The sequence below is a fragment of the Micromonospora mirobrigensis genome (genome assembly GCF_900091555.1).
Classification (GTDB): Bacteria; Actinomycetota; Actinomycetes; order Mycobacteriales; family Micromonosporaceae; genus Micromonospora; species Micromonospora mirobrigensis.
On the sequence record NZ_FMCX01000002.1, the window covers coordinates 509024 to 566694 of the forward strand.

Annotated in this window: 48 protein-coding genes (2 of these 48 running past the window's edge); 28 read left to right on the forward strand and 20 right to left on the reverse strand. The window is 71.9% G+C overall.

Going from position 1 to position 57671, the window contains the following annotated elements; translation table 11 throughout:
* The 3 genes from GA0070564_RS09725 to GA0070564_RS09735 form a co-directional block, all read right to left on the reverse strand.
* Positions 1 to 2402 carry the 5' portion of a DEAD/DEAH box helicase gene (locus GA0070564_RS09725; RefSeq protein ID WP_091606064.1) on the reverse strand. The gene continues 532 nt to the left of window position 1, outside the view, so only the first 2402 of its 2934 coding nucleotides appear in the window; it begins with the start codon at positions 2400 to 2402; its stop codon lies off the left edge, out of view.
* A gap of 53 nt (positions 2403 to 2455) precedes the next feature.
* On the reverse strand, positions 2456 to 8704 hold the full coding sequence (locus GA0070564_RS09730) for a protein kinase domain-containing protein (RefSeq protein ID WP_091606068.1): 6249 nt from the start codon (positions 8702 to 8704) through the stop codon (positions 2456 to 2458).
* Between the two features lie 393 nt (positions 8705 to 9097).
* The gene (locus tag GA0070564_RS09735; protein ID WP_176730617.1) at positions 9098 to 11005 is read right to left on the reverse strand and encodes an N-6 DNA methylase; all 1908 of its coding nucleotides are present in this window, start codon (positions 11003 to 11005) and stop codon (positions 9098 to 9100) included.
* A gap of 100 nt (positions 11006 to 11105) precedes the next feature.
* Between GA0070564_RS09735 and GA0070564_RS09740 the strand changes: the two genes are divergently transcribed.
* The 17 genes from GA0070564_RS09740 (at position 11106) to GA0070564_RS09825 (ending at position 26225) form a co-directional block, all read left to right on the forward strand.
* Positions 11106 to 11639: a DUF4352 domain-containing protein gene (locus GA0070564_RS09740; protein WP_091606073.1), complete on the forward strand. Its 534-nt coding sequence runs from the start codon at positions 11106 to 11108 to the stop codon at positions 11637 to 11639.
* A gap of 81 nt (positions 11640 to 11720) precedes the next feature.
* Positions 11721 to 12593: a hypothetical protein gene (locus tag GA0070564_RS29260; RefSeq protein WP_176730618.1), complete on the forward strand. Its 873-nt coding sequence runs from the start codon at positions 11721 to 11723 to the stop codon at positions 12591 to 12593.
* Positions 12594 to 12763: 170 nt separating this feature from the next.
* The gene (locus tag GA0070564_RS09755) at positions 12764 to 15235 is read left to right on the forward strand and encodes an AAA family ATPase (protein ID WP_091606085.1); all 2472 of its coding nucleotides are present in this window, start codon (positions 12764 to 12766) and stop codon (positions 15233 to 15235) included.
* Entirely contained in the window at positions 15232 to 15636 is a 405-nt protein-coding gene (locus tag GA0070564_RS09760; protein WP_091606088.1) for a hypothetical protein, read from the forward strand. Before GA0070564_RS09755 ends, GA0070564_RS09760 begins: the two co-directional genes overlap by 4 nt.
* A gap of 122 nt (positions 15637 to 15758) precedes the next feature.
* Positions 15759 to 16487, forward strand: a complete 729-nt coding sequence (locus GA0070564_RS09765) for an NUDIX hydrolase (RefSeq protein ID WP_091606091.1) — start codon at positions 15759 to 15761, stop codon at positions 16485 to 16487.
* The gene (locus GA0070564_RS09770; protein ID WP_091606094.1) at positions 16484 to 17644 is read left to right on the forward strand and encodes a 5'-methylthioadenosine/S-adenosylhomocysteine nucleosidase family protein; all 1161 of its coding nucleotides are present in this window, start codon (positions 16484 to 16486) and stop codon (positions 17642 to 17644) included. Before GA0070564_RS09765 ends, GA0070564_RS09770 begins: the two co-directional genes overlap by 4 nt.
* Positions 17641 to 19629 carry a hypothetical protein gene (locus GA0070564_RS09775; protein WP_091606098.1) on the forward strand — a complete coding sequence of 663 codons (1989 nt, stop codon included), beginning with the start codon at positions 17641 to 17643 and terminating at the stop codon, positions 19627 to 19629. The genes GA0070564_RS09770 and GA0070564_RS09775 overlap by 4 nt, the downstream gene beginning before the upstream one ends.
* A gap of 97 nt (positions 19630 to 19726) precedes the next feature.
* On the forward strand, positions 19727 to 20113 hold the full coding sequence (locus tag GA0070564_RS09780) for a YbaB/EbfC family nucleoid-associated protein (RefSeq protein WP_091606101.1): 387 nt from the start codon (positions 19727 to 19729) through the stop codon (positions 20111 to 20113).
* Complete coding sequence (locus GA0070564_RS09785; protein WP_091606104.1) at positions 20100 to 20420, forward strand: type VII secretion target; 321 nt, start codon at positions 20100 to 20102, stop codon at positions 20418 to 20420. Before GA0070564_RS09780 ends, GA0070564_RS09785 begins: the two co-directional genes overlap by 14 nt.
* On the forward strand, positions 20417 to 21730 hold the full coding sequence (locus GA0070564_RS29815; protein ID WP_245669887.1) for a WXG100-like domain-containing protein: 1314 nt from the start codon (positions 20417 to 20419) through the stop codon (positions 21728 to 21730). The genes GA0070564_RS09785 and GA0070564_RS29815 overlap by 4 nt, the downstream gene beginning before the upstream one ends.
* Before the next feature lie 4 nt (positions 21731 to 21734).
* Positions 21735 to 22208 carry a hypothetical protein gene (locus GA0070564_RS09795; RefSeq protein ID WP_091606108.1) on the forward strand — a complete coding sequence of 158 codons (474 nt, stop codon included), beginning with the start codon at positions 21735 to 21737 and terminating at the stop codon, positions 22206 to 22208.
* Positions 22209 to 22287: 79 nt separating this feature from the next.
* Positions 22288 to 22776 (forward strand): hypothetical protein, encoded by a 489-nt coding sequence (locus GA0070564_RS09800; protein ID WP_141714734.1) that lies wholly within the window; start codon positions 22288 to 22290, stop codon positions 22774 to 22776.
* 4 nt (positions 22777 to 22780) lie between these two features.
* Positions 22781 to 23011: a hypothetical protein gene (locus GA0070564_RS09805; protein ID WP_091606114.1), complete on the forward strand. Its 231-nt coding sequence runs from the start codon at positions 22781 to 22783 to the stop codon at positions 23009 to 23011.
* Positions 23012 to 23117: 106 nt separating this feature from the next.
* Positions 23118 to 23531, forward strand: coding sequence for a hypothetical protein (locus GA0070564_RS09810; protein WP_141714735.1), 414 nt, complete (start codon positions 23118 to 23120; stop codon positions 23529 to 23531).
* Positions 23532 to 23638: 107 nt separating this feature from the next.
* Positions 23639 to 24409: a dimethylargininase gene (ddaH, locus tag GA0070564_RS09815; protein ID WP_091606121.1), complete on the forward strand. Its 771-nt coding sequence runs from the start codon at positions 23639 to 23641 to the stop codon at positions 24407 to 24409.
* A gap of 71 nt (positions 24410 to 24480) precedes the next feature.
* Entirely contained in the window at positions 24481 to 24930 is a 450-nt protein-coding gene (locus tag GA0070564_RS09820; protein WP_091607086.1) for a CBS domain-containing protein, read from the forward strand.
* A complete protein-coding gene (locus GA0070564_RS09825) occupies positions 24927 to 26225 on the forward strand; it encodes an ArsB/NhaD family transporter (RefSeq protein WP_091606126.1) in 1299 nt (432 codons plus the stop codon). Before GA0070564_RS09820 ends, GA0070564_RS09825 begins: the two co-directional genes overlap by 4 nt.
* Here GA0070564_RS09825 and GA0070564_RS09830 read toward each other — a convergent pair.
* A complete protein-coding gene (locus GA0070564_RS09830) occupies positions 26207 to 27505 on the reverse strand; it encodes a cation:proton antiporter (protein ID WP_245669888.1) in 1299 nt (432 codons plus the stop codon). The genes GA0070564_RS09825 and GA0070564_RS09830 overlap by 19 nt on opposite strands.
* Positions 27506 to 27933: 428 nt before the next feature.
* Between GA0070564_RS09830 and GA0070564_RS09835 the strand changes: the two genes are divergently transcribed.
* The 5 genes from GA0070564_RS09835 to GA0070564_RS09855 all read left to right on the forward strand — a co-directional run bounded on the left by GA0070564_RS09835 (position 27934) and on the right by GA0070564_RS09855 (position 34081).
* The gene (locus GA0070564_RS09835) at positions 27934 to 28902 is read left to right on the forward strand and encodes an ABC transporter permease (protein WP_091606129.1); all 969 of its coding nucleotides are present in this window, start codon (positions 27934 to 27936) and stop codon (positions 28900 to 28902) included.
* A gap of 75 nt (positions 28903 to 28977) precedes the next feature.
* Positions 28978 to 30744, forward strand: coding sequence for an ABC transporter substrate-binding protein (locus tag GA0070564_RS09840; protein WP_245669889.1), 1767 nt, complete (start codon positions 28978 to 28980; stop codon positions 30742 to 30744).
* Between the two features lie 104 nt (positions 30745 to 30848).
* Complete coding sequence (locus GA0070564_RS09845; protein ID WP_091606135.1) at positions 30849 to 31850, forward strand: ABC transporter permease; 1002 nt, start codon at positions 30849 to 30851, stop codon at positions 31848 to 31850.
* An 11-nt stretch (positions 31851 to 31861) separates the two neighbouring features.
* Positions 31862 to 32941, forward strand: coding sequence for an ABC transporter ATP-binding protein (locus GA0070564_RS09850; RefSeq protein ID WP_091606138.1), 1080 nt, complete (start codon positions 31862 to 31864; stop codon positions 32939 to 32941).
* A gap of 30 nt (positions 32942 to 32971) precedes the next feature.
* Complete coding sequence (locus GA0070564_RS09855) at positions 32972 to 34081, forward strand: ABC transporter ATP-binding protein (RefSeq protein ID WP_091606141.1); 1110 nt, start codon at positions 32972 to 32974, stop codon at positions 34079 to 34081.
* 7 nt (positions 34082 to 34088) lie between these two features.
* Here GA0070564_RS09855 and GA0070564_RS09860 read toward each other — a convergent pair whose 3' ends face one another.
* The 8 genes from GA0070564_RS09860 to GA0070564_RS09890 form a co-directional block, all read right to left on the reverse strand.
* Entirely contained in the window at positions 34089 to 36167 is a 2079-nt protein-coding gene (locus tag GA0070564_RS09860) for a heavy metal translocating P-type ATPase (RefSeq protein WP_091606144.1), read from the reverse strand.
* A gap of 85 nt (positions 36168 to 36252) precedes the next feature.
* Positions 36253 to 36600 (reverse strand): TraR/DksA family transcriptional regulator, encoded by a 348-nt coding sequence (locus GA0070564_RS09865; protein WP_245669891.1) that lies wholly within the window; start codon positions 36598 to 36600, stop codon positions 36253 to 36255.
* An 86-nt stretch (positions 36601 to 36686) separates the two neighbouring features.
* Positions 36687 to 37334, reverse strand: a complete 648-nt coding sequence (locus GA0070564_RS09870) for a DUF2238 domain-containing protein (protein ID WP_091606150.1) — start codon at positions 37332 to 37334, stop codon at positions 36687 to 36689.
* 234 nt (positions 37335 to 37568) lie between these two features.
* Positions 37569 to 37751, reverse strand: coding sequence for a hypothetical protein (locus GA0070564_RS28830; RefSeq protein WP_141714736.1), 183 nt, complete (start codon positions 37749 to 37751; stop codon positions 37569 to 37571).
* Positions 37752 to 37808: 57 nt separating this feature from the next.
* Positions 37809 to 38486: a TcmI family type II polyketide cyclase gene (locus GA0070564_RS09875; protein WP_091606153.1), complete on the reverse strand. Its 678-nt coding sequence runs from the start codon at positions 38484 to 38486 to the stop codon at positions 37809 to 37811.
* Positions 38487 to 38534: 48 nt separating this feature from the next.
* Positions 38535 to 39761, reverse strand: a complete 1227-nt coding sequence (locus GA0070564_RS09880) for a cytochrome P450 family protein (RefSeq protein ID WP_091606156.1) — start codon at positions 39759 to 39761, stop codon at positions 38535 to 38537.
* Complete coding sequence (locus tag GA0070564_RS09885) at positions 39758 to 40066, reverse strand: putative quinol monooxygenase (protein WP_091606160.1); 309 nt, start codon at positions 40064 to 40066, stop codon at positions 39758 to 39760. Before GA0070564_RS09885 ends, GA0070564_RS09880 begins: the two co-directional genes overlap by 4 nt.
* Positions 40063 to 42360, reverse strand: a complete 2298-nt coding sequence (locus tag GA0070564_RS09890; RefSeq protein ID WP_091606164.1) for an FAD-dependent oxidoreductase — start codon at positions 42358 to 42360, stop codon at positions 40063 to 40065. The genes GA0070564_RS09885 and GA0070564_RS09890 overlap by 4 nt, the downstream gene beginning before the upstream one ends.
* Before the next feature lie 223 nt (positions 42361 to 42583).
* Here GA0070564_RS09890 and GA0070564_RS09895 point away from each other — a divergent pair, with 223 nt between their 5' ends.
* The 3 genes from GA0070564_RS09895 to GA0070564_RS09905 all read left to right on the forward strand — a co-directional run bounded on the left by GA0070564_RS09895 (position 42584) and on the right by GA0070564_RS09905 (position 44597).
* Complete coding sequence (locus tag GA0070564_RS09895) at positions 42584 to 42931, forward strand: DoxX family protein (protein WP_091606169.1); 348 nt, start codon at positions 42584 to 42586, stop codon at positions 42929 to 42931.
* A gap of 18 nt (positions 42932 to 42949) precedes the next feature.
* Complete coding sequence (locus GA0070564_RS09900) at positions 42950 to 43849, forward strand: RNA polymerase sigma-70 factor (protein WP_091606173.1); 900 nt, start codon at positions 42950 to 42952, stop codon at positions 43847 to 43849.
* Positions 43850 to 43925: 76 nt separating this feature from the next.
* Positions 43926 to 44597: a hypothetical protein gene (locus GA0070564_RS09905; protein ID WP_091606176.1), complete on the forward strand. Its 672-nt coding sequence runs from the start codon at positions 43926 to 43928 to the stop codon at positions 44595 to 44597.
* 50 nt (positions 44598 to 44647) lie between these two features.
* Here the strand turns inward: GA0070564_RS09905 and GA0070564_RS09910 are convergent, their stop codons facing one another.
* The 6 genes from GA0070564_RS09910 to GA0070564_RS09935 form a co-directional block, all read right to left on the reverse strand.
* On the reverse strand, positions 44648 to 45253 hold the full coding sequence (locus GA0070564_RS09910; RefSeq protein ID WP_091607091.1) for a class I SAM-dependent methyltransferase: 606 nt from the start codon (positions 45251 to 45253) through the stop codon (positions 44648 to 44650).
* 88 nt (positions 45254 to 45341) lie between these two features.
* Positions 45342 to 46247, reverse strand: coding sequence for a sulfite exporter TauE/SafE family protein (locus tag GA0070564_RS09915; RefSeq protein ID WP_091606179.1), 906 nt, complete (start codon positions 46245 to 46247; stop codon positions 45342 to 45344).
* On the reverse strand, positions 46244 to 46837 hold the full coding sequence (locus GA0070564_RS09920; RefSeq protein ID WP_091606183.1) for a rhodanese-like domain-containing protein: 594 nt from the start codon (positions 46835 to 46837) through the stop codon (positions 46244 to 46246). The genes GA0070564_RS09915 and GA0070564_RS09920 overlap by 4 nt, the downstream gene beginning before the upstream one ends.
* 68 nt (positions 46838 to 46905) lie before the next feature.
* On the reverse strand, positions 46906 to 48303 hold the full coding sequence (locus GA0070564_RS09925) for an MBL fold metallo-hydrolase (RefSeq protein ID WP_091606186.1): 1398 nt from the start codon (positions 48301 to 48303) through the stop codon (positions 46906 to 46908).
* Positions 48304 to 48440: 137 nt separating this feature from the next.
* The gene (locus GA0070564_RS09930) at positions 48441 to 48710 is read right to left on the reverse strand and encodes a metal-sensitive transcriptional regulator (RefSeq protein ID WP_091606190.1); all 270 of its coding nucleotides are present in this window, start codon (positions 48708 to 48710) and stop codon (positions 48441 to 48443) included.
* Positions 48711 to 48911: 201 nt separating this feature from the next.
* Positions 48912 to 51524, reverse strand: a complete 2613-nt coding sequence (locus tag GA0070564_RS09935; protein ID WP_091606193.1) for a carbohydrate binding domain-containing protein — start codon at positions 51522 to 51524, stop codon at positions 48912 to 48914.
* Positions 51525 to 51819: 295 nt separating this feature from the next.
* On the opposite strand from GA0070564_RS09935, the gene GA0070564_RS09940 reads away from it, so the two are divergent.
* Complete coding sequence (locus GA0070564_RS09940) at positions 51820 to 52590, forward strand: class I SAM-dependent methyltransferase (RefSeq protein ID WP_091606197.1); 771 nt, start codon at positions 51820 to 51822, stop codon at positions 52588 to 52590.
* Between the two features lie 209 nt (positions 52591 to 52799).
* Positions 52800 to 53375, forward strand: a complete 576-nt coding sequence (locus GA0070564_RS29605) for a hypothetical protein (RefSeq protein WP_218104902.1) — start codon at positions 52800 to 52802, stop codon at positions 53373 to 53375.
* Positions 53376 to 53433: 58 nt separating this feature from the next.
* On the opposite strand, the gene GA0070564_RS09950 is transcribed toward GA0070564_RS29605, so the two are convergent.
* On the reverse strand, positions 53434 to 54261 hold the full coding sequence (locus tag GA0070564_RS09950) for a PIG-L family deacetylase (protein ID WP_091606199.1): 828 nt from the start codon (positions 54259 to 54261) through the stop codon (positions 53434 to 53436).
* Between the two features lie 214 nt (positions 54262 to 54475).
* Between GA0070564_RS09950 and helR the strand changes: the two genes are divergently transcribed.
* Positions 54476 to 56617 (forward strand): RNA polymerase recycling motor ATPase HelR, encoded by a 2142-nt coding sequence (gene helR, locus GA0070564_RS09955; protein ID WP_218104917.1) that lies wholly within the window; start codon positions 54476 to 54478, stop codon positions 56615 to 56617.
* 80 nt (positions 56618 to 56697) lie between these two features.
* On the opposite strand, the gene katG is transcribed toward helR, so the two are convergent.
* Positions 56698 to 57671, reverse strand: partial view of a catalase/peroxidase HPI gene (gene katG, locus GA0070564_RS09960; protein ID WP_091607097.1) — the final stretch only. Its footprint extends 1303 nt past the window's final position; 974 of the gene's 2277 nt are visible here — the last part of the coding sequence; the start codon falls outside the window, past its right edge; its stop codon occupies positions 56698 to 56700.

Below are 57671 nucleotides of genomic sequence, written 5' to 3' on the forward strand. Positions count from 1 at the left end.
ACGGCCGGGTCGGTGCGTACCAGGGCGGCCTCGCCGCGCGCGACGGCTGCCGTGCTTCGGAACGGGACCGGGCGGCCCAGCTCGACGACGTCGCCGCCGAGCGCTGGGGCAAGGCCGTCGCGGAGCCCGGCGGGAGTGCCGCTCAGCTCCGCGGTGAAGTCCCCGGAACCACCCGGGTCGTCGCGCAGCACGCCGTCGAGGGCGCGCAGTGACTGGCGTACGAAACCGCGGACCTCCGCCGCCCGGCCGAGCGTGTCGCGGACCGCAGCGACCTCGCGGGCCACCTCCTCCGGGCGGATGGAGTGCTGGGCAAACCGGGACCGGGAGGTCTTCTCGCGCTCCGCCGCGGACTGCCAGTCCGCAGCCAGGGCGGCGGCCTTCTTGTCGATCGCCTTGTACTCGTCGACGTCGAAGAGGCTGCCCTGCTCACCGTCACGGCCGCGCAGCAGCAGCCACTCGACGATCGCGTCGGTCACCCCGGAGGAGGCGGCGTCGGGGACGGAGACGGAGATGCCAAGGTCCTTGCGGATCTGCCGATGCTTCTTGATGAGGACGTCGAGGACCTTGCCGTCGATGCCGTTGTCGCTGCCGTAGAGGGTGATGACCCGTACGACGTTGCGCTTCTGGCCGTACCGGTCGACCCGGCCCTCCCGCTGGTCGTGGCGGGTGGGGTTCCAGGCCAGGTCGTAGTGGACGACGGCGTCGAAGTGATGCTGGAGGTTGACGCCCTCGGAGAGGCAGTCCGTCGCGATCAGCACCCGACGGGCGGCGGGATCGTCGCCGGCCGCCTCGGCGAGCTCCTCGATGCGCTGGATGCGCTGCTGCGGCGAGAGGGTGCCGGTGACGGCCTGCACCACGGTCTTCTTGCCGAGCTTGCCGTCCAGGTGCTCGGCGACGTACTCGGCGGTGGGGATATAGCGGCAGAAGACGATCGGGTGGTACCCCTCCTTGAGCAGGGCCTTGAGGTGGGTGACCAGGGCGGCCAGCTTCCGGTCGTCGGTCGGGCCCTCCAGCTGGGCGGCCTGGTCGGCCAGCTCGGCGAGCCGCGCGCCCGCGTCGGCCACGCCGCCGGTCTCCGCGCCGGGGGCCACGTCGAGACCTTCCAGGGCGTCGCTGTCGGAAAAGTCGCTGGTCAGCGGGGCGCCGAGCCGATCGGCTTCCTCGGCGGTGTCCGCCGTCGCGGTGGCTGAGCGGGTACGCAGGGTCTGCGCGGCGGCGCGCGGCGAGGACACCAGGGAGCGCAGCAGGGCGATCGCGGACCACCAGGCGATCCGGGCCTCCCGCCGGCCCTGCTTGTCGGCGGCGCTCACCCGCTCGCTGGCATACGCGATGGCGTCGTCGAGCAGGGCCCGGTAGGCCGGAGACAGCCGGTAGGTCTCGTCCTTGAAGTGCCGGTCGGCGGGGAACGACGTCTCCTCGGCAAGGCTGTCGTCGGCCAGCCCGTCCTCCCGGGTCAGGTACTGGCGGACGTCGGCGCGCTTGCGGTGCACGAAGTAGGGGGCGAGCATCCGGCGGCCGGCGTCCGAGCCGAGGTCGACCGTCGCGAGTTCCGGCTTGACCAGGCCCAGCAGGTTCCGGAAGGCGCTCTCCTTGCCGCTGTGCGGGGTAGCGGTCACCAGCAGCAGGTGCCGCTCGGGGTCGGCGGCCACGCGTTGCAGTAGCTCGAAGCGGAGCTGATTCTGCGATGAGGTGTTGTCGTCGGCGGCGACGCAGGTGTGGGCCTCGTCGACGATGACCAGGTCCGGGCAGTGCCGGACGAAGTCGTCGCGGTGCCGGGTCGACTTGATGAAGTCCGTGGAGACGATCACGTGCGGGTGCTTGTCGAACAGGGACTGGCCCAGGTCCAGACCGCGCTCCAGCCGGGAAACCGTGGAGGCGAGGACCAGTTCGGCGTCGATGCCGAACTTGGTACGCAGCTCCGCCTGCCACTGCTCGGCCAGTGCCGGTGAGCAGAGCACGGCGAGGCCGCTCGCGCTGCCCTGCGCCAACAGCTCGCTGGCGATGAGGCCGGCCTCGACGGTCTTGCCGATGCCCACGTCGTCGGAGATCAGCATCCGGACGGTCCTCTGGCGCAGCGCCATCATCAGCGGCACCAGCTGGTACGCCCGCGGTTCCACGGCAATCCCGGCGAGGGAGCGGAACGGCCCAGCGCCGGAGCGGAAGCCGATCCGCAGCGCGGACCGGAGCAGGCCCGCCGCCTCGGCGTCGCCGAGGTCGGCCGGTGACGGGTGCGCGAACTGGGCGCTGCTGACGGTCTCGAAGCTCGGGAAGACGGCCGCGATGTCGTCGTCCGCGCCGCCGAGGGGGCGCAGAACGAGCAGGTCGGGGGCGCTTTCCGGTAGTACGACCCAGTCACGGCCGCGGGCCGTGACGAGGGAACCGGCGCTGAAGGGGGTGGTCATGAGGGGTTCCTTGCGCGTCGTGGTGTTCTGTTGTCGGCGAGGCGGTGAGCGGTTCAGCCGCTGGCGTTGGTTCCGAAATAGTTGGCGTGTTTCGCCGCGATGGCTGCCCAGTCGCCGTTGTGGGGGAAGCGGACGACGTCCCAGCCCCGGTCGTAGAGCCGTTCCTGCGCCTCGGCATCGCGTTCGGCGACCGCGGCGTGGTCGTGGACCGGCCCGTCGACGAAGACGGCCACGTTGGCACCGGACAGCCGATAGACATAGTCGGGCCGGGCCAGCGCCTCGGTGACGAAGGTCTGCGCCTCGTCCGGCAGGCGCAGGCCTCGCTGCTTGAGCCAGGTGATGAGCTTCGACTCCAGCGCCGTGTCCGACTGCGCGGTGAGCCGCTCGAGCTGCTCGGTCCGCGACTCACCCTGACCGGTGGGTGCGGCCTTGCCTGTGGCGATGCGCAGCAGCAGGTCGCGCACCAGGTGACGGTTGATCGACCGGTGGTTGAGCTGGTTGCCGTAGGTCAGCAGGCACTCGTAGCAGCCCTGTGCGCAGGGACGGTCGGGGTGCGGACCACCCGTGTCGGTGCCGTCTGGCGCGAAGTGGCAGATCGACAGCGCCTCGGCGGCCGCCCGCGCCAGGGCGTTCGGGTCCGACTGCATGAGCCGCAGCACGCCGGCGCCGCCCTCGGCCGCTTCGGTGAACAGCATCCGTTCGCGCGGCCCGTCGTTCGGTGGCAGGAGTTCCGTGGCCAGCTCGGAGTCCTCGAGCTCGAAGGCTGCCTCGATGCCGCGCTCCAGCGCATACATCAGGGAGAGCGCGACCGGTTCGTCGAGCGGCTCGTCGAGCTTGAGGACCATGATGTTGCGCCGGTCCTCCACGTACGGGATGACCCGCTTCTTGCGACGCTTCTCGTTGCCGTCGGTGTCGATGAGCGGCATCTCGCTGGAGTCGCCGGAGGCCTCGCCGGCGTCGCGTTCGTTCATCCACCGCCCGTCGGCCGGGTCGAGCCAGAAGCCGTCCGGCTCGTCAGTCTTGGACCGGACCCGGCCGATGTTGGTGATGCGGACGGTGGCCGAGTCGCCGTAGGAGAGGACGGCCAGGCCGCCGACGGCATCCGAGACGATGGCGTCCCGGCGGCCGGGGCGGGCGCCATGGTCGTGGAAGCGGTACGAGGTGACCAGCCGGAAGCCAGCCCGGCGCCGCTCCTCCTCGTCGGAGGAGATGCGCTCGCGGCGCTTGGTATAGACGGTGTGCAGGTGCAGCAGGCCAGTGGTCCGCTCGCCCAGCACCTCACCGCACATCTGGCAGCGGTCGGCGTTCACCTTGATGTCGTGGTGGTAGCCACAGTGGTGGCACCGGCGCGCCTCGCCGGTCACCACGTCGCCGGCCGCATCCGGGGGCAGTTGGATCCGCGTTACCTGATAGCGCGCACCCTCGTGATAGATCAGGGCGCCCGGACCGAACTCACGGATGGCGAGGAATCGGGGTCGTTGCAGATAGTCGCCATCACCGAACTTGCGGCCGGTGGTGGGGACGTAGGCGGCGAGCGGCAGCCGCGGGAACGAGTAGCCGGGGAGGAATCCCTCGCTAGCCAGGTAGCGGTATGGGTTGAAGTCCGACAGCACCGACTTGCTGTCGACGCTCTCGTTCTTGAGTAGGTTGAGCTGGGTTTCGGCCTCCTTGCGGCGGCCGACGGCGATCCGGCGGTCGCGTTCGGACAGGGTGTGGTCGAGTACCCGCCGATTCTGTTCGGCCTGGTCGACGAGGGCGGCCTTGAACAGGTCGCGCCAGCGGTCGAAGGCCCGGTCGAACCGCTCGGGCGTGGTGCGGACGGTGTCCTCGATCCACTGGTCGTCCCACCAGCTCGACTGGGCGTACTCGGACAGCAGGCCGGCGAACACCGTGCGGGCCGCGGCTGCCGCCCGCTCCTGCGACCGGGTGTCGTGCAGCGCGGCCGTCATGTGGTCGTGCAGCGCCAGGGCAGGGTTTGGCCGGCGGGAATCCTCCGGGTAACTGATGTCGATGGTCTCGGGTATGGCACGCCCGAGCTTGATTCCCGCCTCGGCGAGCCAGATGGCCTGCACGTGGGACCGGACGAGGTCCTCGTTGGCCAGATCCAGGCGCGGTGGCGCCACCGCGCCGGCGACCATCCGGGCGGAGCGGCGGAAGTAGTACTGGTCGTGGCTGTTGCCGGTGGCGCAGTACGTGGTGACCAGCGCCGGCTGACCCGACCGGCCGGCCCGGCCGCTGCGCTGCGCGTAGTTCGCGGGCGTGGGCGGGACGTTGCGCATCATGACGGCGTTGAGTTCGGAGATGTCGACCCCGAGCTCCATGGTCGGCGAGCAGTAAAGCAGCCTGAGCTCCGCCTTGCGGAATGCTTCCTCGCGCCTCTCCCGCTCGGCCGGGTCGACCTGGGCGGTGTGTTCGCGGGCGGTCAGGCCAGCGAGGGTCCCCGCAGCCTCTTGGTAGAGGTCGCGGAAGAAGGTGTTGACCCGGGGGCCGTCGCCGCTGGCGTAGGTGCGGGTCAGCGGGTCGTGAGTGCCGATCTCGCCGGAGCCGGCCCGCCAGATGAGGGACGCGGCCGAAACGCGGTAGCCGGTGGCACTGGCGCCGGCGGGCCGACGGAAACGGCCGGCCCGTGGCGGCGCGGCGTCGATCCTGGTGATCACGCTGGCGTTCGCCAACACCTCGAGGAGATCGACGATCACCTGCTGCGCGTCGTCGAAGCCGAGTTCCTTGCCGAAGTGCACCCGTCGCAGGTACTTGCCGAACTTGCCCCGCCCGGAGAGGAAGAGCCCCGAGCGGTCTATGCCCGGCCTGGACGGCTGCGGGTAGGCGGTGCCAACCTTGGGAGCATCGCTCCCGGACAGTACCCACGGGTCGATCAGGCGCTCCTCGCTCGCGCGCTGCAGCGAGTCGAAATCGTCCCGGAAATACTGCACGTCGATGGCGAGCGACCGGCGCATCTCGTTCAACAGCGCCCGCATGATCTCGACGCGCTGGCCGGGCTCCGCGCCGCGCAGGGCGTCGTGGCTCTTCGACCAACGCTCCTGGTTCTGCGCGAGCCAGTCGAGGTCCTGGTAGTCGATCTCCAGCAGGCCGGTCTGCTCCAGGTTGGGCATGGTGATGCGCCAACCCCGCTCGAGGTCCAGATAGAGACGGAAGGCAACGACATCGCGCAGCGTCTTGGCGGCGTTGCGTGCCATCGAGGGCGGCAGGTCGTCGCCCCGCGCGTAGTCCGCGACCTGCAGACCCAGGGCGGCGGTCACGTCGGCGGCCAGGTCCTCGTGATTGATGCCTTCCTCACCGGCGTCGAGCGCCGCCTTGTACAGCGCTCCCCGTAGTTGGGTGATCTGCACGAAGTCGTTGAAGTGGCCGGCCTGCAGGGAGGCGTCCTGGCGGTTGTCGACGAAGGTCAGCAGCTTGCGGGCCTTCTTGTCGAGTGCCTCCGGCGGTGCGCTCATGAGGGAGCGCACGATCGAGGCAGAGACCAGCGAGGTGGCCGAGGAACGGCCCTCCTGATCGAGGGTGGCGAGCTTGGCGAAGTCCTTGCCCCTGGTCTGCTCATAGCTCACCCCGCAGTGGGCACAGAAGAGGAACGGAGAGGGAATGAAGGCCGCCTTCAGCGCCCCACGCCCCTCGTATCCGTACGGGTCGACGGTGACCGCGACCGGCAGCCGCTCTCGGTAGGAACTGCGGACGGCCTCCTGCCCGTTGTCGTCGATCTCGAGCCAGGACTCCGGGATGCGCCGGCCTTCGATGGCCTCCTCCCGCGTCGTCGGCCACGGCCGGTCCGTGTCGATGTAGAGGTAGCCGTCGGTGGCCTTCCCGCCCGTGGCGACGATGTCCCGGCGCGGCTCGTAAATGACGTTGCCGTCACGGGTGGTGCGCCAGACCGTCAAATACTCCTGGCCACATTCGCGACAGAAGGCGAGCGGCAGCAGGATCTTCCCGTCCGAGCCGGGCAGAACGAGCTGGTAGTCCCGGGTGAGGTGGCGGGTGAGCTCGTCCTCCAGGGTCACGTAGACCGTGTCGCCCTTGGAGAGGAACTGGTGCAGCCGGAAAGCGAACAGAGGTCGCTCGGTAACGGGGTGCCGCGCCTCAGAGCCGGCCTTCAGGGTGCGCCGGATGGCCCGCGCACAATCCGCAGCGGTCAGGCCGCTGGCCTCGGCCAATTCGACCGCGGCGTCCTCGATTTTGGCGGGTCTCTGACGCACGAGATGCCCGGCGGCGTCCACAGCGAGGCCGAAGCGGGTCTCGATCCAGCGCGCCAGCGGATCATTGACGAGATCGCCGTAGGCACGCGGTGCGCCGGGCGCCCGCAACCGCTCCGCAGGCACAGTCCCGGGGGCCTCAGCCGTCGCACGAACGAGCGTCTCGCCGATGACGTTCGCCGGCGTGACCTCGGTGCCGAACAGGGTGCTGGCGACCCGCGCGACGACCGCCCGCTGGTCGTCGATGGTGCCTTCGCTGGAGATGGTGGCGGAGGTGCCGATGCACTGCAGCTTCTCCGCCTCGCAGGCCTCACGCACCCGGCGGATGAGCAGGGCCACATCGGCGCCCTGGCGGCCGCGGTACGTGTGCAGCTCGTCAAAGACGAGGAACTCCAGCCCGCTGGCCATCTTGATCAGCGACCGCCGGTCGTCCGGACGGGTGAGCATCAGCTCCAACATCACGTAGTTGGTCAGCAGGATGTCCGGCGGGTTGTCGCGGATCTCTTTACGCCGCTCGTCACTCTCCTGGCCGGTGTACCGCGCATACGTGACCGGCTCCCGGCCGGCCCCGTAACCGTCCTGGAGGTACTTGTCGAGCTCCTTGAGCTGACTGTTGGCCAACGCGTTCATCGGGTAGACGATGATCGCCCGTACCCGCTTCGCCGCCTTCGGCCCCTCCTGCTGACGCGCCTTGAGCACCTTGTCGACGATCGGCACGATGTACGACAGCGACTTGCCCGAGCCGGTGCCGGTCGTCAGAACGTAGGAGGCGCCGGACTGCGCTCTGGCGATCGCCTCGCGCTGGTGCTGGTGCAGGGTCAGCGAACGACCGTCGCAGGTGGTGCCGCCTTCGGTCTTCCTGGCCTGGAAGATCCGGGCACACTCCTCGTGCAGCACCCCCTGACTGACGAGTTCCAGGATGGAGCCGCCCGAGGCGAAGAACGGGTTGAGCGACAGCCATGGATCGGGCCACTGCGATTTGGCGTCCAGGTCGTCCTCGACAAACGCGGCGATCCGGTCGTCTCGGATGATCGTGCCGCCCTCAGTGAAGGCACGGTAGTCCTTGATGAGCCGCTCATGCACCCCGAAGACGTCCATGCCGGCACCGCTCGTGTCGACGGGAACGCTGTCCTCGGCAGGGGCCGGCGACGCGGCGGCGACGGCGCCGCCACGCGTGTCCGTCAGGTATCGCACCGGGTTGAAGGTTTCCCAACCCGGAACCGTGTCGCTGCCCTTGGTGAAAGTCAGAAGCGCCTCGCGGACGCTCACCGCGTCCGCCGGACGGTCGACGGGGTCCTTGGCCAGCAGACGGGCGATCAGCCTCGCCATGTCCTCCGGCACATCCGAGCGCATCAGCCGGATCGAGGGCACCGGCTCCTCGAGGTGCTTCTGGTACAGCTCGTGAGCAGACTCGCTCAGGAAGGGCGGTACTCCGGTCAGCAACTCGAAGAGCACGCAGCCCAGCGCATACAGGTCGGCCGCCTGGGTGACGGCTGCGGCGAGGAACTGCTCGGGCGCCATGTACCGGGCGGTACCGACGGTGACCCCCGTGCTGGTCACCCTGCCGGATTCGCCGTCTTCAAGGATTCTGCCCATCCCGAAGTCCAGCACCTTGATCGCGCCGGTGCGCAGCAGCATCACATTGGAGGGCTTTAGGTCGCGGTGCACGACGCCGCCGCCGTGTGCCGCCGACAGTCCATCGGCAATCTGGGCACCTACTGCGGCGACCCATGAGATGGGCAGCTGTGGGTGCTCTGACATGAGATCCCGCAGGGTTTCCCCGTCGAGGAGTTCCATGGCGATGTAGGGCAGCTCGTCGGCACCCGCCGCTCCGGCGATGATGCGCGGCAGGTGGGAGTGGCGCAGCTTGCGCATGATGCGCACCTCGCGCTCGAACCGTTGCCTGGCCTTGTTGTCGGCGGACGTGTCGATGAGAGCTCCGGAGCGGCTACGGAGGATCAGCTTCAGCGCAACCATGCGGTCGGTGGAGCCCTCGGCTGCCGCCATGTCCTCAGCTCGGTGGACCTCGCCCATGTTGCCTTTTCCGATGGCACTCAGCAGCCGGAACCGGCCGGCCACCCAGTCGTTCGTTCCCGTCACCCTCAACGCCCCCCGGCTCGTCCTCGACGGCGATCGCGTTGCCACCTTCTACCGGGACGTCGGCTGCCCGCTCAGCCCACCACGGTCCTGCCTGAAGGACTCCCCCGGTACGCGAATACGAAGGTTTGTTCGCGATGCCGTCCGTGGAGTATCGCCGCCTCCGGCCAGCGGAAAATCCTCCGGTCGGAGGAAATGATCAACCGATAGTTGAGGGCTTGACATCGCCTCCAAGCCGTCCACTTGGGCCGCATCTTGCGCGATCTATACCGCTATCGGTCGATGATCGACTGTCACGTCTGCGAGCATTGCAGCCCTGGGCAGCCCTTTTGTCATTCCCGGCCGATGTTCCGGCCCATCTGCTTCGGTCAGAAGCTGTGGACACGACAGAGTCGATCATGGCTCCAGGAGCCCGCGGGCGAGTCCGTCCACCATGAGCTTCACCAACGCTTCCCCAAGCTCGGCCGCCTGTCGGATTGTTGACTCAAAGGCGTCGAGTCGCCGGAACGCCTCCCCGTGCACCCGCTGCTCCTCCAACGGCAGCCGCCGCACCTGCGCCCGCCGAATGTCGAACCGCAAGGTCCCGGACAGGCTCGACGCCTGCTTCTCGTTGGCCGACGTGCGCAGCTGCCCGGCCAGGAACCAGGGGTCAAGCGCCGCCGGGTTGGGTCGCAGCAGGTAGAGGTTGCGCCCGAGCAGCGCTCCCTCGGTGGTGACCACCCGGGCGGTGAGGGTCCGAGCGATCATCGGCACCACCACGTCGCCGGCGGCCAGGGGGATCTCCTGGCCAAGTTTGCCGTCGTCCCGCCCCGAGGCGTCCGCACCGTTCAGCACGTCCTGCGCGGTGAGCACCGGCGGCCCGTCACCTGAGGCGGCGTCGCCGTCGGTCGAGGCGGTCCGGATCGGCCCGAGGAGCTGCAACGCCCCCGTGCGGACCAGCTCGCCGACCGAGAGGGTGGGCGCGGCAGCTTCGTCCGCTGCCGGGGTGACCTGCGGCATCAGCGCCGGGAGGTCACCGACGATCGCGGCGAGCCGCTCTCTGGTGCGTACCAGATGTTCCTCCGAGGCCTCGCCCCCGACGGCCGGCTGCCGGCGGGCCGGGGTGAGGTCGACCTCCTCGTCGAGCAGTTCGATGACCGGCACCGCGCGGGCGAAGCCGACCTCCTCGATCTCGGCGTCAGGCGCGGCCGTGAAGGCGCGCCAAGTGGTCAACACCCGCACGGAGAGTTCGGAGAGGTCGCCGTCGGCGGCGTCGATCAGCAGCGCCCGCGCCGGTGGCGGCGCGTCGGCCGCGGGCCGCCGCAGCACCCACAGGTGCAGCGGTACGCCGTGCGGCGCGGCCACCCCCGGCGGAAGGGCGACGACGGCGCGCAGCGCGCCGCGGCGCAGCAGTTCGGCGCGGATCCGCCGGCCCGGGCGGCGCCCAGCGGCGGTGGGGGGCATGAGCAGGACGGCAGACCCTCCGGGGCGCAGGTGGGCCAGGGCGTGCTGCACCCAGGCCAACTCCGGTTCGGTGCGCGGCGGGGCGCCGTACTCCCAGCGCGGGTCGTAGCCGAGCTCCTCGTGCCCCCAGTTGCTGGCACCGAACGGCGGGTGGCAGAGCACGGCGTCGACGTGCCGGCCGGGGAACGCGTCGCCGAGCAGCGAGTCGCCGGGGCAGACCTCCCCGGGCACGTCGCGCAGGGCGAGCCAGAGCCCGGCGAGCCGGGCAAGTGTCTCGTCAAGTTCCTGTCCGTACGCCGAGGTGCAGCCGGCGCGGACGGCTGCCCGCAGGGTGGCGCCGGAGCCGGCGGCCGGGTCGAGGACGGAGCCGCCGCCGACGTCCGCGAGCCCGGCCATCAGGTCGGCCAGGTCGTCCGGGGTGGCCCAGGGCCGGCCGGGACCGGGGGCTGAGAAGCGCTGCCACAGCTCGTCGAAGGTGGCCTGCGGGCCGGACTCCTCGGCGAGGGCGTCGATGTCGGGCAGCAGGTCGATCAGGCGTCGGTCGACCTGCCGGGGTGACGGGCGTTCGCCGCGTTGCCGGGCGAGCAGCAGCGCGCCGACGGCGGCGAGCGCGCCGGGACCGGCGTCGGGAGTGGGGGCGAGTCGGCGCCAGAGTCGGTCCACCGCGGACAACTCGGGCAGCTTGCCCTGGCCGCGCAGCCACTGCTCGACCTGGGTCAGGTCGAACTCGGGGCTGGCCGCGGTGCCGGCCACCGGGGCCGGGAAGTCGGCGTGCCGCTTACGCCAGTTGCTGACCGCGGCGCGCCCGACCCCGGCGAGCCGGGCGATCTCCGCCGCCGTGATTGTCGCTGTCTCCTGCACCTCCGAAGTGTGTCACATCCGTCAAGCATCATGTCTGTTGACAGCGTTCACAGAGAATGCTCTTATTGACGCCGCCACGGTTCACACCAGGAGGACATCGATGCGCAAGACCACCACCCTCGCCCTCATCGCCACCGGCCTCGTCGCGCTCGGCTGCGGCTCCGGCGCCACCGACAACGCCGGCAGCTCGGGCGGCGACACCAGCGGCGGCAACGGCGGCGACGCCCCCGCCAAGACCGCGAAGATCGGCAAGCCGGCCCGGGACGGGAAGTTCGAGTTCACCGTCAAGTCCGCCAAGTGCGGCGTCGCCAAGATCGGCGACAGCACCCTCGGCGCCAAGGCGCAGGGCCAGTTCTGCCTGGTCACCATGACCGTCAAGAACATCGGCAAGGAAGCGCAGATGTTCGACGGCAGCAGCCAGAAGGCGTACGCGGCCGACGGCACGGAGTACTCCGCCGACGGCGGAGCCGCGATCTACGCCAACCAGAACGCCGAGACCTTCCTCAACGACATCAACCCCGGCAACCAGGTGAGCGGCGTGGTCGTCTTCGACATCCCGAAGAAGGTCAAGCTCACCAAGCTCGAGCTGCACGACTCGCCGTTTTCCGGCGGCGTCGACGTGGCGCTCGGCTGACTGTCCCCGCTTACGTCCCGGGGCGGGGTCACGCCCGCCCCGGATGTTCACAGCCCGCCTGTTCACACGAGGAGCGCCGCCATGAACGACCCCGTCACGCCGTCGCCCGAGCAGCCCCGGCAACCGTCCCTCGCCCCGGCACCTGCCCCGGCCGGCAGAGGCGGCAGCGCCAAGGCCTGGGCAGTCGGTGGGCTCGCCCTGATCACCGCCCTCTGCTGCGGCGGTGCCGCCATCGGACTGGCGGATAGCGACGACAAGAAGCCGACCGCCGGCGGGAGCAGCCCGACGGCCAGCGATTCCCTTGCGCCCCCAACCACCGCGGCACCCATCACCACCCCGCCGTCAACCGCGCCCACCACCACGCAGCCCACGGCCGAACCCACCACCGCCGAGCCCACCACGGCTGCTCCGACCACGACGCCGCCCGCACCCAAGCCGAAGGTGTACAAGGGACGAGGCGACGACGTGGTGCGGATCCCGGACCTGACCGACCTGGCCGTCATCAAGTTCACCTGCCGGTGCAGCGGCAACACGGTGCTGCACAGCGACGGGCCGGAAGGGCTGTTGGTCAACGAGATCGGGTCGTACAGCGGCAAGCGCTGGATCAATTTCGAGGACGGCGCGCTCACCACCGAGTTCGAGATCGAGGCGACGGGCAGCTGGACGCTGACGATCGGATCGATCGAACAGCTGGCGACCAAGGCCCTCTCCGGCAAGGCGTCCGGCAAGGGCGACGACGTCGTCGTCCTCGGTGGCGAGGCGACGGCCGTCAAGGTTACGCACACCCGCGGCAGGTCCAACTTCGCTGTGTACGCCTACTCCCTCGACACCGGCGAGGGCGGCCTGCTGATCAACGAGATCGGCGGCTACTCCGGCGTCCGGCCGCTGACGGCACCGGCCATCGTACAGATCGCCGCCGACGGCAACTGGACCATCGCACCCGCGTGGACCTGATACCGCCGCCCACGCGCAGGCCCCGATCGCATGTCGGCCCGTCGACCCCACCTGCCCCGGAGGCGACCATGCCCACCTCCCGCACTTCGCAGGCTCCCTGGCCCATCGGCTGGGTCGGCCCTACCTAGCGCACCCCCGAACCCACTGGACCCGACCGAAGGGAGACAACCATGACGGACACCGCGCAGCCCTTGATGGAACTGGTCTTCGACCAACTCGCCGACGACGACGCCGTACCGGCCGACGTCGCCGACCTCGTCCTCGCCGCCCTCGCCGGCGACGAGGATCTGGCCGCCGCCCTCGCCGGCTCGCCGACCCGGCTGGATCCGCGCTCCCCCACCGGCGGCGACCCGACCGGGCAGATCTGGTTGCGGTCGGTGACCGTCGCCGGATTCCGCGGGGTCGGCGAGGAACGCACCTTCGACGTGCCGCCCGGCCCGGGTCTGACCCTGGTGGTGGGCCGCAACGGCTCCGGCAAGTCCAGCTTCGCCGAGGCGATCGAGCTGGCGCTCACCGGCGACAGCGCCCGATGGGCGGAGAAGAGCAGCGTGTGGCGGGCCGGCTGGCGCAATCTGCACGCCCCGGAGCCGTGCCGCATCGCCGTGGAACTGCTGATCGACGGGGTGGCCACGCCGACCCGGGTGGCGCGGGCCTGGCCGGCCGGCGCCGAACTGCCCGACGCGCAGGTCACGGTCACCAGTGACCGGGGCCGGCACGCGGGCCTCGACGAGCTCGGCCTGGCCCACCCGCTGGAGCTGTACCGGCCGTTCCTCACCGCCGCCGAGCTGGGCCGGCTCACGGCGGGCACGCAGAGCCAGCTCTTCGACGCGCTCTTCGCGATCCTCGGCCTGGACGCGATCAGCGAGGCCGACCGGCGTCTGCTACGGGCCGCCCGACCCCACGAGGCGGCCGTCAAGGAGGTACGGGCGCAGCGGACGGTCCTGGCAGCCACGCTGGAAGGGGTGGCCGACGACCGGGCGCGGCGGGCCGCCGTGCTGTTGCGCCGACGAGGTGCGGCGGATCTGGTGGCGCTGGCCGCGATCCTCGCCGAGCCGGACGAGGCGACCGCCGACGAGGCGGTCCGGCGTTGCCGGGAGCTCGCCGACCTCGCCCTGCCGGGCACGGACGACGTGCTCCGGCTGGTAGCGCAGCTCCGTTCCGCCGTGGCCGAGACGGTCCGGTACGACGGCGGACGGTCCCGGGCGGCGTTGCGCTCCGCGGAGCTGCTGCGTCTCGCTCTGGAAGAACACCACGAGGGCGGTGACCGGCCATGCCCGGTGTGCCGGAAGGGAAGCCTGGACGGCGGTTGGCGTACGGAGGCGGAGGCGTCGCTGGCGGAGCTGCGGCAGCGCAGCGTGGCGGCGCAGAATGCCGCCTCCCGGCTCACCGCGCTGATGCGCCAGGCCCACCACCTGATCGATGACATCGCGTTCCCGCCCGAGGCACCCGAGCGGGCCGTCGACGGCGGGGACGGCGAGCTGGCCGAGATGGTCGGGCCGCTCACCGAGGCGGTGGCGGCGCTGCGACGCGTGCCCGGAGGGCCGGCAGAACTGGCCGACCACCTGGCCGAGAGGTACCCGTCGGTGGTGGTGGCGGCCGGCGCGGCGCGCGCGTACGCCGAGGGTTTCCTGCGGCAGCGCGACACCGGCTGGCGGGCGGCGGCGGCCGACCTGCGGGGCTGGCTGACCGCGGCGGGCGGCCTGGCGGCGCGGGAGGCGACGCTCGCCCGGGTGAAGGCGGCGCGGGCCTGGTTGTCGCGGACCGGTGCGGTGGTGCGGGACGAGCGGCTGCGGCCGTTCGCGGCGCGCTCGCAGCGGATCTGGGAGCGGCTGCGGCAGGAGAGCAACGTCGAGCTGGGTGCGATGAGCCTGGCGGGGGCGAACACCCGGCGGCGGGTGGTCTTCCCGGTCAGCGTGGACGGCGCCGACAACGGCACCGCGCTGGGGGTGATGAGCCAGGGTGAGATGCACGCCCTCGGGCTGGCAACGTTCCTGCCGCGCAGTTGCGCACCGGAGAGTCCGTTCCGGTTCATCGTGGTCGACGATCCGGTGCAGAGCATGGATCCGTCGAAGGTGGACGGGCTCGCCCAGGTGCTCGCCGAGCTGGCCGAGGAACGGCAGGTGCTGGTCTTCACCCACGACAGCCGGTTGCCCGACGCGGTGCGGCGGCTGGACCTCGGTCGGGCTCGGATGGTGGAGGTGCACCGGGCGGAGCGCTCGGTGGTGACGCTGCGGCCCGCTTCCGACCCGGTCACCCGTCACCTGGAGGACGCCGGCGCGCTGGCCCGTACCGGCGACGTGCCGGCGGAGGTACGCGGGCCGGTGGTTGCGGAGTTGTGCCGCGCGGCCATCGAGGCGGCCTGCCACCAGCGGATCTGGCGGGCTCGGGTGGCCCGGGGAGTACGGCACGACGACATCGAGGCGGCCATCGTCGAGGCGTCCCGCCGGTTGACCACGATCGTGGCGCTGGCCGTCTTCGACGACGCGGAGCGCGGCGGCGACGTGCTCGGCTGGTTGGGTCGGCACGGCAGGTGGGCGGTGCGGGCGTACCAGGAGTGCCGCCAGGGTGTGCACGGCGCGCACCTGGCAGACCTGCCCGGCCTGGTCGCCGACGCCCGCCGGCTGGTGGGGGTGCTCGCGTGACCGCGCCGACGGCCGACCGCTGCCTGTCGGCGGCCGACCGGTTGCTGCGCGGTGCTGGCCGGTTCGGCGCGGCGGCGGTAACGGCCGGGTGGTGGCCCCGCGTGTGCGCCTGCCTGATCCGGCTCGCCCTGGAGGGCGGCGTCGACGGCTACTGGCAGCGGGTCCGCCCCGACGTCGCGGCGTGTCAGCAGAATCGCGCCAAGCAGCTCATGCTGCGCGGGCGGCTGGGACCGGGCGCGGCGGTCGCCCGTCGGATCGGGTACGCGTGGGCGACGCTCTCCACCGCCACCCACCACCACTGCTATGAGCTGGCGCCGACGGCAGCGGAGCTGCGCCGGCTGCACACCGAGGTGGCTGACCTGCTCACCGAACTCGCCGGACGACGGGCATCCGCGCCGTGACCCGTGCTCAGCTCGGAGTCGGCGCCTGCCGCCGGTCGGCTTCGGCTGACATTAAACGAAGTGCTGAAACCCGACACCGTCCGCCCTTCTTGTCACAGTGACAATAAGCCTAGGGTGTATTCATGAACGACGATTGCTGGGTCCCGCCAACCGTTCTTCTCGCGGTGGACCTCGTCATCCTCACGTTGCGCGAATCCCAGCTCCAGGTCCTGCTGATCGAGCGCGGCGTGGCCCCCTACCGGGGCTCCCTCGCCCTACCGGGCGGCTTCCTCAACCACGACCAGGAAGACCTGCTGACAGCCGCCCATCGCGAACTCGACGAGGAGGCGGGCCTCGGGCCGGAGGAGTTGCACCTCGAACAGCTCGGCGTCTACGGCACGCCGGGCCGTGATCCCCGGGGACGGGTCGTCTCGGTGGCCTACCTGGCCGTCACTCCCCGACTGCCCGAGCCGGTGGCCGGCACCGACGCGGCGGACGCGAAGTGGACCCCGGTGGCCCATGCGCTGTCCGACGCGGCACCGCTCGCCTTCGACCACCGGCAGATCCTCGCCGACGGCGTGGACCGGGCCCGCGAGAAGTTGGAACGCTCCGCACTTGCCACCGCCTTCTGCGGCCCGACCTTCACCATCGTCGAGCTGCAGGAGGTCTACGAAGCGGTGTGGGGCGTGCGGCTCGACCCGCGCAACTTCTACCGCAAGGTCCAGAGCGTGGACGGCTTCATCGTCCCCGCCGGCCCGACCCGCAGGACCGACGGCGGGCGGCCCGCCCGACTCTTCAAGCCCGGTCCGCACACCACGCTGCACCCGCCGATGACCAGACCGCAAGGCCCGACAGGCAAGGAGAAGACGTGAGCACGAACAAGGATCTCGTCGTGATCCTCACGGCCCTGAACCTCGAGTACGAAGCCGTCCGCGAACGGTTGTCCGACCTGCGCGTGCACCGACACTCGGCCGGTACCCGCTTCGAGGTCGGCCGGATCGGCCAGAGCACCTGCCGGGTCGCGCTGGCCCTGGTGGGCAAGGGCAACCATCCCGCCGCGGTGCTCGCCGAACGGGCGATGGCCGAGTTCTCACCCGCAGCCGTGCTGTTCGTCGGAGTGGCCGGTGGCCTCTGGCCCAACATCCGCCTGGGCGACGTCGTCGTCGCCAGCAAGATCTACGCCTACCACGGCGGCACCAGCGAGGACGACGGCCTGAAGGCCCGACCGAAGGCGTGGGAGATCCCGCACGAGGCGGACCAGATCGCCCAGCACGTCGACCGCAGCAACACCTGGCGCGAAGGACTCCCGGCCGATGACGAACCGGCCGTCCACTTCGGTCCGATCGCCGCGGGTGAGGTCGTGCACGACTCGGCGATCTCCGGGCAGGCCCGCTGGATCCGGCAGCACTACAACGACGCCGTAGCCATCGAGATGGAGGCCGCGGGCGTGGCCCAGGCCGGCCACCTCAACCGCGCGCTCCCGGTGGTGGTCGTACGCGGCATCAGCGACCGCGCCGACGGCACCAAGGCGGCCAGCGACGGCCGGAACTGGCAGCCGAAGGCCGCCCGGCACGCCGCCGCGTTCGCCACCGCGCTGGCACAGGAACTGATCACCGAGGGCCCGACGGGGCAGGCAGGCGCCCAGCGCCGGAACGGGAGTGAACCGATGCGGATGACCAACCGCAACATCGCCACCGGGAACGCCCGCGTCGGGGTCCAGGCCGGCCAGATCTACGGGGACGTCACCGTCGGTGTCGACCCGCATCAGCCGGTCGACCTGGCCACGAGCATCGCCGACCTGCGCAGGCATCTCAAGCAGGCCCACCTCGACGGGCAGTTGGACGGGGAGACCTACGCCGCGGCCGAGTCCGAGCTGGACGCGGCAACGGAGTGCCTGGCCGCGAGCGAGCCCGAGAAGAAGGGTGGCCTACTCGTCGCACTCAAGCGGCTGCGTGGCCTGGTCGCCGACGTGGCGGAACTCGCGGCACGGCTGGCGACGATCATCGCAGTGGTGAGGGGGATGTCGTGACCATCCCGACCAACACCAATATCGCCGAGGGAAACGCTCACGTCGACGTGCAGGCCGGCGTCGTGCACAACGTCAACTTCTACGAGGTGCCGCCCGACGCGAGTCCCGAAAGGCGGTTCCGTGCTGGGGTGAATTATCTGGACAACCGGGTTCGGGACGAGGCGCTCAGCCTGATCGAGGGTGCGGTCGCCGAAGGTCACGTGACCACGGAGGTGCAGTTCTATCGGCTGCTCGCCCTCCTGAGCGGTCGCACCCTACGCCAGCTCAGCACGGAGGACCTGGATCGTCTCGAAGCCATCTGCACCGGCCTGCCGCACCTCGACGACCGTGACGAGTGGGCGGCCGGAGTGAAGGCGATCATCCGCCTGCTGACCCCGACCAAGGCCACAGAGCCCGATCTTGTGATCAAGCACATCGACGTGCTGGGCCGGCGGCAGCGGGAGCTGATCTACGGCCACCTCGAGGCACTGCTCGAGGGAACGGTGCAGGACGAGATGTGGCACCGGTCCGTCGCCCTGGCGGTGGCGCAGCGGACGGCGCACCACCGGAGGGACCGGGTCTGGAAGTTCTTCCACCCTGAGCCCGCTCGGCCGCGCGTGCGCGCCGTGCGGCCCGCCACCGTCGCCCTGCGCGAATGGTTGCTCGCCGGCACGAGCGCATCCCTCTTCACGCTCGCGGTCGTCAAGCTGGCCGAGCTGGTTGGCTCCCGAGGCGATCTCGATCCCGTCCTCGGCCTGCTCGCTGCCCTGGGCGGCCTGGCCGCCTTCTGGGCCGGCGCAGCTGACCGGCACTTTCGAAGGGAGCGGCGGCGGGCGAAGGATGCCGAACTGCTCGCGCCCCGTCAACGTCGCTCCGAAGCCCCGGCGAGCGGATTCGCCGGCAAGGTCGACCGCCTGTTCAACCGCTACTTCCGCCGCTACGTGCCGCGAGGGACCGACCGGGCGTACTGGATCGCCCAGACGGCGGGAATCCGGCGACAGCTCCGCGACGAGATGGTCGAGCTCTACCGCGAGCAGCGCATCCCGGCGGAGCGGATCGCGTGGCTCGTCCGGCACCTGGTCGGCGACGTCAAACAGCGATGGGAGCAGGACACCTTGACGGCGTACCGTCAGGAACTGCGGGTCCCAGGCAGGTCCATCGTGCTGCAGATCGGCGGCCTGGCCCTGGTGGCCGTCGGAAGCTTCTATGCCGTACCCGCAGCGTTGGCATCCTCGCCCATCTCCGGCGGCGGATGGCTCCTGCTCGCGGTGGCGTCCGCCGTGCCGGCAGCGCGATCGACGTTCCGGATCGTCGCGGAGCGCCGGCGGGTGACCGCCGACGAGGCCGAGCGGTTCGTCGAGGAGATGGCCCGTTGGGCGGCCTACCGTCGGTGGCAGCGAAAGCTGGCCGACAAGCCCACCGACACCGAGATGGCCGCCTGGCTGGAGGGCGACCGGAAGGTCCTGGTCGATCGGGCCATCCAGCAGTACCGGCTGCGCCCCAGCCACGTGATCGCCCACGCCTTCATCGAGGCGCCGGCCAGCTCCTGCAAGAAGGCCCGCTACCACCGCGGCCCCTGGCGATACAGCCGCTACCAGTTGCTGCTGTTCCTGCTCACCGACGACGGCGTCCGGCAGGTCGACATCGACCTCGACTTCAAGGCCGTCACGGACCAGACCACACAGCGGCTCAACTACCGCTTCGACGCCGTGGCTGCCGTCCGAATCGACGGAATCGCGACCCAACGGCAGACCTTCGAACTGACCCTCGTCAACGGTGAGCCACTCTCGGTCCGGGTGAGCGATCCAGACTCCGAGTCGGAGCCGCACACCGACGATCCTACCAAGGTCACCGAGCTGTCCCTGGACGCCTCGGGGCTTCCGCACACCCTGCACGTGCTCGAAGGAGTCGCGGCCGAGGGGAAGGAGTGGGTCAAGCACCGTCGACGCCGCGCCGATGCCAGGCTCGCCAAGCTGTCGAAGACGACGCGCGACCTGATCGATTGAACGCCCGGTAGCCACGTGCAGTGCAACGGGACAGACACGCAGCGCCACCGGTTGGTAACGTCGCGACGCACGCATCGATGTCCCTGGGGAGGGTCCCGTGTGGGCGGACGAGGCCGCGCTCGACGCGGCGGCACGCCGGCTCGACGACTGGGAGGCCGGCTTCGCCGACCGCGCGAACCGCTCCCGGCAGCTGTCGGCCCGGGTGCAGGCCCTGACCGGCACCGCCACGAACGCCGACCGGACGGTCGAGGTCACCGTCGACGCCTCCGGTGCCCTGGTGGACCTGCGGCTGGACGAACGCACCCGGCAACACTCCGCCGCCCACACCGCCAAGCAGATCATGCAGGCCACCCGCGCCGCGCACGCCGACCTGCTGCGGCAGGTCACCGAGGCCGCCACCAGCCTCCTCGGAGCCGACGACCCCACCGGCCAGGCCATCGTCGCGTCGTACCGGCACCGGCTGGACCCCGATGCCCGGCGGTGACGGCATCCAGGTCGACCCGGCCGACCTGACCCGCCACGCCGCCCGCCTCGACCGCAGCGCCGACCAGATCGACACCGCCTGGCAGGCCGGCCAGCACGTCCGGCTCGGCGCCGACGCGTACGGCCAGCTCTGCGCGTTCATGCCCGCGCTCCTCGACGGCCTGCACGCAGTCCTGGTCGACGGGATCGGCACCGCCGCCGGGTCGGTGCGCGACACCGCCGGCCGGCTCCGCACCGCCGCCGACGGCTACCGCGCCGCCGACACCCGCGCTCAGCAACAGCTCGACCGGGTACGGCAGCGGCGGTGACCGCCAACCCGTTGGTCGCCACCGCCACGGACACTTCGCCGAGCGCCTGGGCCGGCGTGTGGATCGTCGAGGACATCGAGCTCATCGCCAAGGGCGTCCGCAATGGGAGCTGGATCGACGGCAGCCTCGGCGTGGTCAGCGCCGGCCTCGACGCCCTGGCCTTCGTCTCCGACCCAGTCGGCGCGCTGCTGCAGTACGGCGTCGCCTGGCTGATCGAGCACGTCAAGCCGCTCAGCGAGGCCCTGGACTGGCTCGCCGGCGACCCGGCGCAGATCACCGCGTACGCGCAGACCTGGCGCAACACCGCCGTGGCCCTGCGGGACGAGGCCGCGGAGCTGGCTCGGGCGGTGCGTGCCGACGTCGCCGGCTGGGGCGGCGCGGCCGGCGCCTCCTACCGGACCTGGTCCGGTGAGCAGCAGCAGGCCGTGACCGGCCTGGCGGCCGGCGCGGAGGCGATGGCCGCGATCACCGAGGGCGCCGCCGGCCTGGTCGCCGCCGTCCGGCTGCTGGTCCGCGACGCCATCGCCACCTGCGTCTCCCGCCTCATCGTGTACGCGGGCGAGCTGGTCGCCACGGCCGGACTGGCCACGCCGCTCGTGGTGGAGCAGGTCACCACCTTGGTGGCGTCGTGGGCGGCTCGGATCGCGCGGTTGCTGCGCGGGTTGTTGGCGAGCCTGCGACGGTTGCTGCCGCAGATGCGGCGGATCGCTGAGCTGATCGAGAAACTCAAACGCACCTTGGAGCGGCTCCAGTCACCTGGACGAGGCAGTGGGAGAGGCGGCGAGCCACCGGGCCGCCGCGGCATGAAACCTCGTGAGCCCACCCCCGGATCCCCCGACTTCGATCCCGGACTGCATCACGGTCCGCTGCACGGTGACTTCCGCCCAGGCGTCAGCGACCCTGGGGGACTATTCGAGCCCAAGGAGCGGGTGATCGCAGACCGGCTGGGAGAAGAGGGCAGCATGGTCCACCCACGGGAGCGTGTCGATGACGTGCACAAGCAGAAGAACCCCGACGCCATGGTGCGCGTAGACCCGGCCGACGCCGGAGTCGTCACCGAGTTCAAGACACTGGTCAGCAGCGGCAGCACATCCGTTCGACGCAACATCGTCGAGGCCGGAGAGCAGGCAGGCGCCGACGGCACGGCTGTCCTGGACGGGCGAGGTGTCGGTCTGACCGAGGAGGATGCCCGACGCGGCTACGCGCGTGCACTCGGGCAGGCACGGGCGCATCAGCAGCAGATGCCAGGAAGGGTGCGGATTATCCTCGGTGACAACCGCATCATCAGCTTCCCCGACCAATCAGGGTGAGGGCATGTCGACCTTTGAGCACATCTTCTTGCGCAGTGATCTCGGCCTAATCGAGACCGCCAACGAAGTCGCCGTGCTGCTTGGCCTCGAGGTCAGCCGGGACGCCAAGGAGGATGTCTTTCTCAGCCGGCCGGCGGCGGACGGTCGTGGGGGCACCGTTGGGGGTCAGATCTATAGGAACTACTACGCCTACCCATTCGAAGATCCAGATGAGATTTCGGTGATCGATGGTTACAACATCGTCTGGGATATCGGTTACACCAGAAGGGATCCGGATCTACAGCTCGATGAGGCCCGGCGACTGTCGCGGCAGTTGGCGGGCGCAGGTCCCTGGGCGGGCGTTCTGCTGCGTGGGCTCGATCTACTCATCGCCGCTTGGGATGCCGCGTCCGGGTACCACGAGTTGCAGGATGGCACGACTCCCGACAGTAAACATCAGGAGCTGTGGCGCCCCTTTCGTCAGCCCCCTCTCGCCTGATCCCATCGCGGGTTCAACGTCGCAGGTTCAATCACACCTTGGGTGTTCTCGGACGAGTCTAGGTGGCAACGTGTCGGTCTTGGAGCACATCTTCGTCCACAGCGCCGCATCTCCACGCAAGGTCGCGACGCAGATCGCTCTCGCCTTGGACATGGAGATTCTCAGCGGAGACGACGGTGGCACCTACCTCAGCCGTCCCGCCCAGACCGACGGCGACGCGAAGGTGGGCGGTGAGGTCGCCGAGAACCATCTGGCCGATCTGACCGCCACCGGCGAGGACATGTCGCTACTGAACGGCTACGAGGTCTTGTGGGACTTCGGCTTCACCGGCCGGAAGCGCGGCGTCCAGATCGAGGAGGCGAGGACGGCATTCGGTGAGCTCGCATCGGCCGCGATTTGGCCCGTGGCTCTGGTGGCGGGACTCGACATCCTGGTCGCCGCGTGGGATCCAGCCCTTGGCCTTACGTGGTTTCCGCCAGGCACGACGCCGGACATGCCCGACTGGCTCGCTTGGCAGCGTTACGCGGAGCGACTCGCCGGAGCGGGGGCAACGGAGGAGAGGAACTGAGGAGATGGGGATGCTGGTGGCTGCACGACGCATCGAGTCCGATGCGGACCAGGTGCGGTACGAGTTCGGCTTCGACCATGCTTTCGACCGCATCCTTCGAATCGATCGGCACACCCTCGGCGCGAGTGTCGAGGATGGCGTCTTCGACTCGGCCGCTAGCGCCATCACTGCGAAGATCTTCAGGTCATGGCAGTCCGGCGGTGATTACCCCTTGCAGATCTCTTTCGCCAGCTAGATACGAGGAAGCGAGTAGGTGCCGCGCAGTGGTCGGGAGCCCGAGTCGCCCGCTGTCGCACCCGAAGGCGTCTGGCGACTTTCACTTTGCGATCGAGGGAGCTCTGATGGATACCGTGGGCTTCTTCCGCGAGCTTGGGCCGGGCCAGACTGAGATCTATGCGGAGAGCATTCAGGTTCACCTCGGCGTTGGTCCTCTGCCGGACGCGGCTCACGTGATCCAGTACCTCCGTGAGGGCCACACACTCATCGACGTCATGGGCGCCGAGCGGGACGTGCTCGGCAGCGACAGATATCTCGTCGGTGGGGCGTCGATCATGACCGACGGTCAGTGGCTGTGGCGCGACGACCTGAGCTTCTATCTGGCCAGCTACCAGGTGAGACTTCCCCAGGAGTTCCTCGACGCCGTGCGGGCCAACGGTTATCGGGTTCCGGAGCTTCGAATCGAGGAACTCCGGCGTCTCAGCCGAGAGGCGATGCGCATCCTGGGCTATCACCGCCCGCCGGCTCCTTCTCCCTGACTTCCACCTACTCAGGCCCCACCGGGCGGAAGCCGGTGTTCTGCTGAACCGCCCGGCCGGGTGCCCGCCCCCTTGAGCCCGTCCGGCCCGCCCGGCAGACTGTCCCGATGACGCGAGGCATCGCCCTGGTCCGCCGCCCCGGCCACCGACTGGCCGACGGACTGGTCACCCACATCGAACGCACCGACGTGGACCTCACCCGAGCCCGCCAGCAGCACGAGGCGTACCGTACGGCGCTCGCCGACGCCGGTTGGCAGGTGCGCGAGGTGGACCCGGCCGACCAGTGCCCCGACGCGGTGTTCGTCGAGGACACCGTCGTGGTCTGCGACGGCCTGGCGGTGGTCACCCGGCCGGGCGCGCCGGAGCGCCGCCCGGAGATCGCCGCCACGGAAAAGGCCGTCCGCGAGGCCGGGCTCGACGTCGTCCGGATCGAGGCGCCGGGAACGCTGGACGGCGGCGACGTGCTCCAGGTCGGCGACACGGTGTACGTGGGTCGTGGTGGCCGCACCAACGACGAGGGCGTGGCCCAGCTCGCCGCCCACCTGGCGTCCCGCGGGCGCACGGTGGTGCCGGTCCCGCTGCGCGCGGTGCTGCACCTCAAGTCGGCCGTGACGGCCCTGCCGGACGGCACCCTGCTCGCGCTGCCCGACCTGTTCGACGCGGACGCGCTGCGCCGGCCGGTGCGCACGGTCGACGAGGAGGCCGGCTGTCACGTCGTACCCCTGGGTGGTGATCGTGTTTTGTTGGCGGCGTCGGCGCCGCGGACCGCGGCGCTCGTGGCCGACCTGGGCTTCACGCCGGTCGTGGTCGACATCAGCGAGTACGAGAAGCTGGAAGGCTGCGTGACCTGCCTGAGCGTGCTCATCCCTCGCGCCTGAGCCCTGCCGCCTAGGGTGGTCGGTGGGTGCCGGCGTGCGGCACCATCCCGACCATGCGTGCAGGAGTGCCGGTGCGAGCCCGAGACCTTGCGGTGCCCTTCCCCACCATCTCCCGGACCGACCCGGTGCTGGCGGCGGCCCGGCTGCTGGCCGCCAACAACCTGCCCGGGTTGATCGTGGTCGACGACGCCGGACGGCCGGTGACCGTCCTGGGCGGTACGCAGGTGCTGCGCCTGGTCATCCCCGGCTACTGCCGGGAGGATCCGACGCTGGCCCGGATGATCGACGAGCCGTCGGCGGATGTCTTCCTGCGCGGCGCCGAGGGGCGGACGGTGGCCGACCTGCTCCCCCACGAGCGGGTCGAGCCGCCGGTGGTGGAGCCTCAGGCCACCGTGCTGGAGGTGGCCGCGGTGATGGCGCAGAAGCGCATCCCGCTGGTCGCGGTCGCCACCCGGGGCGGGCCGATGATCGGCGGGATCACCCTGGACGCGCTGCTCGACCGGATGCTGGGCACCGCGTGAGCGCCGCAGCCTGGGCCGCCGTCGCGGTCTTCACCGTCTCGTACGTCCTGATCGCCACCGAGAAGGTCCACCGGGTGGCCGCCGCGCTCGGCGGCGCGGCGGTGATGTTCCTGATCGGCGCCACCGACACCGGGCACGCGTTCTTCTCCGAAGAGGCCGGCATCGACTGGAACGTCGTCTTCCTGCTGGTCGGCATGATGCTGATCGTCGCCGTGCTGAAACGCACCGGCGCCTTCGAGTACGTGGCGGTGTGGGCGTCGAAGCGGGCTCGCGGCCGGCCGTTCCGGGTGATGGTGATCCTGGTGCTGATCACGGCGGTGGCCTCGGCCGCGTTGGACAACGTGACCACGGTGCTGCTGATCGCGCCGGTGACGTTCCTGGTCTGTGAGCGCCTCGGGGTGCCGGCGGTGCCGTTCCTGATCGCCGAGGCGATGGCGTCGAACATCGGCGGCACGTCGACCCTGGTGGGTGACCCGCCGAACATCATCATCGGCAGCCGGGGCGGGCTGAGTTACAACGACTTCCTGGTGCACCTCGCCCCGTTCATCGCGCTGCTGCTGGTGGTCTTCCTCGGGTTGTGCCGGGTGCTGTTCCGTTCGGCGTTCCGGTACGACCCGGCGCGGGCCGAGCAGATCGCGGCGCTGCGCGAGGCGGACGCGATCCGGGACCGGCGGCTGCTGGTGCTCGGGTTGGCCGTCCTGGCGGCGGTCACCGCGGCGTTCGTCCTGCACACCACGCTGCACCTGGAGCCGGCGGTGGTGGCCCTGCTCGGCGGCCTGCTGCTGCTCGCGCTGTCCCGGCTCGACGCCGGGGAGGTCGCCCGGGACGTCGAGTGGCCGACCCTGGTCTTCTTCGCCGGGCTGTTCATCATGGTCGGCGCGCTGGTGAACACCGGCGTCGTCGAGCAGATCTCCCGGGCGGCGATCGAGGCCGCCGACGATCGGCTGCTGCCGGCGTCGATGGTGCTGCTGTGGGGGTCGGCCGCGCTGTCGGCGATCGTCGACAACATCCCGTACGTCGCCACGATGAGCCCGGTGGTCGCCGAGATGGTCCGGGCCCAGGGCGACACCAGCCAGTCGCACGTGCTGTGGTGGGCGCTGGCGCTCGGCGCCGACCTGGGCGGCAACGCCACCGCCGTCGGCGCGTCGGCCAACGTGGTGGTGCTGGGGCTGGCCGAGCGGGCCGGGCAGCCGATCAGCTTCTGGCGGTTCACGAAGTACGGCCTGGTGGTCACCGTGGTCACCGTCGGGCTGGCCGTGCCGTACCTGTGGTTGCGCTACTTCGCGCTGGCCTGACCGTCACCGGCGTCGTCGCCGGTGGGCGCGGCGGCCCGGTCCCGCCCGGTGCGCTGCCCCGGCAGCGCCCCGGAGCGCGCGGCCCGCCGGATCCGGTGCAGCGCGCCGTGCCAGTTGGGCACCTCGCGGCTCTCGTCGAAGGCCCGGGCCACGACCACGTCGGTGGAGGAGTGCGCCAGGATCGACAGGACGATGGTCAGCGCCACCAGGTGGAACACCTCGTCCGCGCCGACGATCCCGGACTCCAGCACCAGCAGCCCGTAGACCACGGAGGCGAAGCCCTTCGGGCCGAACCACATGGCGGCGGCCTGCTCGCGCATGCTCAGCCCAGAGCGCAGGAAGGAGATCCAGAGGGCGACCGGTCGGGCCACCACGATCGCCAGCACGGCGAAGACCCAACCGGTCCAGGAGATCTCACCGAGGAACTCGACCGAGATCAGCGCCCCGAACACCAGCAGCGCGGCCAGCTTGAGCAGCTCGGCGACGTTCTCCCCGAAGTGCTCGAACGCGGCCCGCTCGCGGGGGCCGAAGGTGGCCACGGTGATGCCGGCGGCGAACGCGGCCAGGAACAGGTTGCCGTGGGTGACCTTGCCCAGCGCCAGCACCAGCAGCCCGATCGCCACCCCGTTGAGCGGCGCGTACGCGGCCGAGGCGGCGAACCAGCGGGTCCGTTCCAGCGCGATCGCCGCCAGCGGCACCAGCACGCCGATGGCCAACCCCACGGCCAGCTCGGTGGCCAGCTCGCCCAGGTGCAGGTCGTCGGAGCCGGCCGCCACGGCAAGCAGCACCACCACGAACGGCAGGGCCAGGCCGTCGTTGACCCCGGACTCGACGTTGAGCAGGTGCCGCAGCCGGGCGGGCACCTTGTCGTTGCCGACCAGCGCGGCGGCGAAGACCGGGTCGGTGGGGGCGAGGATCGCGCCGATCAGCAGCGCCTCCGGCCAGTCCAGCCCGGCGACGTAGTGCGCCAGCACCGCGGTGACCAGCAGGGTCAGCGGCAGCCCCCAGCCGAGCGCCCGGCCGGGTAGCCGCCAGGCGCTGCGCAGGTCCGGCCAGCCGACCCGCATGCCGTCGGTGAAGAGCACCGCGAACAACGCCAACTCGGCCAGCTGCGCCACGATCGGGGTGTCGGCCTCAAGGTGCAGGACCCCGGTGGTGTCCTCGCCGAGCAGGAATCCGGCCAGCAGGAACAACGCGGCGGTGGAGAGGATCGTCCGGTTGGCCAGCGCCGACACGAGCACGGCGGCGAGCAGGACGACGGCGAAGCAGAGCAGCAGCACGGGGGCCTCCGGAGGGCACGGTTCATCGGCTGCCGACCAGACTTCCCGGCGCTCCACGGATCGCGATGATCCTAACGGCCGCGCCGGGCCGTCGCCGGGCGGCCGGAGGCGAGCGAAAAAGGGCCGTCGCGACCGCGACCGATTCGTCCGTTCGTGCGAGGCGCGCCGATCGCATACCCGTTACATCAGCAACCAGGGCCGCCGAACGGCCGAGCACGCGTCACGCGACGGTTACGGGCAGGACTGTTATTTGGTCACAGCGACCGTTCAGCATTGACGGCCACTTCCCACGGGCCCATTGTCGAATCAATAGAGCCGGCCAATTCCGGCGAGCCGAATTCTCTCGTTCGCATGACGAAGACCTCTTCTTCGCAGTGCGGAGCAACGCTGCCGAAAACTGTCCTCAGGGTCCCCAGAAAGGCGTCGCCATGACCGTCGGACCGGTTACCCCATCGACCGAGACGCCGTCCGCGGACGAACCCGCCGCCGTCGAGGGCCGCTCCCTGGGCCGGATCGCCTGGGCCCGACTCAGGCGGGACCGGGTGGCACTGGACGGCGGGATCACCGTGCTGCTGCTGATCCTGGTGGCGGCCCTCGCGCCGCTGATCAACAGGGTGTTCGGTCATCCGGTGAACGAGTACCACCAGGACCGCATCGACCCGAACCTCGGTGGAATTCCACCGGTGGGCACGTGGGGCGGAATCAGCTCGGAATTCCTGCTCGGCGTGCAGCCGGTCACCGGCCGGGATCTGTTCAGCCAGATCCTCTACGGCGCGCAGACGTCCCTGCTGATCGCCTTCGCCGCGACCGTGCTGGCGGTGGTCATCGGCATCGTCGTGGGCGTCAGCGCCGGGTTCTTCGGCGGCTGGCTCGACTCGCTGTTCAGCCGATTCATGGACCTGATCCTGGCGTTTCCGCTGATCCTCTTCGCGATCGCGCTGATCTCGGTGCTGCCCCCGACCCGGGCGTTCCGGACGGCCGTCATGATCGTGGTGATCGGGGGCTTCAGCTGGCCCTACATCGGACGCATCGTCCGCGGGCAGACCCTGTCGCTGCGGGAGCGGGAGTTCGTCGAATCGGCCCGCAGCATCGGGGCCGGCAACGTCCGCATCATCGTCAAGGAACTGCTGCCCAACCTGGCCGCGCCGATCCTGGTCTACGCCACGCTGATCATCCCGACCAACATCCTGTTCGAGGCCGCACTGTCCTTCCTCGGCGTCGGTGTCCCGCCGCCCACCCCGTCCTGGGGCCGGCTGCTCTCCGATGCAGTCCAGTACTACGAGTACGACCCGACGTACATGGTCGTGCCGGGCATGGCCATCTTCGTCACCGTGCTGGCGTTCAACCTCTTCGGCGACGGTCTGCGCGACGCGCTCGACCCGAAGGCCAACCGCTGACCGGTCCCACCACCCGCTCTCCTCGCCCGGGCATCCCCGGACGGCTCGCCACAAGCTCGCCACCAGGAGGAACCAGTGAAATCGAGAAAAGGCCTGTTGCTGGGCACCACCCTCGCACTCGCCCTGGGCCTGACCGCCTGCGGTGACGGCGGCTCCGACTCCAAAGGCACCGACTCGAAGGCTCCGGCCGAGTTCAACGCCGGCACGAAGGGCACCGTGCGCCCGTCGGACAAGCAGGGCGGCACCCTGCGCTTCGGCTACAGCTCCGACCCGGACTCCCTCGACCCGACCCGGATCTACTACGCGTCCGGCCAGAACTTCATGCGGTCGTTCTACAACCGCACCCTGCTGACCCCGGACTCGAAGCCGGGCCCGGACGGTCTGCGGCTGGTGCCCGACCTGGCCCAGGCGATGCCGCAGATCAGCCCGGACAAGCTGACCTACACGTTCACCCTGCGCAACGGCATCGCGTTCGAGGACGGGACCCCGGTCACGTCCAAGGACGTCAAGTACGCCATCGAGCGGACCTTCGCCCAGGACGTGCTCTCCGGCGGCCCGACCTACCTGATCGACCAGCTCGACCAGGGCCAGAACTACCCCGGCCCGTACAAGGACCCGGACCCGGAGAAGCTCGGCCTGCGGTCGGTGCAGACGCCGGACGACCGGACGATCGTGTTCAAGCTGGCCAAGCCGTTCGCCGACTTCCTCTACCTGCTGCCGATGGCGCCGGGGGCGGTGCCGCGCGCCAAGGACACCGGCGCCAAGTACACCGAGCACCCGATCTCGACGGGCCCGTACATGTTCTCCACGGTGGACCCGGGCAAGAAGATCACCATGGTGCGCAACCCGCACTGGGACCGGGCCACCGACCAGGTCCGCAGGGCGCTGCCCGACCGCGTCGAGGTCACCCTCCAGATGCAACCCGACGAGCTGGACAAGCAGCTGCTCGACGGCACGCTCGACCTCGACTTCGCGCAGACCGGCGTGCAGCAGGCCGCCCAGGCGAAGATCCTGCTCGACAAGAACCTGAAGAAGCAGGCCGACGAGCCGGTGACCGGCTTCATCCGCTACTTCACCATCAGCACGAAGGTGGCGCCGTTCGACAACATCCACTGCCGCCGGGCCGTGCAGTACGCCGCGGACAAGACCGCGCTGCAGACCGCCCGGGGCGGCGCCGACGCCGGCGGTGACATCGCCGTCAACATGCTGCCGCCGAACATCGCCGGGCACGACCCCAACCTCGACCCGTTCGGCAGCAAGCAGGGCAAGCCACAGGTCGACAAGGCCAAGCAGGAGCTGGCGGCCTGTGGCAGGCCGAACGGCTTCGAGACGAAGATCGCCGTCCGCAACAAGGGCAAGGAGCCCAAGACCGCCGAGGCGCTGCAACAGTCCCTCGCCCAGGTCGGCATCAAGGCAACCATCGACCAGTCCGACGCGTCGCTGTACTTCCGCTCGACCATCGGGTCGCCGGACAACGTGCACAAGAAGGGCTACGGCATCATGACCGCCGGTTGGGGCGCGGACTTCCCGACCGGCACCGGATTCCTCCAGGTCCTCGTCGACGGCCGGCTGATCCAGCCCAGCGGCAACAACAACTACGCCGAGCTCAACGACCCGGAGATCAACACCCTGATCGACCGGGCCACCGGCGAGTCGGACCCGAAGAAGGCCGCCGAGCTCTGGGGACAGATCAACGCCAAGGTGATGGACACCGCCACCCAACTGCCCTTCGTGTACGACAAGGCGCTGAACTACCGCAACCCGCGGCTGACCAACGTCTACGTCTACTCGTACTTCGGTGAGTGGGACTTCGGGTCGCTCGGCGTCAGCGACGGCAAGTGACCCGGCCGGGGTGTCCCTGCGAGTAGCGGAAGGCAGGTGAAGGTCGCTCCGCCGGCCGAGGTCACGGGAAGTCCCGTGGCACCGGCCGGCGGTGGGCCGACGACATGACCCACTACATCATCCGCCGCGTGTTGACGTCGGCCGTACTCATGATCATCATCTCCATGGTCACCTTCGGTGTCTTCTTCATGGTGCCGAAGCTGGCCGGCACCAACCCCGCCGAGCTGTACGTGGGCAAGCAGGCCACCCCGGCGGACGTGGCGGCCACCGCCCGCAAGCTCGGCCTGGACCAGCCGGTGACCGTGCAGTACGCGAGATTCGCCAAGGGACTGGTGGCCGGCCGCGACCTCGACGACGGTCCGAACCGGACGCACTGCGCCGCACCCTGCTTCGGCTACTCGTTCCGCAACGACCGCCCGGTCTGGCCCCTGCTGCTCGACCGGCTGCCGGTGACCGTCTCGCTCGCCGTCGGCGCCGCCGTCCTCTGGCTGGCCGGTGGGGTGCTCGCCGGGGTCGTCTCGGCGCTGCGCCGGGGCGGCCCCCTGGACCGGACGATGATGGTGCTGGCGCTGGCCGGCGTATCGCTGCCGGTCTACTTCACCGGCCTGCTCGCCCAACTCGTCTTCGTGCACACCCTGCACTGGCTGCCCGGCGGCGAGTACGTCAACCTCGCCGACGACCCGGCCGGCTGGGCGGCCAAGCTGCTGCTGGGCTGGGTGACGCTGGCCCTGCTCTACGCCGCCGCGTACGCCCGACTCACCCGGGCGCAGATGCTGGAGACGGTCGGCGAGGACTACATCCGCACCGCGCGGGCCAAGGGGCTGCGCGAGCGGACCGTCATCGGCAAACACGTGATGCGTTCGGTGCTCACCCCGCTGGTCACCATCTTCGGCCTGGACATCGGAGGCCTGCTCGGTGGCGCGATCCTCACCGAGTCGGTGTTCGGCCTGCCCGGCATCGGACGACTGTCCATCGACGCGGTGAACACCAAGGACCTGCCGGTCGTCCTGGGCGTCACGCTGTTCGGCGCGCTGTTCATCGTGCTGGCGAACTTCATCGTCGACCTGCTCTACGCCGTGATCGACCCACGGGTACGGCTGGGCTGAAAGGGACGGACATGGCCACCACGAACTCCCCCACCACCACCGGCCCGCTGGCGCAACCGGGCCGCCTCCCGCAGCCGAGCGCCTTCCTCGACGTCCGGGACCTGCGCGTCCACTTCCCCACCGACGACGGCGTGGTCAAGGCGGTCGACGGCGTCTCGTTCACTCTGGAACGCGGTCGCACCCTCGGCATCGTCGGCGAGTCCGGCTCCGGCAAGAGCGTCACCAGCCTCGGGATCCTCGGGCTGCACCGGCGCGGGCACACCCGGATCAGCGGCGAGGTGTGGCTCGACGGCGAGGAACTGGTCTCCGCACCGCCGGAACGGGTCCGCCGGCTGCGCGGCCGGAAAATGGCGATGATCTTCCAGGACCCGTTGACCGCGATGCACCCGTACTTCACCGTCGGCGCGCAGATCGTCGAGGCGTACCGGGTGCACCACCGGGTGTCCCGGGCGGTGGCCCGCCGGCGGGCCGTCGACCTGCTCGGCCGGGTCGGCATCCCGCAGCCCGCCCGGCGGGTCGACGACCACCCGCACCAGTTCTCCGGCGGCATGCGCCAGCGCGCGATGATCGCGATGGCGCTGGCCAACGACCCGGACCTGCTCATCGCCGACGAGCCGACCACCGCGCTGGACGTCACCGTGCAGGCGCAGATCCTCGACCTCATCCGCGACCTCCAGGACGAGTACCGCTCCGCGGTGCTGATCATCACCCACGACCTCGGCGTCGTGGCCGAGCTGGCCGACGACATCCTGGTGATGTACGCGGGCCGCTGCGTCGAGGAAGGCTCGGCGCAGACCCTGTTCCGCCGGCCCGAGCACCCGTACACCTGGGGTCTGCTCGGCTCGATGCCGCGGGTGGACCGGGCGGCCCGGGACCGACTCGTCCCGATCAAGGGCAGCCCACCGAGCCTGATCAACCTGCCCACCGGCTGCGCCTTCCATCCGCGCTGCCCCCATCAGGGCCGCGACGGCATCCCGTGCCGCACCGAGGTGCCCGACCTCGCCCAGGGCAGCGACCACGGCGTGGCCTGTCATCTCCCGCCGACCGAGCGCCGTCGCACGTTCGCCGAGGACATCGCCCCGGCGCTGTAGGCCGGGCCCGTCTCAGCAGGAGGAGCAGCCGTGTCCACGCACACCTCACCCGATCGCACCACCGCCCGCCCCGGGACCGACGAGCTGCTGCGGGTGACCGGCCTGGAGAAACACTTCCCGATCACCCGGGGGGCGTTCATCCGCCGCACCGTCGGGGCGGTGCGGGCGGTGGACGGCGTCGACCTCACCGTGGCCACCGGCGAGACCCTCGGTCTGGTCGGCGAGTCCGGCTGCGGCAAGTCGACCACCGGGCGGCTGATCAGCCGGCTGCTCAGGCCGACCGGCGGCAGCATCGTCTTCGACGGCCGGGACATCACCGACCTCTCCGTACGCCGGATGCGTCCGCTGCGCCGCGAGATCCAGATGATCTTCCAGGATCCCTACTCGTCGTTGAACCCCCGGCACACCGTCGGCACCATCGTCGGCGCGCCGTTGCGGGTGCAGGACATCCCGACCCCGCACGGCGTCAAGCGTGCCGTGCAGGAGCTGCTGGAGCTGGTCGGACTCAGCCCCGAGCACTACAACCGCTACCCGCACGAGTTCTCCGGCGGTCAGCGCCAGCGGATCGGCATCGCCCGGGCGCTCGCGCTGCGGCCGAAGCTGATCGTCGCCGACGAACCGGTCTCGGCGCTGGACGTCTCCATCCAGGCGCAGGTGGTCAACCTCCTCGACGACCTGCAGCGGGAACTGGGACTGACCTACGTGTTCATCGCGCACGACCTGTCGGTGGTCAAGCACATCTGTGACCGGGTGGCGGTGATGTACCTCGGCAAGGTCGTCGAGGTGGCGCCGCGCGACGCGCTCTACGCGACGCCGCTGCACCCGTACACGCTGGCCCTGCTCTCGGCCGTGCCGGTGCCCGACCCCGACCGGCGCGACCGGGCCCAACGGGAGCGGATCCTGCTCACCGGGGACGTGCCCAGCCCGGTCGACCCGCCGTCGGGATGCCGGTTCCGCACCCGCTGCTGGAAGGCGCGGGAGCGCTGCGAGCGGGAGACGCCCGCGCTGCGGGAGCTGGCCGGTGGCCACCTGGTGGCGTGCCACTTCCCCGTCGAGGACGCCGAGCGCACCCCGCGGGGGCGGATCGCCGCGCACCTGGCCGCCGCAGACGTCGCACCCGCGACCACGACGCCGGCCTGACCCCGGCTCAACGGTCCTGCGGGGTCAGGCGGACCCGGCGCAGCGTCTGGGCGTTGAGAGCCACCACGATCGTCGAGGCGGACATCAGCACGGCCGCCGCGGCCGGGCCGAGCGAGAAACCGGCCCAGGCGAAGGCGCCGGCGGCGACGGGAATGGCGACCACGTTGTAGCCGGCCGCCCAGGCCAGGTTCTGCACCATCTTGCGGTAGGACGCCTTCGACAGCCGGACGGCGGCGGAGACACCCCGGGGATCGGAGGAGGCGAGGACGACACCCGCCGACTCGATGGCCACCTCCGTACCGGCGCCGATGGCGAGTCCGACGTCGGCGCGGGCGAGGGCGGGGGCGTCGTTGACGCCGTCGCCCACCATGGCCACCCGGTGCCCCCGCTCCTGGAGGCCGGCCACGATGTCGTCCTTGTCGGCGGGCAGCACCTCGGCGAAGACCTCGTCGGTCCCGGGACGGAAGCCCAGGTCCGCCGCGACCGCGTCGGCCACCGGTCGGGCGTCGCCGGTCACCATGGCGATCTTGCGGATCCCGAGTCCGCGCAGCTCGGCGATGGCCTGCCGCGCCTCCGGGCGTACCTCGTCCTCCAGCGCGAGCGCGCCCACCAGCCGGGGCCGGCCGTCGAGCCGGGCCAGGTACAGCACGGCGGCGCCCCGCGCCGACCACGTGCCGCCGGCCCGGTCCAGCTCCGCGGGGACGTCGGCGCCCAGTTCACGCAGCAGCGCGGGCCCACCCACCGCGTACGCCGTGCCGGCCACCGTGGCGCGCACGCCGCGCCCCGGCAGCGACCGGAAGTCGGCACCGACGGCCGGTCCGACCCGCTCGGCCGCCGCTACGATGGCCCGCCCGAGGGGGTGTTCGCTGTCGGCCTCCACCCCGGCGGCCAGCCGCAACACCTCGTCCTCCGACGTGCCGTCCACGGCCGCCACCCCGGTCACGGCGTGCCGGCCCCTGGTCAGGGTGCCGGTCTTGTCGATGAGGACGGCGTCCACGCCGCGCATCCGCTCCAGGGCCAGCCGGTCCTTGACCAGGATGCCCGACCGCGCCGCCACGCTGGTCGACAGCGCGATGACCAGCGGGATCGCCAGGCCCAGCGCGTGCGGGCAGGAGATCACCAGCACGCTGACGGTACGCGTAACCGCCTGGTCGGCGTGTCCGAGCAGCGACCAGACGACCAGGGTCAGCGCGGCGGTGGCCGTGGCGACGTAGAACAGCCAGGCGGCGAACCGGTCGGCCAGCACCTGCGCATGTCCGCCGGCCGCCTGGGCCTGGGCGACCAGCCGCTGGATGCCGGCCAGCGCGGTGTCCTCGCCCACCGCGTCGACCCGGACCCGCAGCGCGGAGTCGGTGGCCACGGTGCCGGCGACCACCCGGTCGCCGACCCCACGGGGCACCGGCCGCGACTCCCCGGTGATCATCGACTCGTCGAGTTCGGCGCCACCCTCAACGACGTGCCCGTCGGCGGGCACCCGGCCGCCGGGACGGATCAGCACCCGGTCCCCGGTGCGCAGGTCGGCCACCGCCACCCGCCGCACGGCACCGCTCGCGTCGATCCGCTCCGCCTCGTCGGGCAGCAGGGTGGCCAGTGCGGCCAGGGCACCACGCGCCTGACCGATCGCCGTCATCTCCTGCCAGTGGCCGAGGAGCATGATCGTGACCAGCGCGGCCAGTTCCCACCAGAAGTCCAGGCCGAAGACGCCGAAGCTGGTCGCCAGCGACGCCAGGTACGCCACGGTGATCGCCATCGAGATCAGCAGCATCATGCCGGGCGCCCGGTCGCGTACCTCCCGGACCGCCCCGACCAGGAAGGGCCAGCCGCCGTAACCGAACACCACCGAGCCGAGCACCGGACCCACCCAGGCGACGCCGGGAAACTCCAGGGAGTAGCCCAGCCAGTCCATCACCATGTGGCTGGTGAGCACGATGGGTACGGTCAACGCCAGGCACAGCCAGAACCGGCGGCGGAACATCGCGGGGTCGTGGCCGGCGTGCTTGTCGTGGCCGGCGTGCGTACCGCCGTCTCCCGATCGCCCTCCGCTGTGCCGCACCTGACCCGCCTCCCGAAGCCGGATCCTCAGCATCGCCGATTCCCGCGTCCCCGGGTGGTGGTTGCGGCGAGCTGTCATCCCCGGTCCGGACCGGGGCACCGCGCGAGGCGGACCGACGTCAGCGGGCGCAGCCGACGCAGGTCCGCGCGGACGGCCGGACCGCCAGCCGCTCGGCCGGGATCGGTTGCCCGCACCGCTCGCACCGGCCGTAGCTGCCGTCGGCCAGGCGGGCCAGGGCCTCGTCCAGCTCGGCCACCCGCCGGTGCGCCCCGGCCAGCAGCGCGGCGACCTGGGCGCGCTCGAAGGCGATGGTGGCGCCCTCCGGGTCGTGCTCGTCGTCGGCGTTGGAGTCCAGCGACGCGTCGATGACACCCCTCAGGTCCAGGGTGAGCGCGGCGACCTGCGCCTGCGCGTCGGCCCTGGCCGCCCGCAGCGCCGCCCCGACGGCATCCGAAGGATTGTTCACCGAACCCATCCTTCAGCGATGTTCTTCGATGCGATGCCGGCATGAGGTGCCGGTGAACGGCCGTCGAGCAGGCCCACCGCCGTCCCCTACGCCACCGGGGCGGGGACGGCGGCCGGCCGGGCGTCGGGCGCGGGCAGTTGCCGGTCGTGCCACCGGCGGAGCAGCGCCAGCGAGGTGGTCGCGCCGACCAGGGCGAGGAACATGTCCCACTGGGTGTCCCAGACGTCGCCCTGGGTGGCCAGGAAGTCGTCGGCGGCCGACCCGCCGGCCAGCGCCGCCCACCACTCGATCATCTCGAAGAACGCGCTGAACGCCAGGCAGGCGCAGACCGTCAACGGGGCGAGCCATCGGCTGCCGCGCAGCGGCGAGCGGCGGACCAGGATCTCCCGTACCAGAATCGCCGGGACGAACCCCTGCGCGAAGTGGCCCAGCCGGTCGTAAGGGTTGCGGGACAGATCCAGCGCGTCGCGCACCCAGTCGCCCAGCGGGGTGCGGGCATAGGTCCAGTGCCCGCCCGCGATCAGGATCAGCGCGTGCACGGTGAGCAGGCAGCAGAGCAGCGTGGTCAGCGGAAACCGCCGCCAGGTGACCAGCACCAGCGGCACCCCGACGATCACCCAGACCGTCTCCAGCAGCCAGGTCAGCCGGTCGTACGGGTCGATGCCGGAGAGCACCAGGGCTACCAGGACCAGCCCCAGCAGCAGCTTCGGAACCACCGCGCGTGCCCTGGTCACCGTGGACCGCCCTCCGTGCCGTGCCCGGCCGAGCGGACCCGTCCTGACGCTGATGCCGGTGCCGGTAGACGCCGACGACAGGGACCATAGCCGACGGAGTCCCGTCACCGAGGGCGCGGACGGCGGACATCGCTGCGAGCGCGATACCTGAGAGTCATATTGATACCTCTGAGGTATCACGCTCCCGGAGGTGTCATCGTCCCGCCGGCGCGGCGCCTACCGGTGGGCGGCGGGTCAGGCCGGGTCGTCGTTCGGTGCCGCGCTCCGGCCGCCGCTGAGCAGGATCGCCGCCTCGATGCGCAGCAGCAGCCCGCCGATCACCATCAGGGCCCCGACGACAACCGAGAACGCTCCCAGGACGGCGGCCGACGTGCCGGGCGGTGTTGGACGGTACACCGGTTGCGGGGTGCGGGTCACGCGCGGAGTCTAGGCGACGCGAGACCCGGCCGGCGCCGGCCGGCCGGGTCCGGCGCGTCAGTCCTCGGCGCGCCAGCGGTAGAACTCCTTGGCCACGGCGTCCTCCGGGCCCTTCCAGGTCTGCGGGTCGTACGCGCTGATGTACGGGCTCAGGTCCTCCTGGATCTTGGCGAAGGCCGGGGTGTCGTGGTTCTCCCGCACGGCGGCGAACGACGCGTCGGTCTGCTCCAGCACGTGCAGGTAGACGTCGTCGATGGAGTACAGCCAGCGACCGGTGACGCCCAGCCGCTTCGGCAGGTCGCCGGCGTCGGACTCGCCGAAGATCCGGGCGACGTCCGGTTCGGCGCCGGGCTTGATCCGGGCCACGATGATGGTCCGGTTCGGGGCGGTGGACTCCCCGTCCGGCGGTTGCGCCGGCTCCCAGTGGTAGAACGGCTTCGCCACCGAGTGCGACGGGTTCGTCCAGTAGCGCGGGTACGGCGTGACGTACGGGGCGATCTTCTCGGCGATCTGCTGGAAGGCGGGCAGGCCGCGCGTCTGGCCGGTCACGGCCGGGTCGGCGACCCGCTCGATCACGTGGATGTAGAGGTCGTGGAAGGACAGCAGGGTACGGCCGATCACGCCGAGGTCCTGCGGCCGGGTGGTCCGGTCGTAGTAGCCGAACGTGTCGGCGACGACGCGCTCGCTCTCCTCGCCGGGCACCATCCGACAGACGATCACGTTCCGGAAGGTCATCACTGCTCCTAGGGTGAGTGGGTCGGTTGTGGACGCGGACGGCGCTGGTCAGGCGGTGAACGTGACGGGCAGTTCCAGCAGGCCGCGGAACGGCGACGCGGCCGGCAGCCGGCGCAGCTCGTCGACCGGCACCCCGAGCCGCAGCCCGGGCAGCCGGCGCAGCAGCGCCCCGATCCCGATCCGGGCCTCCATCCGGGCCAGCGACACGCCGAGGCAGTAGTGCACGCCGTACCCGAAGCCGAGGTGCGGTCCGCGCACCCGGCGCAGGTCCAGCCGGTCCGGGTCGACGAAGTGGCCCGGGTCGTGGTTCGCCGCGTTGATGACCACGCCGACCAGCGAGCCCGCCGGGATGCGCCGGCCCTGGTACTCCAGATCCTCGGTGGCGATCCGGGGGCTGGCCACCGGCAGCGGCCCGTCGAAGCGCAGCAGTTCCTCGACCGCCGACGGCAGCAGCTCCGGGCGGTCCCGCAGGAGGTCGAGCTGGTCGGGGTGGGTCAACAGCGCCACCACCGCGTTGCCGAGGAAGTCGGCGGTGGTCTGGTGCCCGGCGAACAGCAGCAGGAAGGTGGTGGTGACCAGCTCCGCCTCGGAGAGCTTCCCCTCCTGGTCGCAGGCGTCGATCAGCGCGCTGACGATGTCGTCGGCCGGCTGCTCCCGCTTCGCCGCGACCAGGCCGGCGAGGTAGTGGTGCAGCCGCAACTGGGCCTCCTGCACGGCCGCCCGCTCCTCCTGAGGGCTGCGCCGCGACGACCCGGAGGTCCGGATCACCTGGGTCCAGTCCAGCACCCGGTCGTGGTCGGCCGGCGGGATGCCGAGCAGCTCCGAGATCACGATCATCGGCAGCGGGATGGCGAAGTCCCGCATCAGGTCGGACTCGCCGCGCGGCACGATCTTGTCGAGCAGGTCGTCGACGATCTGCGCCACCCGGGGGCGCAGCGCCTCGATCCGGCGGGGCGCGAAGGCCTGCGAGATCATCCGGCGCAGCCGGGTGTGCTCCGGCGGGTCGGCGTTGAGCATGTTGCGGTTCAACGCCTCGGAGTTCGGCCCGAAGATCTTCAGGTAGTACTGCTCCGGGCCGTACAGGTCCTTGGAGAGCCGCGGGTCGACCAACGCCGCGCGGGCGTCGTCGTACCGGGTGATCAGGTACTGGTCGAAGCGCGGCGAACTCACCGGGCAGACCGGCGCGTCGGCGCGCAGCCGGGCGAAGGACGGGTACGGGTTCGCGGCGAACTCGTCGGTGTACAGCTCGGACGCGGGCACCGGCTGGTCGGTCATCGCTTCTCCCCCACGCTGTGCAGGACCTGGTAGGTGTGCCGCTCGGCCGACTCGCGCAGCTCGCGGATGATGCGCAGCAGGTGGTCGCGCTGCTCGCTGCGCCCGAAGGCGTCCAGCCGATCCCGGTCGGCCCAGTCGCTGATCACCAGGTAGGTCCGCGGGTCGTCGGCGTCGCGGACCAGGTCCTGGCGCAGGCAGCCGTCCAGCGTGCCGATCTGCTCCGCCGCGGCCAACCACTCCGCCTCGAAGCGCTCCTCGCAGCCCGGACGGGTCCGCATCGCCAGCACCGTGCGCACCGTGCTCATCGCACACCCCCGAAGACCAGGTCCAGGTTCTTGCGCAGCGCGTCGGCGTCGACCGGCTGGCTGCGGAAGGCGACGTGCCCGTCCGGGCGGATCAGGTACAGGGCGGTGCCGCCGACCCCGTACCGGTCCCGGAAGCTTCCCTCGGCGTCGACCAGCGCCGGCGGGGCGAGCAGCCCCGGATCGGGGGCGGCCGGGTCGAGCAGCAGGTACGCGTCCAGGTCGCCGCCGACGCGGGCGCGGGCGTCGGCGCAGAGCTCCGGCACGGCCGCCACCGTCGCCGGGTCGGCCGTGGCGTCCGCGTACACCAGCAGGGTGTGCCGGGTGCCGCGGGTCAGGTCGCGCAGCCGCAGCGGGTGGCCGACCCCGCGCCGGCGCAGGCCACCCACGTCCGGCGCCCGGTCCCCGGGCCGGGGTCCGGCGCCCAGCGCCTCGGGGGCCGCCAGGGACTCCCCCACCAGCGGGCTGTCGGCATAGCTGAGCAGCATGGACATCTCCTGGAGGAACTGCCGCTCCAGGTCCGCGCGGTCCAGCTCGTCGGTGAAGGCCATCCGCACCGCCCGGCCGACGATCTCCTCCCCCTCCGGTCGCCGCTCGGTCTCGTAGCTGTCCAACAGGCCGGGCGCCGCGGCCCCGCGCACCGCCAGGGCGAGCTTCCACGCCAGGTTCCAGGAGTCCTGGATGCCGGTGTTCATGCCCTGGCCGCCGGCCGGCGGGTGCAGGTGCGCGGCGTCGCCGGCGACGAAGACCCGGCCGTCGCGGTACCGGTCGACGATGCCGTGGCTGATCCGGAAGATCGACGACCAGCGCAGGTTCGACGCCCGGGTGCCGGGCGGGGCGAGCCGGTCCAGCGCGACCTGCACGTCGGCAAGCGTCGGCTCGGCCAGCTCCTCGCTGAACCCGGGAGGGGCGTCCTGCCCGCCGGTCTGGGCGAAGAACCGGGGCGGCGCCAGGGTCGCGATCCGGTAGCGGTTCACCCCGCGCAGCGGTACGCAGACCAGCATGCCGTCCATCTGGCCGTCGGTCTCGTGCAGGAACCGCAGCAGGTGGCCCGCCGGCATCTCCCAGTCCACGTCGACGTCGCCGAGCATGAACAGCTGCGGGAAGCGGCCCAGCCCACCGGTGAAGGTCAACCCGAGCAGCTCCCGGACCCGGCTGTGCGCGCCGTCGCAGCCCACCAGGTACTTCGCGCGGACGGTCTCCTCGCCGGCCGGGGTGGCCAGGGTGGCGGTCACCCCCTCGTCGTCCTGGGTGAACGCGAGCAGTTCCGCGCCGCGCCGGGCGCGTACGCCCAGGGTGGCGAGCCGTTCGGTGAGGATCCGCTCGGTCTCGTACTGCGGCAGGCCGAGGTGCGCGTACGGCAGGCCCGGCAGCTCCCAGCTCATCCGGTGGGTCTGCTGACCGTTGACGAAGACCATGTTGCCGGTCAGCCAGATGCCGGCGTCCATCGCCTCGCGTACGACGCCCTGCTCGTCCCAGAGCTCCATGGTGCGGCAGTGCACCCCGATCGCCTTGTCGGCGTGTGCCGGCGGGGTGGCCTGTTTCTCCACGACCCGGCAGTCGACGCCGCGCCGGGCCAGTTCGATGGCGGCGGTCAGCCCGGTCGGCCCCGCCCCGACGATGAGTACGTCCGTTGTCGTGTGCACGTCGATCTCCCTGCCGGTGCTGGTAGCTGACCCGCTGTCGGGTGTGAACGTCGGCCCGCCGGGGTGGACCGTGCGGTGGAAGAGCCGGCGCCGGATGTCGAGCAGGAACGGCGCGATCGGGCCGGCCTCCTCCCTCGCGTGGGCCGGGTTGCGGATCCAGCGGAAGAAGTCCGCCTCACCGGTCCACTCGGCGAAGATGTGGTGGACGTCGGAGTCCGGGTCGCGCAGCAGGTCCTCGCGCAGGTAGCCGGGGAGCGCCCCCATCCGGGCGAGGACCTGCGGGTAGCCTCGGTCGAACTCCGTCTGCCGGTCGGCCGGCACGGTCAGCTCGACGTCCACGAAGATCGTCGACCCGGCGCCGCCCCGGTCGGACATCACCCGGTGGTCGTCGGGCCCGGGCGCCTCCCGCAGCCCGTCGAGGGCGGCGGCGAGTCGCGCGGCGACCGGCCCCCGCTCGTACGCCAGCAGCGCCGGCTCGTCGACCCACTCGGTGACCAGCATGACCGTGCGCGGATCGGTGGCGTCCAGCAGCAGCTCCCGCCCGACGTTGCCGGCGTGCCCGGCGAGCTGGGCGACGGCGTCGCGGCAGGCGGACCGGACGGCCTCCGCGCAGCCGGGGCGGGCACGGATCCGGAGCATCGTCCTGATCATGAGGTCTCCTTCGACGGCAACCCGGGACGGCGGTGCGGCTCTCGTCGTGTGACGGTGCCGAACCGCGCGTCATCAGGGCGTCAACGGCGGCGGGTGGCCAGTCCGCCGGCTTTGACGGCGCAGTGCGGTCGGCGGTTGTGACCCGCGCCACGCCGCTTCACGGCACGGGTGGCGCTCCCCGTCCCCTGTTCGTCAGCACCGCCCCGACGCAGGGAGCAGGACCATGTCCACCGCGTACACCGTCGTCACCGTCGCCGCCGCCTGCTGGGTCGGCTTCTCCGCCTTCTCGCTGCTGCGCGGCGCCCCCTGGGTCGTCGACTCGCTGGCCGCGTACGGCGTTCCCCGCCCGTGGTGGCCGTGGCTCGGCGCGGCCAAGGCGGCCGGCGCGCTCGGCCTGCTGGTGGGGTTGTTCGTGCCGGTGATCGGGGTGCTCGCCGGTGTCGGTCTCGTGCTCTACTTCCTCGGTGCCGTCGTCACCGTGGTCCGGGCCCGCTCGTACGCGCACATCCCGTACCCCCTGCTGTACCTGGCGCCGGTCGTCGCCGTCCTGGCGCTCGGCGCGGCAGCCTGACGCCCGGGAGGGACACCGGTGAACGACGCCTTCACGCAGCACCGCAACCTGCTGTTCGGGGTGGCCTACCGGATCCTCGGCAGCGCCGCCGACGCCGAGGACGCGGTGCAGGACGCCTGGGTGCGGTGGTCGGCGGCGGACCGGTCGACGGTCGCCGACCCCCGGGCCTACCTGGTGCGGATCGTGTCGAATCTGGCGCTGGACCGGCTCCGCTCGGCGCAGGCGCGCCGCGAGGTGTACGTCGGCCCGTGGCTGCCCGAGCCGATCCTCACCAGCGGTGACACCGCCGACGAGGTGGGCGCCGCCGAGTCGGTGTCGATGGCGATGCTGGTGGTGCTGGAGACGCTGAGTCCGCTGGAGCGAGCGGTGTTCGTGCTGCGGGAGGTCTTCGGATTCGGCCACGCCGAGATCGCCGAGGCGGTCGGCCGCTCCGAAGAGACCGTGCGGCAGGCCGCGCACCGCGCCCGCAACCACGTGCGGGCGCGCCGGCCCCGGTTCCCGGCGGACCGGCGGCGGCAGCGGCGGGTCACTGAGCGGTTCCTCGCCGCCGCGGCCGGCGGTGACCTCAACACCCTGCTGGAGCTGCTCGCCCCCGACGTGACGGTGTGGACCGACGGCGGCGGCAAGGTGCACCAGGCGATGCGCCCGGTGACCGGCGCGCGGAAGGTCGCCACCTGGTTCGCCACCCTCGGCGACCGCCCCTACCAGGGCGTCGCGTTCGCCGACATGACCATCGAGATCGTCGAGGTCAACGGCGGGCCGGGCGTGGTGTTCGGCGGCGCCGGCCGGGTGATCGCCATCCTCACCCTGGACGTGGCCAACGACGGGCGGATCGTCGGCATCCACAACGTCGCCAACCCCGACAAGCTCGCCGGCATCGCCGCGCGCACCGTCCACCCCCTGGACCGGAACCGCTGAGCCCCGCCCGGCGCGGAGCCGCCGCGCCGGTTCCGCGTCGCCGGGCCGGCCCACGACCACCGGGTACGGTCCGAAGATGACCAAGGAGAGCCCCGGCACCCTCGACTACTACCTGCTGCACGCCGACGCGGACCACAACCGGCCGACCGGGCTGCTCGTGGAGGAGTTCGTCCTCGCCGACGACCTCTCGGCGGCGCGGTTGCGCAGCGCCGGCTGGACCCCGGCCGACGGGGGGTGGTGGAGCTCAGCCGCCTTCGCCCGCGCGGTGCGCACCGACGCGCGGCTGCGCGACCGGCTGGCGGCCGTCGACCGGAGCGCCGCCGCCGCCCTCCACGAACGGCTGGGTGGCGGCCCGCTCCCGGACGAGGCGGCGCTGCGCCACCGGTTCCGCGAGGACGTGCCGCTGGGATCCGGGGCGCCGTTGCGGCTGAAGCCTGGCCCGGTGGTCCACCGGGTCCTCTTCGCCGGAAATCCGGACGAGCGGCGGCTGGATCGGCTGGGTGCGGTGCTGCGGATGAACACCAGGTCCGACCGGGGTGAGCCCGGTGTGCGGGGCACGGGCCGGCTGCGGGTCAACGACACCAACGTCCGCTGGCAGCTGCGCCGGGTCGGCGGCGACGTCGCGTGGTGCATCGACGTGACCGCCGAGCCGGCCGACCCGCACAGTCTGCGCTGGATGCTGCGCCAGCTCGTCGACGTCGCGCGCCGGCACGGCCTGGTGCCGGCCACCGTCGACCGGCTGGCCTGACCCCTACGCGGCGTCCCTCCCGGCCACGGCCCTGGAGCCTGGCCGCCGCCCTACGCGGCGTCCCGCCGGGCCACGACCACGGTGTCCAGGGCGTCGACCGTGCGACCGTCGACGTCGACCGGCCGGCGGGCGGTCTCGGCCCGGTGGATCCGCAGCCCGGACAGCGCCCCGGTCACCGCCTCGGGGGTGAGCAGGATGTCCGGGTCCTGCGGCCCGCCGGTGCCGCCGGTGAGGTTGGCGAGGTCGTGGCCGACGACGAGGACGGTGCCGCCGGGGCGTACCGCCGCGCGGGCGTGGGACAGCACCGTGTCGCGGTCGGTGGCCGGCAGGTGCAGGTAGGCGATCAGCACCAGGTCGAACGAGTCGGCCTGCGGCGCGTACCGGGTGACGTCGCCGACCTGCCAGTCGACGGTGACGCCGCTGTCGCGGGCCAGGCCACGGCCCCGCTCGACCGCCACCAGGGAGAAGTCGACGGCGGTGACCCGCCAGCCCTGCCGCGCCAGCCAGACCGCGTTGCGGCCCTCCCCCGCGGCGAGGTCCACGGCCCGGCCCGGGGTCAGGCCGGTGACCTCCCGCACGACGAAGCGGTTCGGCTCGGCCGTCCAGACCAGCTCCGGGGCGCTCGCGTACCGCTCGTCCCACGCACTGCTGTCCATGGTCGCCCCCACCTCCGTGCCGCACGACCGGCGGTCGCCGGTCGTCCTCATTGTCACCCGGGCGTCCTCGGCCGCGCGGCGGGCCGGCTCAGCGCCGGGGACCGGGTGCGGCCAGCTCGCGGTCGGTCGGCTCGCGGCCCGCAGCCGGCCTGCGCCGGCCGTGACGAACCGTGGCTGCCGCGGCAACCGCGACGACGATCCCGGCCCCGCTCCACAGCAGCGGGTTCGTCCGCAGTTCCGCGGGCAGCTGCTGGCCGAGCACGAAGACGCCCATCATCACCACGAACCAGCCGAACGACACGCGCAGAACGTCGGGCGGAATTTTCCCGGCGAGCCGACCGCCGAGGAAACTGCCGACGATCGCGGCGGCGGTGACGGCGGCGGCGAGGCCCCAGTCGATGCTGACGCTGGAGAGGTAGCCGGCCAGCCCGGCGAACGACTTCATGGCGATGACCACCAGCGAGGTGCCGACCGCGACGGGCATCGGCAGGCCGCCGAGCAGGGCCAGGGCGGGCACCACGAGGAAGCCGCCGCCGGCGCCGACCAGTCCGGTGACCAGGCCGACGACGATGCCGTCGCCGATCACCCGGAACACCGGCAGCTCGTGCGGCACCGGCCTGCCCTCGGCCGAACGCCGGCCGCGGATCATCGCGACGGCGGTGGCCAGCATCATCACCGCGAAGCCGGTGAGCAGGAAGCCGGCCGGGACGAACTCGGCCAGCCGGCCGCCGGCGTACGCGCCGGTCATCCCGGCGACGCCGAAGACCAGGCCGGTACGCCAGCGGACCCGGTGGGCGCGGGCGTGCGGGAGGACGCCGACCGCGCTGGTGGCGCCGACGACGAGCAGCGAGGTGGCGATGGCCTCCTTGGCGGGCAGGTCGGCCACGTAGACCAGCAGCGGCACGGCGAGGATGGAGCCGCCGCCGCCGAGCAGGCCGAGGCTGATCCCGATCAGCACGGCCAGCCCGACGGTCAGCAGCAGGGTCCCGCTCACGCCCTGGGCTCGGTGCGGAGCTGACCGACGATGGTGTCCACGTCGCAGCTGGCGCCCCGGTTGTACGGCAGCCTGCCCAGCAGCATGCCCATCGCGCAGGTGTTGGTCACGGCGGCGAAGGTGAGGCCGGCGCCGATGAACGCGGCCACCCACTTCAGGCCGGGCACGAACGCCGAGCCGAGGATGCTGAGCAGGACGATGGAGCCGGCAACGAGCCGGACCTGACGCTCGAGGTCCCAGCGCTGCCTGCCCTGCCGGATCGGCGCGTCGGTGGCCTGCCAGGCGAGCATCCCGCCGTCGAGGACCCTGAGGTTCGGCAGGCCGATCTCGGCGAGGGCCCGCCGGGCCTGGCCGGCGCGCACACCGGAGCGGCAGATCAGCACCACGTCCTCGTCGAGGTGGTTACGCAGCTCCTCGCGGTGCTCGCGGAGCAGGTCCAGCGGGACGTTGTAGGCGCCGGGGATGTGCACGGTCTCGAACTCGGCGGGCGTACGGACGTCGAGCAGGCGAGGGGTCCGGCCGGAGCCGATCAGCTCGCGCAGGCCGGCGGCATCCACGGTGGCCGGGCGGGTGGTCTCGGACGTGGTCATCTCTCCTCTTTCGGGCAGGGTGGGTCGCCGGCCCGGGCGGGGCGCCCGGCCGGATTCGGGTACGGGGATCAGGCGGGGGCCATGGCGACGCCGGCCACCTCGGCCCGGCCGAACGCGTCGTCGATGATGACGACCTCGCGGCCGGCGTTGGCCAGCAGCGACGCGGCGGCGGTGGCCCGGTAGCCGGAGCCGCAGTGCACCCAGACGACGCCGGCCGGGATCTCGCCGAGCCGCGCGGGCAGGTCGGGCAGCGGGATGTGCACGGCCCCGTCGACGTGGCCGGCTCGCCACTCGTTGGTCATCCGCACGTCGAGCACCACCTCCGGGGCCGGCAGGCCGGCCGGGGTGTTCCCCGCGCGGGCCGCGGCCAGGGCCGGGAAGTCGGCCGTCCGCAGCTCGCGGAGCTGGCCGGGGTCGGCGGCCCACCGCTCGGCCGCGCCGGTGGCCTGCGCGGCCGGCCGGTCGATGCCGATGCGGACCAGCTCCCGCTGGGCGTCGGCGACCTGCTCGGGGGTCTCGGCGAGCAGGGTGATCGGCGTGCCCCAGTCGATCAGCCAGCCGAGCCAGGTCGCCATCGGCCCGTCCAGGCCGAGGGCGACCGTGCCGGCCAGGTGCGCGGCCGCGTACGCCTTACGGTGACGCAGGTCGACCACCCACTCGCCGGCGGCGATCCGTTCGCGCAGCGTGGCGGCGTCGGCCCGGGCGGCCGGGGTGAGGTCGACCGGGGCCGGGCCCGCGCTGTTCGCCACGCCCATGTGGGCGTAGTAGGCCGGGTAGGCGTCCAGCCCGGCGAGGGTCTCGGTGACGAACCGGTCGGCGGCGAGGCGCAGGACCGGGTTGGCCTGCTTCTCCCGGCCGATGGTGGAGTCGGGGGCGTCGGCCTGGCTGGCCGAGCAGAAGCTGCCGAAGCCGTGCGTGGGCCACACCTGGGCCCCGTCGGGCAGCAGGTCGGCCAGCCGCCGGGCCGAGGCGTGCTGGTGATGGGCAAGTTCGTGGGCGTGCTGCTGGCCGAGCAGGTCGGTACGCCCGGTGGTGCCGAACAGCAGCGAGCCGCCGGTGAAGACGCCCACCGGCCGCCAGTCGCCGTCGGTGGCCTCGTCGAGGACGTACGACAGGTGGTGGAAGGTGTGGCCGGGCGTGCCGACCACCCGCAGCCGCAGGTTCTCCGAGACCGGCACGACGTCGCCGTCGGAGACCGCCCGGCGGTCGAAGGCGACCTCGTCGGCCGCGGCCACCAGGTAGTGGGCGCCAGTCAACCGGGCGAGTTCCAGCCCACCGGAGACGTAGTCGTTGTGGATGTGCGTCTCGACCACGTGGGTGATCCGCACCCCCTGGGCGCCGGCGAGGTACAGGACCCGATCGATGTCGCGTTGCGGGTCGACCACGATCGCCACCTGCCCGTCGGAGGCCAGGTAGCTGCGGTCGCCGAGCGAGGACGTCGTGATGACGGACACCTCGACTGCCATGTGCCGTTCTCCTTCCACGATCCCTTCATACCCCCGGGGGTATGCAGGGGACAGATTCCTGCGATGGTACGGCGGCCCGAGAGGGGGCCTACCCGCTCACGCCACGGTCACACGGCGTGAGCGGGTGGGGATTCGACTCAGGCCAGGGCCAGGAAGAGCTTCTCCAGCTCCTCCTCGGTCATCTCCGGCTCCTCGCCCCGCTCCCGCGCGGTGCCGCAGTGCCGCATACCGGAAGCGATGATCTTGAAACCGGCCCGGTCGATGGCCTTGGAGACCGCCGCGAGCTGGGTCAGCGCCGCTCGGCAGTCCTCGCCGTTCTCCATCATCTCGATGACGGCGTTGAGCTGTCCACGGGCTCGCTTGAGCCGGGTCAGCGCCTCGCCGGTCATCTCGGGCCGAAGCTTCATCTCGCACCACCTCCTGCACGTCACCATACCCCCGGGGGTGTCGCCACAACAACGGATACCCCCACCGGTATGGCAAACCGCGGGGCGGGGTGGTGGATTCCCACGACCGGCGACGACCTGACCCACCGACGCCGGGAGCGGCGGCGCGACGGTTCGACACCGCGCGCCACCGCTCCCGACTTTCGGCCCCGAGGGCCTGGACTAACCCGCGTACGCGGAGACCGAGTCGATCTGCACGGTTCCGCCGCTCGCACCGCCGGTCGGATAGAGCGACAGCTGCGTCGCCGAACCGAGGTCCAGCGGTCCCGGCGTCGCCCACGGCGGCGGGGCGAAGGCGCTGAACGGGATCTCGACGACCCGGGGGTCGGTCCCGGCGAGGGTCAGCGTGGTCTCCCAGTAGGCGCCCTTGGAGACGAACTGGACGGTCAGCTTCTGCCCGTCCGCTCCCGGCCGGACCCACATCCGCAGGCCGGTGGTGCCGCGCCAGTCCTGCGGCTCGAGCAGGTTGTGGACCACCCCGGCGTACCCGCTGGAACCGGAGGTCCAGCTGAGCAGCATGCTGTGCCCACTGCCCTCCCCCGGCGGCGCCAGCGTCGCGGTGATCGGGTCACCGCCGGTGTTGCGCGGGTACGCGGCGGCCAGCTCCGCGTCCGACGGATAGGTGTCGAAGTCGTCGACCAGCACGCCCGGCACGTCCGCCCGCGTGGTGAAGGTGACCGGCGACCCGGTCACCGCCGTCGAGCCGTACCCGTTGGTGGCGGTGACCCGCACGTACAGCGTGGTCGCGGCGGGCCAGGCCGCGCGGGGGGTGTAGCCGGGGGTACGCAGGCCGGAGACGGCGACCAGCGGCGCGCTGAGGTCGGCGTTCGCGGACACGGTCAGGCTGTAGTAGGCCGCGCCGGGCGCGGCGTCCCAGTCCAGGGCGGCCAGCCGGCTCACCCCGGTGGCCCCCGGCGCCGGCGCGGTCAGCGCGAAGGCGCCGGGCGCCCCGGTGGCCTGCCGGGCGGAGGCGGCGGTCAGCGCCACGGAGGTCACCGCGGTACGGGAGTGGCGCGGCCACACCACCCGCATTCCGTCCACGCCGGACAGTCGCGACACGGTGAGGGTGTACCGGCCGGGGCCGACGCGTTCGATCCTCGGTCGCACGGCGTGCCAGCCGGTGGCGCCGTCGGCGGAGACCTCGATCGCCACCTGGGGACGCCCGGCGGAGGCGACGGCGACGGTGGCGGCGGTGATGTCGTCGCGCCGGTACCGCAGCTCGCCGCCGCTGCCGCGCTCCGGGGCGACCAGCACCCCGTCACCGGAGGGCGTGCGGCGCAGCGAGTCGCTGTGGCCGGCGGTGACGAACCAGTCCTCCAGCGGGTCGACCACCCGGTCGGTGGTGGGGCCGGTGGTCACCGGGGTGGAGACCCGAACGACGGCGCCGGCCGCGTCCAGGGCCACGACCCGGTAGGTGACCGTGCCGGCGGGGGTGGTCAGGTCGAACCAGGGGGTGTCGTTGTCGGTCACCGGCTCGTCAACGCTGACCGTGGCCCAGGCCGTGCCTGGCCCGCGCCGCTGGACGAGGTAGCCGGCGGCGCCCGCGGTGCCGCGCCAGCGCAGCGTGTTGAAGCCGTAGGTCGCGGTGATCGCGGTGATCAGCGGCCGGTCACCGGTGACCCGCGGGGCCGGTACGCCGGACATCCTGCCGGCGAAGCGGGTCAACGCGGCCACCACGTCGCGCATCGCCGGCGTGTCACCGGGGTGGTGCACGGTGAACCCGTCGCCGTGCGGCACGTAGCCGTGGTGGTCGTGGCGGCCGAAGAGCGACCAGAACAGCGCTCCGCTGACGTCCGGGTTGGCCGCCACCTGGTCCAGCAGCTCGTCGGTGGCCTGGCCGGAACCGTACTCGCCGGCGATGTAGACCTTGCCCGCCGCCGTGGCCGCCGCGGCGTCCGCGGCGATCCGCTCCGCCGTCGGCGGGTAGTAGTGCGAATCGCTGATGTCGACGTACGGGGAGGCCAGGACCGCCGGGTCGACGCCGGTCTGACTGCCGGCGGCGACGAGCTGCCGACGGGCGATGCTCTTGACGAAGCGGGCGTTGTCGTTCACCCACTCTGGGGTCATCCCGTTGAGCTCGTTGCCCAGCTCCCAGGCCATGATGGTCGGATCGTCGGCGTACGCCCGGCCGGTGTAGCGGTTGACGTGGGTCAGCAGGTGCCGGACGTACTGCTGGAACGCGGCCCGGGCGGCGGGATCGGTGTAGAACAGCGCGCCGTTGTCGTCGGTGCTCAGGCCCAGCCAGCGCAGGAAGTCGTACCGGCCGCCGTGGTAGTACTGCCAGTTGTCGGTCAGCGGCACGACCAGCCGCAGGCCGAGCCGTCCGGCCTCGGCCACCGCGTAGTCCATGCTGTCGAAGGCGGCCTCGTTGAACTCGCCGAGTGCCGGTTCGAGCGACTTCGGATGGCCGGTGGAGACGCCGACGGTGTGCGCGCGGACCACGGTGGAGCCCATCGCCTTCGCGGTGGTCAGCCCGTCCCGGATCCGGAAGTAGGTGGGGCGGTCGACGGTGGGCGGGTCGGTCGGGTCCACGCCGCCGACGTTCTCGTCGAGGCCGAGCCAGTACTCGTTCGGGCCGGCGAAGCGGAACGGCCGCCCGGCGAGGCTCAGGTGGGTGCCGTCGCGGACCACGAACGCGGCGGCGGGCCGGCGGGCCGGCGGGTCCGTCGCCGGGGTCGATCCGGCCGCGGCGGCCGGGAGCCCGGGAACGGCGACCGCCGCCACCAGGGCGGCGACCGCGATGCACCGGGCGGTCCGGCGGTGGTGTCGTGCCATCAGGGAACCTCCGTGGATGTCCGCCGCCCGTCGGCGGCGACCGGTCGACGCGTCGTCCACCTGGTGGAGCCGCCGCCGTCCCGTTCACTGAAGCGGTTCAGCATATCGACGTCAAGAACTGCCGCCGGGCGTTACCACACCGTTATCTACAGGCTGCCTCCACCTCAACAGACACCGGTCATAGACGTTACGGATCGCCCAGTCCCGGACCTGACGACCAAGCTGAACCGATTCATCGCACGTGCCGGATGGAAAATCACCACCCCGCTGGCCCGGGTCGTGCCAGGATCGTCGCGTGGCCGGTCGCGCGTTGAGCTTCGGAACGGTGGCCCGGGCATACGAGAGGTTCCGGCCGGACTATCCGTCCCAACTGGTCGACCTGGTGCTGGAGTACGCCGGCCGCCCCGTCCGGACCGCCCTGGAGATCGGCGCCGGAACCGGCAAGGCCACCCGGCTGTTCGCCCGCCGGGGCATCGACGTCACCGCGACCGACCCCGACCCGGCCATGCTGGCCGAACTGCGGGCCCACGTCCCACCGGGGGTGCGGACCGTGCGGGCCGCGTTGGAGGATCTGCCCACCGACCGGCGCTACGACCTGGTCTACGCGGCCGCGGCTCTGCACTGGACCAGGCCGGAGGGCCGGTCGTCCCGGCTGGCCGCGCTGCTGGAACCCGACGGCGTCCTCGCCTCGGCCGGCGGTCCGGTCGCGCTGGCCGACCCGGCGGTCGAGGAGGCCGTCCGCGTCGCGCGGACACCCTTCCTGACCACCGACGACGTTCCCTCCCCGGACGGCACCCCGCCGGGCGACGCCATGCAGTGGCCCGGCACGGAGCTGCAACGCTCCGGGTGGTTCGACGACGTCCGGCAGTGCGTGCTCCCCCGGCGGCTGACCGTCGACGCCGACGACCTCCTGGGCTACCTCGGCACCGTCTCGGCCTACCTCGCGCTGCCCACGGCCGAACGGGAGCAGGCGTTCCGGGCGATCCGGCGGGTCCTGCCCGACACGGTGGAACTCGTCGCCGACCTCACCGTCCACCTGGCACGTCGCCGACCGCGACACCCGTGACCCGGCCGCCGGCCGGCACCACGGCGTGCAGCAGCGCGTCGGTGGTCGACTCCTGCGCCCCGGTCGTCACGTCGACACACCTCCCCGGAACTGGTCGATGACGTCGAATACTCTTCCGGCCCCGATTCTCGCGACCACTTCGGGGCCGACGGGAACTGCCGCCTGCGTTTGGTCCGAACGCTTTTCCGCTGCTGCGGTAGGGTCGCCGCATGTCAGCCGACACCGACGCTCGTCAATTGCACGACCATGCCGTGAGCCGGCGTGGCCCCCTGACCATGGGCGTACTCACCATGATCGTCTACGGGCTGGCCTGGCTGGTCGCCGGCGTCACCGGCCTGCCCGTCCCGACCGGCGTCCGCCTGGCCCTGAGCCTGGTCGGGGTGGTCACCGCCGGCGCGGTGCTCATCGCCGGCGGACGGCTGCGTGCCCGGGGACCGGGCCGGTCCCGCCGCGTCCGTCCACACTCGATGCGCTGGTTCCACCTGGTCAACGTCGCGCAGACGGTGGCCATCCTGGTGGCCGTCCTCGCGCTGCTGCGGGCCGGCGCACCCGGGCTGATCGTGGTCGCGGTGTGCCTGGTCGTCGGGGCGCACTTCCTACCGCTGGCCAGGATCTTCGACGTGCCGGGGTACTGGTGGACGGGCGGGCTGTTGATCCTGGTGGCGGCGGCGGGCGCGGCGGCCTACGGCTACGGAGCGACCAACGCGACCGTACGTTCGGCGATCGGCCTGCCGGCCGCCGTCATCCTCTGGGCCACCGCGCTCGAGGTCTCCCGACGCGGCTGAGCCCCCGGTGGGTGTGGTTGTCGCGATGTTGTCCACACCGCCGGCGCCCCGGGGACGTTCAGCGCAGACCGGCGAAGAGGTCGTCCTCGGGGGTCGGCGCGCCGGTGGTGTCACGGACCCGCACGAACGTCTCCATGCCCATCAGCTCGGTGAACCGCTCCTGCCCCAGTTGCAGGAAGAAGATGTTCTCCGCCTGGCTGGCGTGCGCGGCCAGCGACTCGAACTTCTGCCCGCCGTAGCCGCGGGTGTCCACCCAGGTGGTGATCTCCTCGTCCGGCAGGCCCAGCGCCGGCATGTCGGCGGACTCGTCCGGCTCCGGGAACTCGACGCCGATCTCCTTCATCACCCGGCCGAACTCCTCGAAGGCGCTGCGCGGCACGGTGGTCCAGTAGACCTTCGCGGGACTGCCGGCCAGCTCGACGGCGGCCATGGTGATCCGGTGCGCCTGGATGTGGTCGGGGTGGCCGTAGAAGCCGTTCTCGTCATAGGTGACGACCACGTCGGGCCGGTAGCGGCGGATCAGTTCGGCCAGCCGTTCGGCCGCCTCGGGCACGGGCGTGTTCCAGAACGCGTGGGGGGCGTCGTTGGTCGCCCACCCCATCATCCCGGAGTCGGCGTAGTCCAACGTCTCCAGGTGGCTGACCTGCAACGCCTCGCAGCTCGCCGCCAGCTCCGCCCGGCGCATCGCCACCACGGCCTGCGGGTCGTGCCCCGGCTCACCCGGCTTGACCCCGCCGGGCCCGTCGCCGCACCGCCCGTCGGTGCAGGTCACGAGCACCGTGGTGATGCCTTCGGCCGCGTACCGGGCGAGGACACCGCCGGTGCTGGTCGCCTCGTCGTCGGGGTGCGCGTGCACCGCCATCAGGGTCAGAGATCGTTCCGCCACCCCACCACCATACGAGGGCGTGCGGTCTGGCGGGGCACCGCGCGGCCGGAAGAAACGACCGCGGAAAAGGCGTGACCGCCCCCTCCATTTACAAGATATAGCGCACCCGGGGGCTTGCGGCAAGACCCGGGTGGTGCCGCAGAATCACCGCCTGCACGCCCCACCACCTGCGGAAACACCTGGCCTCACCGAACCGGGAGCTGCATTGGATCCACTGACCGACAGCGCGTTCGCCCTCCCCGACCGGCTCGCCGCCAAGGCCGACCCGGCGCTGATCGCCGACGACGAGCGGCACTTCGCCGCCATCGCCCGCAGCCTGGCCCGGTCGTCGGCCGAGCTCTCCGACCGGCTCGACGCCGCGCGCCGGGCGCCGGGCGGCCGGGGGCGGCAGGCGGTGGAGCGGGACGAGGAGGTCCGCCGGCTCGCCGCCCGCCTGCGCGCCCTGCGCCGCTTCGGGTTGGACCTGTGCATCGGGCGGATGGTCGGCGCGGACGGCGCCGAGCCGGTGTACGTCGGGCGGCGGGGCCTCACCGACCAGGACGGCCGGCGGCTGCTGCTCGACTGGCGGTCACCCGCGGCCGAGCCGTTCTTCGCGGCGACCCATGCCGCACCGATGGGCCTGGCGAGCCGCCGCCGGTACCGGTGGACCGGCGGCCGGATCAGCGACTACTGGGACGAGGTCTTCACCCCGGAGGGGCTCGAGGGGCACGCCGCGCTGGACGACCAGTCCGCATTCATCGCCAGCCTCGGTGGCAGCAGGTCGGCCCGGATGCGCGACGTGCTCGCCACCATCCAGGCCGACCAGGACGCCATCATCCGGGCCGGGTCGAGCGGGGTGCTGGTCGTCGACGGCGGCCCGGGCACCGGCAAGACCGTCGTCGCCCTGCACCGCACCGCATACCTGCGCTACGCCGACCCTCGGCTCGGCCGCCGCCGGGGCGGCGTGCTGTTCGTCGGCCCACACCAGCCCTACCTCGCGTACGTCTCCGACGTGCTGCCCGGCCTCGGCGAGGAGGACGTGCAGATCTGCACCCTGCGCGACCTGGTGCCCGAGGGGGCCGCGGCCGGGGTCGAGGCCGACCCGGAGGTGGCCCGGCTGAAGTCGTCGGCGGACCTGGTACGGGCCATCGAGGCGGCCGTCCGGTTCTACGAGGAGCCGCCCCGGGCGGGAATGACGGTCAGCACCGAGGACGCCGACCTGCGGCTGGACGCCGACGACTGGGCCCAGGCGTTCGAGGCGCCGGACCCCGGCACGCCGCACAACGAGGCACGCGAGCGGATCTGGGACGAGCTGCTGGCCATCCTGACCGACAGGTACGACGGCGACGAGCCGGACGACCGGCTGCACCGGTCGCTGCGGGCCAACCCCGAGCTGCGGGCGGCCGTCAACCGGGCGTGGCCGCTGCTGGAGGCGGCGGACCTCGTCGGCGACCTGTGGTCGGTCCCCGCGTACCTGCGCAGGTGCGCGCCGTGGCTCGGCCCGGACGAGGTGCGGAGGCTGCAACGCGCGGACCCCCGGGCCTGGACGCTGGCCGACCTGCCGCTGCTGGACGCGGCCCGGCAGCGGCTCGGCGACCCGGCGGCGGCCGGGCGGGACCGCCGCAACGAGGCGGCCCTCGCCGTCGAGCGGGAGCGGATGGCCGCGGTCGTCGACGAACTGATCGAGGCCCACACCTACGACGACGGCGAAGGGGTGCTGTCGAGCCTGCGTCAACTGGACCTCCAGGACGCCCTGCTCGACGAGGCCGGGCTCTCCACCGCCGACCCGGACCGGCTCGCCGGCCCGTTCGCGCACATCGTGGTGGACGAGGCCCAGGAGCTGACCGACGCGCAGTGGCAGATGCTGCTGCTGCGCTGCCCGTCGCGCAGCCTCACCGTGGTCGGGGACCGCGCCCAGGCCCGGCACGGGTTCACCGAGTCGTGGCGGGAGCGGCTGGAACGGGTCGGCCTGGACCGGATCGAGCTGGCCACGCTGAGCATCAACTACCGGACGCCGGCGGAGGTCATGGCGGCGGCCGAGCCCGTCATCCGGGCCGTGCTCCCCGACGCCAACGTGCCGACCTCCGTGCGCGCCGGCGGAACGGTCGTCCACGGCCGCGTCGCCGACCTCGAACGGATCCTCGACACCTGGCTCGCCGGGCACGCCGAGGGGACGGCCTGCGTCATCGGCGCCGGTCCGACCCGGGCGGAGCCCCGGATCCGGTGGCTGACCCCGGAGCTGGTCAAGGGGCTCGAGTTCGACCTGGTCGTCCTGGTGGACCCGGAGACGTTCGGCGAGGGCATCGAGGGAGCGGTGGACCGCTACGTCGCGATGACCCGGGCGACCGGGCAGCTGGTCGTCCTCAGCAGCTCCTGACCGTTCCCGCCGCCGCAGCGCCGACGGGCCCCGGTCGATCCGTCGCGGATCGGCCGGGGCCCGTCGTGCTGGCTACCGGATCAGCCCAGGTCGAAGCGGTCCAGCTCCATGACCTTGGTCCAGGCCGCCACGAAGTCGCGGACGAACTTCTCGCGCGCGTCCTCGCTGGCGTAGACCTCGGCGAGGGCCCGCAGCTGCGAGTTGGCGCCGAAGATCAGGTCGACCGCGGTGGCGGTCCACCTCACCTGGTCGGTCGTCACGTCGCGGATCTCGTACACGTGCTCGTCGGACTCCGACGCCTTCCACCGGGTGCCCGGGGAGAGCAGGTTGGCGAAGAAGTCGTTGGTGAGGGCGCCCGGCCGGTCGGTGAGCACGCCGTGCGCCGCGCCACCGACGTTGTTGCCCAGCGCCCGCAGGCCGCCGACCAGGACGGTCATCTCCGGCGCGGTGAGGTTGAGCATGTACGCCCGGTCGATGAGCAGCACCTCCGGCTGGGTCTTCTCCCCGGCCCGCAGGTAGTTGCGGAACCCGTCGGCGCGCGGCTCCATCACCGCGAACGACTCGACGTCGGTCTGCTCCTGGCTGGCATCGGTGCGGCCCGGGTGGAACGGAACGGTCACCTCGACGCCCGCGTCCCGCGCGGCCTTCTCCACCGCCGCCGAGCCGGCCAGCACGATCAGGTCGGCGAGCGAGATCTTCGCGCCCCCGGCGGCGTTGAACTCCCGCTGGATGCCCTCCAGGGTCTCCAGGACGGTCGCCAGCTGCTCGGGCTGGTTGACCTCCCAGTTGCGCTGCGGCTCCAGGCGGATCCGGGCGCCGTTGGCGCCACCGCGCTTGTCGGTGGAGCGGTAGCTGGCGGCCGAGGCCCAGGCGGTGGAGACCAGCTGGGCGGTGCTGAGGCCGGAATCCAGGATCTTCGCCTTGAGGGCGGCGACGTCGCCCTCGCCGACCAGCTCGTGGTCGACGGCCGGCACCGGGTCCTGCCACAGCTGGGCCTGCGGCACCCACGGTCCGAGGAAGCGGCTGACCGGGCCCATGTCGCGGTGCAGGAGCT

What these genes read in the sequence shown, in the direction of transcription:
- GA0070564_RS29260 (WP_176730618.1), top strand. Translation starts at nt 11,721, where the DNA reads ATGAACGACCCCGTCACGCCGTCGCCCGAGCAGCCCCGGCAACCGTCC.
- ddaH (WP_091606121.1), top strand. Translation starts at nt 23,639, where the DNA reads ATGACGCGAGGCATCGCCCTGGTCCGCCGCCCCGGCCACCGACTGGCC.
- GA0070564_RS09740 (WP_091606073.1), top strand. Translation starts at nt 11,106, where the DNA reads ATGCGCAAGACCACCACCCTCGCCCTCATCGCCACCGGCCTCGTCGCG.
- GA0070564_RS09850 (WP_091606138.1), top strand. Translation starts at nt 31,862, where the DNA reads ATGGCCACCACGAACTCCCCCACCACCACCGGCCCGCTGGCGCAACCG.
- GA0070564_RS09805 (WP_091606114.1), top strand. Translation starts at nt 22,781, where the DNA reads ATGGGGATGCTGGTGGCTGCACGACGCATCGAGTCCGATGCGGACCAG.
- GA0070564_RS09755 (WP_091606085.1), top strand. Translation starts at nt 12,764, where the DNA reads ATGACGGACACCGCGCAGCCCTTGATGGAACTGGTCTTCGACCAACTC.
- GA0070564_RS29605 (WP_218104902.1), top strand. Translation starts at nt 52,800, where the DNA reads ATGTCAGCCGACACCGACGCTCGTCAATTGCACGACCATGCCGTGAGC.
- GA0070564_RS09875 (WP_091606153.1), bottom strand. Translation starts at nt 38,486, where the DNA reads ATGACCTTCCGGAACGTGATCGTCTGTCGGATGGTGCCCGGCGAGGAG.
- GA0070564_RS09890 (WP_091606164.1), bottom strand. Translation starts at nt 42,360, where the DNA reads ATGATCAGGACGATGCTCCGGATCCGTGCCCGCCCCGGCTGCGCGGAG.
- GA0070564_RS09880 (WP_091606156.1), bottom strand. Translation starts at nt 39,761, where the DNA reads ATGACCGACCAGCCGGTGCCCGCGTCCGAGCTGTACACCGACGAGTTC.
- GA0070564_RS09765 (WP_091606091.1), top strand. Translation starts at nt 15,759, where the DNA reads ATGAACGACGATTGCTGGGTCCCGCCAACCGTTCTTCTCGCGGTGGAC.
- GA0070564_RS09930 (WP_091606190.1), bottom strand. Translation starts at nt 48,710, where the DNA reads ATGAAGCTTCGGCCCGAGATGACCGGCGAGGCGCTGACCCGGCTCAAG.
- GA0070564_RS09905 (WP_091606176.1), top strand. Translation starts at nt 43,926, where the DNA reads ATGACCAAGGAGAGCCCCGGCACCCTCGACTACTACCTGCTGCACGCC.
- GA0070564_RS09845 (WP_091606135.1), top strand. Translation starts at nt 30,849, where the DNA reads ATGACCCACTACATCATCCGCCGCGTGTTGACGTCGGCCGTACTCATG.
- GA0070564_RS09835 (WP_091606129.1), top strand. Translation starts at nt 27,934, where the DNA reads ATGACCGTCGGACCGGTTACCCCATCGACCGAGACGCCGTCCGCGGAC.
- GA0070564_RS09920 (WP_091606183.1), bottom strand. Translation starts at nt 46,837, where the DNA reads ATGACCACGTCCGAGACCACCCGCCCGGCCACCGTGGATGCCGCCGGC.
- GA0070564_RS09935 (WP_091606193.1), bottom strand. Translation starts at nt 51,524, where the DNA reads ATGGCACGACACCACCGCCGGACCGCCCGGTGCATCGCGGTCGCCGCC.
- GA0070564_RS09810 (WP_141714735.1), top strand. Translation starts at nt 23,118, where the DNA reads ATGGATACCGTGGGCTTCTTCCGCGAGCTTGGGCCGGGCCAGACTGAG.
- GA0070564_RS09895 (WP_091606169.1), top strand. Translation starts at nt 42,584, where the DNA reads ATGTCCACCGCGTACACCGTCGTCACCGTCGCCGCCGCCTGCTGGGTC.
- GA0070564_RS09795 (WP_091606108.1), top strand. Translation starts at nt 21,735, where the DNA reads ATGTCGACCTTTGAGCACATCTTCTTGCGCAGTGATCTCGGCCTAATC.
- GA0070564_RS09910 (WP_091607091.1), bottom strand. Translation starts at nt 45,253, where the DNA reads ATGGACAGCAGTGCGTGGGACGAGCGGTACGCGAGCGCCCCGGAGCTG.
- GA0070564_RS09885 (WP_091606160.1), bottom strand. Translation starts at nt 40,066, where the DNA reads ATGAGCACGGTGCGCACGGTGCTGGCGATGCGGACCCGTCCGGGCTGC.
- GA0070564_RS09785 (WP_091606104.1), top strand. Translation starts at nt 20,100, where the DNA reads ATGCCCGGCGGTGACGGCATCCAGGTCGACCCGGCCGACCTGACCCGC.
- GA0070564_RS09925 (WP_091606186.1), bottom strand. Translation starts at nt 48,303, where the DNA reads ATGGCAGTCGAGGTGTCCGTCATCACGACGTCCTCGCTCGGCGACCGC.
- GA0070564_RS09860 (WP_091606144.1), bottom strand. Translation starts at nt 36,167, where the DNA reads ATGCTGAGGATCCGGCTTCGGGAGGCGGGTCAGGTGCGGCACAGCGGA.